This is a genomic window from Mizugakiibacter sp. (assembly GCF_039680435.1).
Classification (GTDB): domain Bacteria; phylum Pseudomonadota; class Gammaproteobacteria; order Xanthomonadales; family Rhodanobacteraceae; genus Mizugakiibacter.
Genome location: NZ_JBDKSX010000023.1, coordinates 1 through 56310, shown reverse-complemented (window position 1 = coordinate 56310; position 56310 = coordinate 1). Strand labels below are relative to the sequence as shown.

Annotated in this window: 53 protein-coding genes and 1 other RNA gene (1 of these 54 only partly in view); 32 read left to right on the top strand and 22 right to left on the bottom strand. The window is 70.3% G+C overall.

The genetic code is table 11. The annotated features are described in order from the left end of the window. The 4 genes from ABFC67_RS02075 to purB form a co-directional block, all read right to left on the bottom strand. Positions 1-291, bottom strand: partial view of a 2-oxoglutarate dehydrogenase E1 component gene (locus ABFC67_RS02075; RefSeq protein WP_346736372.1) — the beginning only. The gene continues 2535 nt to the left of window position 1, outside the view; only the first 291 of its 2826 coding nucleotides appear in the window; its start codon is at positions 289-291; its stop codon lies beyond the left edge, outside the window. A gap of 158 nt (positions 292-449) precedes the next feature. Continuing rightward, positions 450-953, bottom strand: coding sequence for a hypothetical protein (locus ABFC67_RS02070; RefSeq protein ID WP_346736371.1), 504 nt, complete (start codon positions 951-953; stop codon positions 450-452). Continuing rightward, positions 950-2149, bottom strand: a complete 1200-nt coding sequence (locus ABFC67_RS02065) for a cupin domain-containing protein (protein WP_346736370.1) — start codon at positions 2147-2149, stop codon at positions 950-952. Before ABFC67_RS02065 ends, ABFC67_RS02070 begins: the two co-directional genes overlap by 4 nt. Before the next feature lies 1 nt (position 2150). Then, entirely contained in the window at positions 2151-3518 is a 1368-nt protein-coding gene (gene purB, locus ABFC67_RS02060) for an adenylosuccinate lyase (protein WP_346736369.1), read from the bottom strand. Between the two features lie 100 nt (positions 3519-3618). On the opposite strand from purB, the gene ABFC67_RS02055 reads away from it, so the two are divergent. After that, entirely contained in the window at positions 3619-5004 is a 1386-nt protein-coding gene (locus tag ABFC67_RS02055) for a class II fumarate hydratase (protein ID WP_346736368.1), read from the top strand. 122 nt (positions 5005-5126) lie between these two features. Beyond that, complete coding sequence (locus tag ABFC67_RS02050; RefSeq protein ID WP_346736367.1) at positions 5127-6275, top strand: hypothetical protein; 1149 nt, start codon at positions 5127-5129, stop codon at positions 6273-6275. A 198-nt stretch (positions 6276-6473) separates the two neighbouring features. On the opposite strand, the gene ABFC67_RS02045 is transcribed toward ABFC67_RS02050, so the two are convergent. From ABFC67_RS02045 to ABFC67_RS02020, 6 genes are all read right to left on the bottom strand, one after another. Continuing rightward, the gene (locus tag ABFC67_RS02045; protein ID WP_346736366.1) at positions 6474-7013 is read right to left on the bottom strand and encodes a hypothetical protein; all 540 of its coding nucleotides are present in this window, start codon (positions 7011-7013) and stop codon (positions 6474-6476) included. Positions 7014-7054: 41 nt separating this feature from the next. Further along, positions 7055-8005 (bottom strand): hypothetical protein, encoded by a 951-nt coding sequence (locus ABFC67_RS02040; protein WP_346736365.1) that lies wholly within the window; start codon positions 8003-8005, stop codon positions 7055-7057. Next, positions 8002-8859, bottom strand: coding sequence for an ABC transporter ATP-binding protein (locus ABFC67_RS02035; protein WP_346736364.1), 858 nt, complete (start codon positions 8857-8859; stop codon positions 8002-8004). The genes ABFC67_RS02040 and ABFC67_RS02035 overlap by 4 nt, the downstream gene beginning before the upstream one ends. Then, the gene (locus tag ABFC67_RS02030) at positions 8856-9230 is read right to left on the bottom strand and encodes a GntR family transcriptional regulator (RefSeq protein WP_346736363.1); all 375 of its coding nucleotides are present in this window, start codon (positions 9228-9230) and stop codon (positions 8856-8858) included. Before ABFC67_RS02030 ends, ABFC67_RS02035 begins: the two co-directional genes overlap by 4 nt. A gap of 4 nt (positions 9231-9234) precedes the next feature. After that, positions 9235-9567 (bottom strand): hypothetical protein, encoded by a 333-nt coding sequence (locus ABFC67_RS02025; protein WP_346736362.1) that lies wholly within the window; start codon positions 9565-9567, stop codon positions 9235-9237. A gap of 206 nt (positions 9568-9773) precedes the next feature. Beyond that, positions 9774-11654, bottom strand: coding sequence for an ATP-binding cassette domain-containing protein (locus ABFC67_RS02020; RefSeq protein ID WP_346736360.1), 1881 nt, complete (start codon positions 11652-11654; stop codon positions 9774-9776). Between the two features lie 322 nt (positions 11655-11976). Between ABFC67_RS02020 and ABFC67_RS02015 the strand changes: the two genes are divergently transcribed. The 4 genes from ABFC67_RS02015 (at position 11977) to ABFC67_RS02000 (ending at position 15039) form a co-directional block, all read left to right on the top strand. Next, positions 11977-12711: an FKBP-type peptidyl-prolyl cis-trans isomerase gene (locus ABFC67_RS02015; RefSeq protein ID WP_346736359.1), complete on the top strand. Its 735-nt coding sequence runs from the start codon at positions 11977-11979 to the stop codon at positions 12709-12711. A 121-nt stretch (positions 12712-12832) separates the two neighbouring features. Continuing rightward, complete coding sequence (locus tag ABFC67_RS02010) at positions 12833-14179, top strand: UDP-glucose/GDP-mannose dehydrogenase family protein (RefSeq protein WP_346736358.1); 1347 nt, start codon at positions 12833-12835, stop codon at positions 14177-14179. Between the two features lie 9 nt (positions 14180-14188). Continuing rightward, positions 14189-14404 carry a SlyX family protein gene (locus ABFC67_RS02005; protein WP_346736357.1) on the top strand — a complete coding sequence of 72 codons (216 nt, stop codon included), beginning with the start codon at positions 14189-14191 and terminating at the stop codon, positions 14402-14404. Between the two features lie 110 nt (positions 14405-14514). Next, the gene (locus tag ABFC67_RS02000) at positions 14515-15039 is read left to right on the top strand and encodes a DUF2058 family protein (protein WP_346736356.1); all 525 of its coding nucleotides are present in this window, start codon (positions 14515-14517) and stop codon (positions 15037-15039) included. Positions 15040-15046: 7 nt separating this feature from the next. Here ABFC67_RS02000 and ABFC67_RS01995 read toward each other — a convergent pair whose 3' ends face one another. Further along, positions 15047-17101 carry a 3-hydroxyacyl-CoA dehydrogenase NAD-binding domain-containing protein gene (locus ABFC67_RS01995; protein WP_346736355.1) on the bottom strand — a complete coding sequence of 685 codons (2055 nt, stop codon included), beginning with the start codon at positions 17099-17101 and terminating at the stop codon, positions 15047-15049. A gap of 126 nt (positions 17102-17227) precedes the next feature. Here ABFC67_RS01995 and ABFC67_RS01990 point away from each other — a divergent pair, with 126 nt between their 5' ends. The 22 genes from ABFC67_RS01990 to ABFC67_RS01885 all read left to right on the top strand — a co-directional run bounded on the left by ABFC67_RS01990 (position 17228) and on the right by ABFC67_RS01885 (position 39948). Beyond that, the gene (locus tag ABFC67_RS01990) at positions 17228-17695 is read left to right on the top strand and encodes a hypothetical protein (RefSeq protein WP_346736354.1); all 468 of its coding nucleotides are present in this window, start codon (positions 17228-17230) and stop codon (positions 17693-17695) included. 3 nt (positions 17696-17698) lie between these two features. Then, positions 17699-20290: an EAL domain-containing protein gene (locus ABFC67_RS01985; RefSeq protein ID WP_346736353.1), complete on the top strand. Its 2592-nt coding sequence runs from the start codon at positions 17699-17701 to the stop codon at positions 20288-20290. Positions 20291-20386: 96 nt separating this feature from the next. Beyond that, positions 20387-20974 carry an RNA polymerase sigma factor RpoE gene (gene rpoE, locus ABFC67_RS01980; protein ID WP_346736352.1) on the top strand — a complete coding sequence of 196 codons (588 nt, stop codon included), beginning with the start codon at positions 20387-20389 and terminating at the stop codon, positions 20972-20974. A 5-nt stretch (positions 20975-20979) separates the two neighbouring features. After that, complete coding sequence (locus tag ABFC67_RS01975; protein WP_346736351.1) at positions 20980-21618, top strand: sigma-E factor negative regulatory protein; 639 nt, start codon at positions 20980-20982, stop codon at positions 21616-21618. Between the two features lie 272 nt (positions 21619-21890). After that, positions 21891-23288: a DegQ family serine endoprotease gene (locus ABFC67_RS01970; protein ID WP_346736420.1), complete on the top strand. Its 1398-nt coding sequence runs from the start codon at positions 21891-21893 to the stop codon at positions 23286-23288. Positions 23289-23415: 127 nt separating this feature from the next. Beyond that, the gene (lepA, locus tag ABFC67_RS01965) at positions 23416-25224 is read left to right on the top strand and encodes a translation elongation factor 4 (RefSeq protein WP_346736419.1); all 1809 of its coding nucleotides are present in this window, start codon (positions 23416-23418) and stop codon (positions 25222-25224) included. A gap of 37 nt (positions 25225-25261) precedes the next feature. Then, the gene (gene lepB / locus ABFC67_RS01960) at positions 25262-26065 is read left to right on the top strand and encodes a signal peptidase I (protein WP_346736418.1); all 804 of its coding nucleotides are present in this window, start codon (positions 25262-25264) and stop codon (positions 26063-26065) included. A 37-nt stretch (positions 26066-26102) separates the two neighbouring features. After that, on the top strand, positions 26103-26483 hold the full coding sequence (locus ABFC67_RS01955; protein ID WP_346736350.1) for a DUF4845 domain-containing protein: 381 nt from the start codon (positions 26103-26105) through the stop codon (positions 26481-26483). 4 nt (positions 26484-26487) lie between these two features. Continuing rightward, positions 26488-27144, top strand: coding sequence for a ribonuclease III (rnc, locus tag ABFC67_RS01950; RefSeq protein ID WP_346736417.1), 657 nt, complete (start codon positions 26488-26490; stop codon positions 27142-27144). Next, positions 27141-28055 carry a GTPase Era gene (era, locus tag ABFC67_RS01945; protein WP_346736349.1) on the top strand — a complete coding sequence of 305 codons (915 nt, stop codon included), beginning with the start codon at positions 27141-27143 and terminating at the stop codon, positions 28053-28055. The genes rnc and era overlap by 4 nt, the downstream gene beginning before the upstream one ends. Positions 28056-28189: 134 nt before the next feature. After that, the gene (gene recO / locus ABFC67_RS01940; RefSeq protein WP_346736348.1) at positions 28190-28900 is read left to right on the top strand and encodes a DNA repair protein RecO; all 711 of its coding nucleotides are present in this window, start codon (positions 28190-28192) and stop codon (positions 28898-28900) included. 412 nt (positions 28901-29312) lie between these two features. Continuing rightward, complete coding sequence (locus ABFC67_RS01935) at positions 29313-29588, top strand: hypothetical protein (RefSeq protein WP_346736347.1); 276 nt, start codon at positions 29313-29315, stop codon at positions 29586-29588. Continuing rightward, positions 29585-30550 carry a cytochrome c gene (locus ABFC67_RS01930; RefSeq protein WP_346736346.1) on the top strand — a complete coding sequence of 322 codons (966 nt, stop codon included), beginning with the start codon at positions 29585-29587 and terminating at the stop codon, positions 30548-30550. The genes ABFC67_RS01935 and ABFC67_RS01930 overlap by 4 nt, the downstream gene beginning before the upstream one ends. Beyond that, complete coding sequence (locus tag ABFC67_RS01925) at positions 30550-32286, top strand: cbb3-type cytochrome c oxidase subunit I (protein ID WP_346736345.1); 1737 nt, start codon at positions 30550-30552, stop codon at positions 32284-32286. Before ABFC67_RS01930 ends, ABFC67_RS01925 begins: the two co-directional genes overlap by 1 nt. Positions 32287-32510: 224 nt before the next feature. After that, the gene (locus tag ABFC67_RS01920) at positions 32511-34271 is read left to right on the top strand and encodes a cation:proton antiporter (RefSeq protein WP_346736344.1); all 1761 of its coding nucleotides are present in this window, start codon (positions 32511-32513) and stop codon (positions 34269-34271) included. 106 nt (positions 34272-34377) lie between these two features. Further along, positions 34378-34992, top strand: a complete 615-nt coding sequence (locus tag ABFC67_RS01915; RefSeq protein ID WP_346736343.1) for a TetR family transcriptional regulator — start codon at positions 34378-34380, stop codon at positions 34990-34992. Further along, complete coding sequence (locus ABFC67_RS01910; RefSeq protein WP_346736342.1) at positions 34989-36140, top strand: efflux RND transporter periplasmic adaptor subunit; 1152 nt, start codon at positions 34989-34991, stop codon at positions 36138-36140. Before ABFC67_RS01915 ends, ABFC67_RS01910 begins: the two co-directional genes overlap by 4 nt. Beyond that, the gene (locus tag ABFC67_RS01905) at positions 36137-37339 is read left to right on the top strand and encodes an ABC transporter permease (protein WP_346736341.1); all 1203 of its coding nucleotides are present in this window, start codon (positions 36137-36139) and stop codon (positions 37337-37339) included. Before ABFC67_RS01910 ends, ABFC67_RS01905 begins: the two co-directional genes overlap by 4 nt. Before the next feature lies 1 nt (position 37340). Further along, positions 37341-38051 (top strand): ABC transporter ATP-binding protein, encoded by a 711-nt coding sequence (locus ABFC67_RS01900; RefSeq protein ID WP_346736340.1) that lies wholly within the window; start codon positions 37341-37343, stop codon positions 38049-38051. A gap of 70 nt (positions 38052-38121) precedes the next feature. Continuing rightward, positions 38122-38574: an MBL fold metallo-hydrolase RNA specificity domain-containing protein gene (locus ABFC67_RS01895; RefSeq protein WP_346736339.1), complete on the top strand. Its 453-nt coding sequence runs from the start codon at positions 38122-38124 to the stop codon at positions 38572-38574. A 1-nt stretch (position 38575) separates the two neighbouring features. Further along, a complete protein-coding gene (locus ABFC67_RS01890) occupies positions 38576-39430 on the top strand; it encodes a TIGR00730 family Rossman fold protein (protein WP_346736338.1) in 855 nt (284 codons plus the stop codon). Positions 39431-39477: 47 nt separating this feature from the next. Then, entirely contained in the window at positions 39478-39948 is a 471-nt protein-coding gene (locus ABFC67_RS01885) for a cytochrome C (RefSeq protein WP_346736337.1), read from the top strand. Between the two features lie 67 nt (positions 39949-40015). Here ABFC67_RS01885 and ABFC67_RS01880 read toward each other — a convergent pair whose 3' ends face one another. From ABFC67_RS01880 to smpB, 9 genes are all read right to left on the bottom strand, one after another. Beyond that, a complete protein-coding gene (locus ABFC67_RS01880; protein ID WP_346736336.1) occupies positions 40016-41377 on the bottom strand; it encodes a diguanylate cyclase in 1362 nt (453 codons plus the stop codon). A 577-nt stretch (positions 41378-41954) separates the two neighbouring features. Continuing rightward, positions 41955-42308: a transfer-messenger RNA gene (ssrA, locus tag ABFC67_RS01875) on the bottom strand. Between the two features lie 81 nt (positions 42309-42389). Beyond that, entirely contained in the window at positions 42390-43106 is a 717-nt protein-coding gene (locus tag ABFC67_RS01870; protein ID WP_346736335.1) for a peptidylprolyl isomerase, read from the bottom strand. Then, a complete protein-coding gene (narI, locus tag ABFC67_RS01865) occupies positions 43103-43810 on the bottom strand; it encodes a respiratory nitrate reductase subunit gamma (protein WP_346736334.1) in 708 nt (235 codons plus the stop codon). The genes ABFC67_RS01870 and narI overlap by 4 nt, the downstream gene beginning before the upstream one ends. A 43-nt stretch (positions 43811-43853) precedes the next feature. Continuing rightward, positions 43854-44498, bottom strand: coding sequence for a nitrate reductase molybdenum cofactor assembly chaperone (gene narJ, locus ABFC67_RS01860; RefSeq protein ID WP_346736333.1), 645 nt, complete (start codon positions 44496-44498; stop codon positions 43854-43856). A 1-nt stretch (position 44499) separates the two neighbouring features. Then, a complete protein-coding gene (gene narH / locus ABFC67_RS01855) occupies positions 44500-46035 on the bottom strand; it encodes a nitrate reductase subunit beta (protein WP_346736332.1) in 1536 nt (511 codons plus the stop codon). Between the two features lie 13 nt (positions 46036-46048). After that, a complete protein-coding gene (locus ABFC67_RS01850; RefSeq protein WP_346736331.1) occupies positions 46049-49807 on the bottom strand; it encodes a nitrate reductase subunit alpha in 3759 nt (1252 codons plus the stop codon). Positions 49808-49840: 33 nt separating this feature from the next. Continuing rightward, a complete protein-coding gene (locus ABFC67_RS01845; protein WP_346736330.1) occupies positions 49841-51082 on the bottom strand; it encodes an MFS transporter in 1242 nt (413 codons plus the stop codon). Positions 51083-51292: 210 nt separating this feature from the next. Then, positions 51293-51784 (bottom strand): SsrA-binding protein SmpB, encoded by a 492-nt coding sequence (gene smpB, locus ABFC67_RS01840; protein WP_346736329.1) that lies wholly within the window; start codon positions 51782-51784, stop codon positions 51293-51295. A 54-nt stretch (positions 51785-51838) separates the two neighbouring features. Between smpB and ABFC67_RS01835 the strand changes: the two genes are divergently transcribed. Continuing rightward, positions 51839-52270, top strand: a complete 432-nt coding sequence (locus ABFC67_RS01835) for a type II toxin-antitoxin system RatA family toxin (protein ID WP_346736416.1) — start codon at positions 51839-51841, stop codon at positions 52268-52270. After that, entirely contained in the window at positions 52263-52538 is a 276-nt protein-coding gene (locus ABFC67_RS01830; RefSeq protein WP_346736328.1) for an RnfH family protein, read from the top strand. The genes ABFC67_RS01835 and ABFC67_RS01830 overlap by 8 nt, the downstream gene beginning before the upstream one ends. Here the strand turns inward: ABFC67_RS01830 and bamE are convergent. Then, complete coding sequence (bamE, locus tag ABFC67_RS01825; protein ID WP_346736327.1) at positions 52535-52969, bottom strand: outer membrane protein assembly factor BamE; 435 nt, start codon at positions 52967-52969, stop codon at positions 52535-52537. The two genes, ABFC67_RS01830 and bamE, sit on opposite strands and share 4 nt — an antisense overlap. Before the next feature lie 77 nt (positions 52970-53046). On the opposite strand from bamE, the gene fur reads away from it, so the two are divergent. Beyond that, positions 53047-53460, top strand: coding sequence for a ferric iron uptake transcriptional regulator (gene fur / locus ABFC67_RS01820; protein WP_346736326.1), 414 nt, complete (start codon positions 53047-53049; stop codon positions 53458-53460). A gap of 429 nt (positions 53461-53889) precedes the next feature. Here fur and ABFC67_RS01815 read toward each other — a convergent pair whose 3' ends face one another. Then, positions 53890-55497: an MASE1 domain-containing protein gene (locus ABFC67_RS01815; protein WP_346736325.1), complete on the bottom strand. Its 1608-nt coding sequence runs from the start codon at positions 55495-55497 to the stop codon at positions 53890-53892. Between the two features lie 71 nt (positions 55498-55568). Here ABFC67_RS01815 and ABFC67_RS01810 point away from each other — a divergent pair, with 71 nt between their 5' ends. Continuing rightward, positions 55569-56198, top strand: coding sequence for a response regulator transcription factor (locus ABFC67_RS01810; RefSeq protein WP_346736324.1), 630 nt, complete (start codon positions 55569-55571; stop codon positions 56196-56198). Positions 56199-56310: the final 112 nt, after the last annotated feature.

Below are 56310 nucleotides of genomic sequence, written 5' to 3'. Positions count from 1 at the left end.
GCGGAACGCGGTCAGCAGGCGCAGCACGCCGGCCTGCTTTTGCGCGTGCGCGTCGCCGACCGGCAGCGCGACCGCGCGGTGGTTCAGGCGCTGCGCCGCTTCGATGCGCGCGATCGCCTCGGCGTGCGGCACGTCGCCGGCCTGGCGGCCCTTGAACGCGTCGAAGTAGGCACGCCACTCGGCCGGCACCGCCTCCGGGGTGCGCAGCCAGGTTTCGTACAGGGCTTCGATGTAAGCGGCGTTGCCGCCGCCAAGCTGGGAAGACTCGGAGAACTCTCGCAGTAGGTTCACGCTGTCACCGCAGAAGACGAAAGGGCGCGCTGCCTGCGCGCCCGACGAGCCGCCCGCTGCTCCATGTGCGGGTCGAAAGCCCGCGGATTATAACGGTTTGTTGCTGCGCTGCGGCAAGCAAGCGACCAAGGTCGCGCCGGCGTTCATCCGGGGTGCGGTCAGAGTCCCAGCGCGCGCAGCTCGGTGCACGGCGCGGAGCGCTCCCAGACCTGGTCGAAGTAGGCGGCAAACTGCGCGTGGCGCCCCGGCGCCCAGGTCGAGCCTTCGCCCTCCCAGCGGTCCGCCAGCGTGCGGCACAGGTAGCCGCTGGCGTCGTTGAGCAGGAACGCGGAGGCGTAGTCGCGATCGCCCGGCTCCATCGGGCTGCGCAACTGGAACACGCTGGGCAGGCGCTGCGCCAGCGGCAGCAGGCGGTGGCCGTCGCGCTGCGCCGGGCGCGGGTCGTGCACCAGGATGCGGATGTCCGCGCCGCGGCCGGAGATCGCCACCCGGCGCAGCGCCTCCACGCAGGCTTCCGCATCGAGCAGTCCGGGATCGAGTTCGCGCGTGTAGATGCGCAGCCCGTGGCGGGCGGCGGCCAGCAGGTCGAGCACCGCGGCCAGCGCCTGCTCGCGGGTCGCGCATTCGAGCCGGCGCGGCTCGGGACGCGGCGGCTGGTTCATGGCGCGGCCTTCCGGCGCGGGCGCTGCAGGACCAGGTGGCCGGCGTTGACGAGGTCCAGCGCGACCGCGCGCGCGGCGCGGCTGCGCAGCTCGGCGGCATCGCCGGCGAGCGGATCGGGCGCGCACAGGCGCCGCGCCAGCGCCGGCGGACAGGGCAGGGCGCGGCCGGCGACGAACAGGGTCGCGCCGCGGCCGCTGCGCGCCCAGGCGTAGCGCGACCACGGATGGCGCAGCAGCCGCGCGCCGCCGCCGAGCGCGCGCTCGAACTGCGCGGCGCCGACGGCGCGTGCCGGCGCGGCGGCGTACTGCGCGGCGCGATAGCGGGTGATGAAGCGACCGAACCAGTCGGCGAGCGCGGCGCGGTCGAACGCCTGCGCCAGGGGCCCCAGCGCCGCCGCCGCGCGCGCCAGCGCCGCGGCATCGATCTCGCCGGCGGCGCGCGCCGGCGCGAGGCCGGGGTCGGCGTAGCGCAGCGCTTCCGGCATGCGCTCGGCGAGATGCTCGGCGGCGTCCAGCAGCAGCTCGGTGCGCGACGGCGCGCGCATGCCGAGCGAGAGCGTCATGCACGGCCCGATCGCGACGCCGTCGTGCGGCACGCCCGGCGGCAGGTACAGCATGTCGCCCGGCTCGAGCAGCCAGGCGTGGGTCGGCGCGAACGTGCGCAGCTGCTTCAGCTCGACGTCGTCGCGGCAGTCCTGCGGCGCGTGCGGGTCGGTGCTGATCGCCCAGCGGCGCCGGCCCAGGCCCTGCAGCAGGAACACGTCGTACTGGTCGACGTGCGCGCCGACGCCGCCGCCGTCGGCGGCGTAGCTGACCATCACGTCGTCGATGCGCCACGTCGGCAGGAAGCGGAAGCCGTCGCGCAGCGCGGCGACGTCGGCGTCCCACTTGTCCACGTCCTGCACCAGCAGGGTCCAGTCGGATTCCGGCAGCGCGGCGAATGCCGATTCGGCGAACGGGCCGTTGCGCACGCTCCAGCGGTCGCGGCGGCGGTCGCGCAGCACGATGCGCGCCAGCGCCAGCTCCTCGCAGGCGAGGCCGGCCAGGTCTTCCGGGCCGAGTGGCGGCGCGAAGCCGGGGAAGGCGCCGCGGATCAGCAGCGGACGCTTCTGCCAGTAGTCGCGCAGGAAGCGCGCGGGCGGCATGCCGAGCGGCTGCCCGCGCCGCGCGGCGACCTCGATCGGCGCGCCGCGCATGTCAGACGTCGTGCGCGAGCGCGGCGGCGAGGCCGGTGTAGCCGGCCGGCGTCAGCGCCAGCAGGCGGCTCTTCGCGTCCTGCGGCAGCGCGAGCCCATCGACGAAGGCGCGCATCGCCTCGCGGGTGATGCCGTGGCCGCGGGTCAGCGCCTTCAACTGCTCGTAGGGATTCGGCAGGCCGTATCGGCGCATCACCGTCTGCACGGCCTCGGCCAGCACTTCCCAACTGGCGTCGAGGTCGGCGGCGAGGCGCTCCGGGACGACCTGCAGCTTGCCGAGGCCCTTCTGCAGCGACTCCAGCGCGACCAGCGAGTGGCCGAACGCGGTGCCGAGTGCGCGCAGCACGGTCGAGTCGGTGAGGTCGCGCTGCCAGCGGCTGACCGGCAGCTTCTCGGCGAAGTGGCCGAGCAGCGCGTTGGCCAGGCCGAGGTTGCCCTCGGCGTTCTCGAAGTCGATCGGGTTGACCTTGTGCGGCATCGTCGAGGAGCCGACCTCGCCGGCCTTCAGCGCCTGCCGGAAGTAGCCCAGCGAGATGTAGCCCCAGACGTCGCGCGCCAGGTCGACCAGCACGGTGTTGGCGCGGCGCACCGCGTCGCAGAACTCGGCGATGCAGTCGTGCGGTTCGATCTGCGTGGTGTACGGATTCCACGCCAGGCCCAGGCCCTCGACGAAGCCGCGCGACAGCTCGCGCCAGTCGACGTCGGGGTAGGCGATCGCGTGCGCGTTGTAGTTGCCGACCGCGCCGTTGATCTTGCCGAGGATCTCGACCGCGGCGAGCTGGCGGCGCTGGCGCTGCAGGCGCGCGACGACGTTGGCCAGCTCCTTGCCGAGCGTGGTCGGCGAAGCGGTCTGGCCGTGCGTGCGCGACAGCATCGGCAGGTCGGCGTGCGCGTGCGCCAGGTCGCGCAGCCGCGCGACCACCGCGTCGAAGGCAGGCAGCAGCACGCGCTCGCGCGCGTCGTGCAGCATCAGCGCGTAGGCGAGGTTGTTGATGTCCTCGCTGGTGCAGGCGAAGTGCACGAATTCCTTCGCCTTGGCCAGCGCGGGATCGGCGCCGATGCGCTCCTTGATGAAGTACTCGACCGCCTTGACGTCGTGGTTGGTCTCGCGCTCGATCGTCTTGATGCGCGCGGCGTCCTCCTCCGAGAAGCGCGTGGCGATCGCTTCCAGCGCGGCGCGCGCGGGCGCCGCGAAGGCGGGCAGTTCGACGACGGCGGGATGCTCGGCCAGCGCCAGCAGCCACTGGATCTCGACGTGCACGCGCCGGTGCATCAGCCCGTATTCGCTGAAGATCGGCCGCAGCGGTTCGACCTTGGCGGCGTAGCGGCCGTCGAGCGGCGAGAGGGCGGTCAGGGCGGCGTGCGGCATCGGCGGGGCCTTGGACGAAGGGCGAGCGGCGTATTTTACATCGTGCCGCTATAATGTCGGGCTGCATTTTCCCCATTTGCCAACGGACACGGGAGCCGTCATGAGCCAGGACCGCATCGAGCGCGACAGCATGGGCGAACTCAGGGTCCCTGCTGACGCCCTGTACGGCGCGCAGACCCAGCGCGCGGTGGACAACTTTCCCATTTCCGGCCTGCGCATGCCGCGTGCCTTCATCCGCGCGCTCGGCCTGATCAAGGCCGCCGCCGCCGAGGTCAACGTCGGGCTCGGCCACCTGAAGAAGACCCACGCCGCGGCGATCCGCAAGGCGGCCGAGCACGTCGCCGCCGGCGAGTTCGATGCGCAGTTCCCGATCGACGTCTTCCAGACCGGCTCGGGCACCAGCACCAACATGAACGCCAACGAGGTGATCGCCCACCTCGCCGCGCGCGCCGGCACCAAGGTGCACCCGAACGACCACGTCAACATGGGGCAGAGCTCCAACGACGTGATCCCGACCGCGATCCACGTCAGCGCGACGCTCACCGCCAGCGAGCAATTGCTGCCGGCGCTGAAGCACCTGCAGAAGGCCATCGAGAAGCGCGCCCGCGAGCTTGCCCGCGTGCCGAAAACCGGCCGCACCCACCTGATGGACGCGATGCCGGTGACCTTCGGCCAGGAGTTGTCCGGCTGGGCCGCGCAGATCCGCTCCTGCCGCGCGCGCATCGAGGACGCGCTCGAGCGCACGCGCCGGCTGCCGCAGGGCGGCACCGCGGTCGGCACCGGCATCAACGCCGATCCGAAGTTCGGCCCGGCCATGGCGCGAGCGCTGAGCCGTTCGACCGGCGTGCGCTTCGTCTCCGCCGACAACTATTTCGAAGGCATGGCCGCGCAGGACGCCGCGGTGGAACTTTCCGGCCAGTTGAAGACGCTGGCCTGTGCGCTGATGAAGATCGCCAACGACCTGCGCTGGATGAACTCCGGTCCTCTGGCCGGCATCGGCGAGATCGAGCTGCCGGCGCTGCAGCCGGGTTCGTCGATCATGCCGGGCAAGGTCAACCCGGTGATCCCGGAAGCGGTGACGATGGTCTGCGCGCAGGTGATCGGCAACGACGCCACCGTGACCGTCGCCGGGCAGAGCGGCAACTTCCAGTTGAACGTGATGCTGCCGGTGATCGCCTACAACCTGCTGCAGTCGATCGAGATCCTCGCCAACGCCGCGCGCGCGCTGGCCGATCGCGCCATCGACGGCTTCCGCGTCAACCGCGAGCGCGTCGACGCGGCGCTGGCGCTGAACCCGATCCTGGTCACCGCGCTGAATCCGGTGATCGGCTACGAGAAGGGCGCGGCGACCGCCAAGCGCGCCTACAAGGAAAAGCGCCCGATCCTCGACGTCGCGCTGGAAACCACCGGCCTGCCGCGCAGGGAGCTGCAGAAGCTGCTCGACCCGGCCGCCTTGACCAAGGGTGGCATCCACGGCGGCGGCTGATCCCATCCCCTCCGGCGCCTCGCGTCCCGCGAGCCGTGGCGAGCGACACGTATCGCCGCGGCGTACCGGGGCATCATGCGCCTGCTCGCGTTACCTCCCTTCATGATGCTGGAGTCGATGTGATGCTCAAACGTGCACTGTGGGCGGCGCTGCTCGTCGCCGCCGGCGCCTACGCGCAGGAAGTGGCCGTGCAGGGTCCGGACCTGCTGGCCGGCAAGGCGGATGCCAGGTTGGCCGCGCTGGGCCGCGAGGCGGCGGCGTCGGACAAAGTGGTCGTGGTCAACGCGCCGAAGTACTGGCAGAGCCAGGTTGCGGCGAAGATCCGCGCCGGCGGCAAGGCCGAGATCCGATTCAACGACAGCTTCTTCGAGAACGTGCTGGTGCGCGTCGAGGACAAGTCGGCCGCGCGCGAGGAGCCCAAGGCGGCCGCCGAAAGCCGGCCGGAGCCGCGCAGCGAGCCCAGGCCGGCGGCGAAGCCCGCGGCGAGGCCGGCTCCGGTGACCCAGGATCCGGGTCCGATCGCCGCGCCGGCCCCCGCGCCTGCCGTGGCCGAGACGCCTGCGCCGGAGCCGGCGCCGGCCGCGCAGCCCGCCGCCGCCGCGCCGTTGCCGACGCTGCCTCCCGCACCTGCGCCCGCACCCGCTGCCGCACCGAAGTCGGTCGCGCCGGCAGCGCCGGTGGCGGCCGCGCTGCCCGCGCCGGGCGCCGATGTCGCCGCCATCCGCCGCGGCTTCGAGCAGAACCTCAACGAGGGCAAGCCGGCCAAGGGCGAGCTGCAGGAAACCGAGCTGCTGGTTGGCGACACCGTGTTCGTGAACGGCCCGGTGCGCGCGGTGGTGCGGCGCGGCGCGCTGCACAACGACCTGTTCTGGCTCGGCGGATCGGCCGACATGGAACGCGTGCAGTACCGCCCGATCGGCGGCGATCGCTACGAGCTGACCGACCGCATCACCGCGAACACGCCGGTGGAGCACCGCAGCAGCGCCGGCAGCCAGCGCCTCGCGGCGGCGATCCCGGCGGCGAATTCGCCGGTGCGCGCCGAGCTGGAGAAGCGGTACAACGACGGCCGCAGCATCGGCGACAGCGTCGGCAAGGCCGGCCTGCGCAACGGCGACCTGGTCTATACCGGGCAAGGCGCCGCGGTGGTGGTCCGCCGCGACGGCTCGTTGCGCCTGCGCTACTGGCTGGAAGGGCAGATCGACCTGGGCCAGCCCGCGCTGAAGAAGCTCGGCGGCAACGCCTACCAGGTGGTCGGCTCGCGCGTCGAATAGGCGCGACGCATCGGGCAAGCGAAAAGCCGCCGGGGCGATCCGGCGGCTTTTTTTTTCGATTCTTCTCCGAAGCTGGGGAGGCTTCGGCCCCGAATCGCCCGTGCGGCGGAAGGGCTTCAGCCCGCATCGCGCTTTCGAGATCGCGGCCGAAGCCGCTTCCGCCGCGGGGAAGAACCTTCCCTGCGCCGGTCGACCGCATCAGCGGTCGCAGCGCTCCGCGTCGCCGGCGTCGATGCGCGCGTAGGGGCGGAATGCCGGCAATTGCGTCGCGATGGCGTCCTGGGTCGCGCGCAGTTGCTTCAGGTCGGCGCAGAGCTTGCGCGCCTGGACCTCGACCACCTGTGCGCGTGTGTCCACTTCCTTGTGGATGCGGTCCGGGTTGCCGCTGGCCAGACCGGAGATCACGCTGCCGATGGCGTGGCCGGCGACGGCCAGGCCCGCCTTGCCGGTGGCGATGCCGTCGTCGCGCAGCGCCCCTGCCTCGGCGCGGTAGCGCGCCAACTGTTCGCGCTGCGCCGGTGTGGTCGCGACCTCGCGATCGCCGATGCGCAGGTCGCCGGCCGGGCCGATGCTCGCGTCCGGCGCGCCCGGCGCGCGCACCACGGCGCGGTCGCCGCGCACCGCGATGTACGCGTCGTCCGTCGTCACGGCGTCGTCCGGATTGGCGTGGCCGCAGCCGGCGAGCGCCGCGGCCAGTGCGCCGGCGAGCATAAGCAGGGAAATCCTGGATGTCGTCATGGGGTTGAACCTCGGTCGGGGCTGCGCGTCCGCGTGGGCGCTCAGCTGTCGTCGCGCCAGCGGCGGAACCAGATCGCCGCGCCGATCAGTGCCGCACCCACCGCGACGCCGATCCACATTTCCGGCGTGGCCAGCGTGCCGAGCACGTTGGACGGGGCCAGTTGCTCCATGATGTCGCCGTCGTGGAAGCCGTGATGGCCGAAGCCCTGTGCCTGCCAGGCCGCGCCGGGTGCGATGCCGAGCAGCAGCCGGCCGACGTTGCTCGTCATCGTCGAGCTGTCGATGTGCGGCAGGCCCATGGCGCCGAACCAGGCGTTGAGCGTGATCGCGACCACCGGCACCAGCACCGCCCATAGGAACGGCTTGCTGCGCACGCTGGACGACCAGAACAGCAGCCAGCCGATGCAGGGCAGCGCCCACAGCGCGTCCACCGGCACGGTCAGCAGCAGGCGCCAGGCCATGCCGAGCGGATGCGCAGCGGCGATCACCGGCAGGGCGTTGACGCCGTGCAGCGCGCTCCACAGCGTGACCAGCGTCAGCAGGGCTAGGTAGCCCACGGTAGCCACCGCCAGCGCGATCAGCGGCGCCATCAGCATGGCCGTAACCGTCTTCGACAGCACCGTGGCGGTATCGGAGATCGGCAGCGATTTCCAGAACAGCACGCTGCGGTCGCGGCGGTCGTCGTACAGCGCGCCGAGCAGATAGAAGAACAGCACGAAGAACAGCACCACGGCGAGAACGGAGGTCAGCACTAGCTGGCCGTAGTCCAGCGTGAGTCCGGCTCTGGCGATGTCGCCGGCGTCCATCTCGCTGTGCAGGCGGCCGAGGTTGAAGAACATCTGCACGTTGCCGCGGATGCGGAACACTTCCGTGGTGACGATGCCCATCACCGTGAGGATCAGGATCGCGCACGTGGTCCACACCGGCGCCCACAGGAAGCCGCCGCGGTGTTCCCAGTACTCGCGCTTGAGCAGCCAGGTGAAGGTCTTCATGCGTAGGTGCCTTTCATGGTGGCGACGAACAGGTCGGCGACCGACGGGCGCCGCACTTCGCCGAGCGTCTCCAGTCGCGCGCGCTCGACGCCGTCGAACAGGAAGATGTTCTTGCCGAAGATCTGGCGCTCGTCGAGCGGATTCAGCGCGCGCGCGCTGTCGGCGTGTTCGGCGTTGACCATCACCTCGACGAAGCGCTCGCCGACCGCATCCATGTCGGCATCCAGCACGATCTTGCCGTCGCGGATGAACATCAGGTCGGTGAGGATGTGCTCGATCTCCTCGACCTGGTGGGTGGTGACCAGGATGGTCTTCTGTTCGTCGAAATAGTCTTCCAGCAGGCTCTGGTAGAAGCTCTTGCGATACAGGATGTCGAGGCCGAGGGTCGGCTCGTCCAGCACCAGCAGGCGCGCGTCGATCGCCATCACCAGGGCCAGGTGCAGTTGCACGATCATGCCCTTGGAGAGTTCCTTCACGCGCTGGCGCATCTGCACCTTGGTGCGCGCCAGGAAGCGCTCGCACTTGGCGCGGTCGAAGCGCGGGTGCACGGCGCCGACGAAGTCGATCACCTGGGCGACGCGCATCCAGCGCGGCAGCACCGCCACGTCGGCGATGAAGCACACCTGCTGCATCAGCTCGTGGCGCTGCCTGCGCGGATCGAGGCCGAGCACGGAAAGCTCGCCCTGGAAATCGGTGAGGCCGAGGATCGCCTTCAGCGCGGTGGTCTTGCCGGCGCCGTTGGGGCCGATCAGGCCGACGATGCGGCCGCCCTCGATCTCGAAGTCCACGCCGTCCAGCGCCACGGTCTTGCCGTAGCGTTTGCTCAGGCCGCTGGCCTTGATCACGGCGCTCATGACCCGCTCCTTTCGTGTTTGCGCGCCGCCTCGATCAGGGCGTCGATGTCCAGGCCCATGCGCTTGAGGCGGGCGTAGATCGCCGGCCATTCCTCGCGCAGGAACCGCTCGCGTTCGGATTTCAGCAGCGCCTCGCGCGTACCTTCCATCACGTACATGCCCAAGCCCCTCCGTTTTTCGACCAGATGCTCGTCGACCAGCTCCTGATACGCCTTCGAGACCGTCAGCGGATTGATCTGGAAATCCGCGGCGACCTGGCGCACCGAGGGCAGGGCGTCGCCCTCGTTCAGGGCACCGTCCAGGATCATCGCCACCACGCGGTCGCGCAGTTGGCGATAGATCGGGACGTTGTCGTTCCACGTCGTGGTCATGTGTTCAATCCTTGCTTGCGCGCGCGAGCCTGCCGCCAAACGAATAGTAGGGCATGCTCAGGCTCGGGCTGGCCGCGCCGCCGCTGGCGGCCAGGCCACCCGGCGTCGGGGCCGCGATGCCCGCCGCCTCCCAGTCCGCGCGCGAAGGACGCACGGTGACGGTGGGAAGCGTGACCGCCGGCAGCGGCGCCGGGGACGCCGCGGGGGCGGTGAGGGCGGCCGGGACGGCGGGCGCCGCGGAGGGGGCGGGCAGGCGGGCCATGTGCAGCGCCGCGAACGTCGCCGCGGCCAGCACCAGGATGGATGCCGTCAGGGAAGTCAGCGCAGCGGTCTTCATGGGAGGCCTCCAGGGGTGGCCGTGTTGAGTAGTGTTGTAGTTAAGTATAACACCATAACGACACCTGTCAACCTCCGTCGGCGCGCCCCTGCCTTCAGTCACACCCGTCCGCGTCAACGACAGCCGCAAGCGCGGAAAAGCCCGGAAGAAGGTGCCGCAAATGGTTGAATGGATGGAGGGCCGCCGTGATGGCGGCCTGCGCCGCGTCAGCCGGCGGCTTCGAGCGCGCCCTGCGCGTCCAGCCAGGCGTCCTCGGCCGCCGCGATCGCCGCGGCGAGTTCGCGCTGGCGCCGGCCCAGCGCGGCGATACGGCTGGCGCCGTCGCCGGCGGCGTACAGCGCCGGATCCGCCAGCGCGGCATCGACCGTGCGCTTTTCGGCGGCGAGGCTTTCGATTTCGCGCTCCAGCTTCTGCGCGGCGTTGCGCAGTGGCGCGAGGCGGGCGCGCTGCTCGGCGCGGTCGCGACGCTCGTCGCGCCGGCTGGCGGCCTCGGCGGCGGGCGGCTGCGCGTCCTCGCGCGCTTCGCGGGCGAGCAGGCGGGCGTAGTCGTCGAGGTCGCCGTCATAAGGTACGGCCCGGCCGCGCGCGACGTGCAGCAGGGTGTCGCAGGTGGCGCGGATCAGCGCGCGGTCGTGCGCGACCAGTACCAGCGCGCCGTCGTAGGTGTTCAGTGCGTCGGCCAGCGCCTCGCGCATTTCGAGATCGAGATGGTTGGTCGGCTCGTCGAGCAGCAGCAGATTGGGTTTCGTATAGGCGATCAGGGCGAGGCACAGTCGCGCCTTCTCGCCGCCGGACAGCGGTGCGACCGGCTCCAGCGCGCGCTCGCCGGAGAAGCCGAAACTGCCGAGGAAGTCGCGGCCGGCCTGCTCGCCAAGTTTCGGATCCAGCCGGCGCAGGTGCGCGAGCGGCGTCGCCGCGGGATCGAGCTGCTCCAACTGGTGCTGCGCGAAGTAGCCGACCACCAAGCCCTTGCCTTCGGTGCGCGCGCCCGCCTGCGGCGCCAGCGCGCCCGCAAGCAGCTTCACCAGCGTCGACTTGCCGTTGCCGTTGGCGCCGAGCAGCGCGATGCGCTCGCCGGGCGCGACGTTCAGCGATACGCCGTCGAGCACGCGCCGCGCGCCGTAGCCGGCGGCGGCGTCCTCCAGCCGCAGCAGCGGATTCGGCAGCGCGGCCGGTTCGGCGAACGCGATCGACAGCGTCGCCTCGTCGCGCGGCGCGGCGATCTCCGCCATGCGCTCCAGCGCCTTCAGGCGGCTCTGCGCCTGGCGCGCCTTGCTGGCCTTGGCGCGGAAGCGTTCGACGAAGACCTGCATGCGCGCGCGCTGCTCGGCCTGGCGCGCGGCCAGCACCTGCTGCTGCGCCAGCCGCTCGGCGCGCACGCGGCGGAACGCGCTGAAGCCGCCGGCGAACAGCTCCAGCCTTTCGTCGGCGATGTGCAGGGTGTGGGTGGTGACGCTGTCGAGGAATTCGCGGTCGTGCGAGATCAGCAGCAGGGTGCCCGGGTAGCGCCGCAGCCACTGCTCCAGCCAGACCACCGCGTCGATGTCGAGATGGTTGGTCGGCTCGTCAAGCAGCAGCAGGTCGGAACGCGTCATCAGCGCCTGGGCGAGGTTGAGGCGCATGCGCCAGCCGCCGGAGAACTCCGCCACCGGGCGGCCCAGGTCGTCGGACGCGAAGCCGAGGCCGGCCAGCAACCGGGCGGCGCGCGCGCGCGCGGCATAACCGCCGATCGCGTGCAGGCGTTCGTGCAGCGCGGCCTGGCGCGCGGCGTCGTGCGCGGCTTCGGCGTCGGCCAGCTCGCGTTCCAGCGCGCGCAGCTCGGTGTCGCCGTCGAGCACGTGTCCCAGCGCGGCGCAGGGCAGTGCGGGCGTTTCCTGGTGCACCCAGGCCAGCGTCCAGTCGCGCGGGCGGCGGAATTCGCCGAGATCGGGCGCGAGCTCGCCGGCGACGAGGCCGAACAGGCTGGTCTTGCCGCTGCCGTTGCGGCCAGTCACGCCGACGCGCCAGCCGGCATGGACGGCAAGGCTGGCGTCGCGGAACAGCACGCGCGGACCGCGGCGCAGGGCGAGGGCATCGAAGGCAAGCATCCGCATAGTTTAGCGGTGCGCCCGTGCCGAACGCCTGCGGAGACGGCTCCGGGTGGGCCGACGACAGGCAGGGCGCCGCGTCCCGCCGCCACGTGTGAAGGGAGGCAACTTCCTCGCGCGGGCAGGGGCGGGCATGCGGGGCGGCGCCTTCGAGTGTGCCTGCGACGCGGATTCCGGCGTTCCCCCGGGAACCTCGGGACATGAATGGCGTCCAACGCTCACGTTGCGAATGCGCGGGGGGCGCCGCACAATGCTGCGCCCGCCGTTCCACCGTGGCGGCCTGCCGGCTGCGCCGGAATTCCCATTACAGAGGTACACACTGATGAAGCACGTTCTGCGTCCCACGCTGTCCGCGGTGGCTATGCTCGCGGCGCTGGGCATCGTCGGCACCGCACTGGCGGCCGCGCCGACCACCGAAAAGGACAAGGCCAGCTACGTGGTCGGTATGGATATGGCCAACAACATTCCGCCGATCGTGCGCGAAGAGTTGAACCCGGCCGTGGTGGCAGATGCGCTGCGCACGGTGCTGTCCGGGCAGAAGGCCGCGCTCAGCGAGCAGGATGCCCAAGCCATCCGCCAGGCCTTCGTGGCCAAGCTGAAGACCAAGGCCGAGGCCCAGGAGAAGGCCGAGGCGACCAAGAACAAGGCCGAAGGCGACGCTTTCCTGGCGAAGAACAAGGCGCGCGCCGGCGTGAAGGTCACGCCGTCCGGCCTGCAGTACGAAGTGGTTGCGATGGGCACCGGCCCCAAGCCCGGCCCGAACGATACCGTGCAGATCAACTACACCGGCACGCTGATCAACGGCACCAAGTTCGACGCGTCCGCCGACCACGGCGGCCCGGCGGCGCTGCCGCTGGCCAGCGTGTTCCCGGGCTTCAAGGAAGCGATGCAGCTGATGCCGGAAGGCAGCCACTTCAAGTTCGTGATCCCGTCCAACCTCGCTTACGGCGACAAGGCCGCGAGCCCGGTGATCGGCCCGAACTCGACGCTGCTGTTCGACGTCACCCTGCTCAAGGCCAACGTGCCGGCGCCGCAGCCGCAGCCGCAGGGCAAGTAATTCCCACGCGGGTACGCGACGGGGCGCGGGCAATCCGCGCCCCGTTTCGTTTTCCGTCGCGGTGGCCGCGCGCCGCCTTCGCTTCTACAATGCGCGGTCCGCCAGCGCAGGGAACATACGCATGAAGGTCACGATCTTCGGCACCGGCTACGTGGGGCTGGTCACCGGCGCCTGTCTCGCCGAGATGGGCAACCACGTGCTGTGCGTGGACGTGGACGCGGACAAGGTCGCGCGTCTGGATCGCGGCGAGATCCCGATCTACGAGCCCGGCCTGGAGCCGATGGTCAGGCGCAACCACGCGGCCGGGCGGCTGATGTTCGGCACCGACGCGGCGGCCGGCGTGGCGCACGGCCAGGCCGTCTTCATCGCGGTCGGCACGCCGCCGGACGAGGACGGCAGCGCCGACCTGCGCTACGTGCTGGCGGTGGCGAAGACGATCGGCCGGCACCTGTCCGGCTACACCGTGGTGGTGAACAAGTCGACCGTGCCGGTCGGCACCGCCGACCGCGTGCGCGCGGCGATCGCCGACGAACTTGCCACGCGCGGCGTCGACGCGGCTTTCGACGTCGTCTCCAACCCGGAATTCCTCAAGGAGGGCGATGCGGTCGACGACTGCATGCGCCCCGACCGCATCGTCATCGGATCCTCCAGCGAACGCGCGGTGCATCTGCTGAAGACGCTGTACGCGCCGTTCAACCGCAACCACGAGCGCATCGTGCTGATGGACGAGCGTTCGGCCGAGCTGACCAAGTACGCTGCCAACGCGATGCTGGCGACCAAGATCAGCTTCATGAACGAGGTCGCCAACATCGCCGAGCGCGTCGGCGCCGACGTCGAGCTGGTGCGCCAGGGCATCGGCGCGGATCCGCGCATCGGCTACCACTTCATCTATCCGGGCGCCGGCTACGGCGGTTCCTGCTTCCCCAAGGACGTGCAGGCGCTGGAACGCACTGCGCGCGCGCACGGCTACGAGGCGCGGCTGCTCGGCGCGGTGGAAGCGGTCAACGCCGACCAGAAGCGCAAGCTGTTCGAGCTGATCGCGCGGCACTTCGGCGGCGCGGTTGAGGGCAAGACCGTCGCCCTGTGGGGGCTGGCGTTCAAGCCCAACACCGACGACATGCGCGAGGCATCCAGCCGCCGACTGATGGAAACGCTGTGGGAAGCGGGCGCCAGCGTGCATGCCTTCGATCCGGAAGCGCGCGCCGAAACCCGCCGCCTGTACGGCGAGCGCGCTGGCCTGGTGCTTTGCGACGATCCCTACGCGGCGCTCGAAGGCGCCGACGTGCTGGCGGTCGTCACCGAGTGGAAGATCTTCCGCAGCCCCGACTTCGCGCGCATCCGCGAGCTGCTGCGCACGCCGGCGCTGTTCGACGGCCGCAACCTGTACGACCCGGAAGCGGTGGAGCAGGCCGGCATCGCCTACTACGGCATCGGCCGCGGCCGCAGCATCGCTGCGCGCGCCGACTGAGGGCGTGCCATGACGGCGACGCTGGAATCCCGCCTGACCGAACTCGAGGTGCGCTTTGCCTTCCTCGACGATGCGGTGGCCGCGCTTTCCGCCGCCGACACCGAGCGCACCCAGCGCCTGCTGGCGCTGGAGCGCACGTTTCGCGAGATCCGCGAGGAACTTGCCGCGATGCGCGTCGCGCTCGGCCACGACATGCGCGACGAGCCGCCGCCGCCGCATTATTGAGGAGGGCCGGCGCCCTCCCGGGCGCCGTGCCTGCGCGAGCGGGCATCCATTGCAACCGCACGTGGGTGGGAATGACGACTGACCGGACGTTCTCCGAGGGAGCCGCCCCGATGGCCGAATCACTGCGCGACCAGCTGCTCAAGAGCGGCCTCGTCAAGCAACTGCGCGAGGAAAAGCAGGCACGCCGCGAGCCGCGCGAATCGCGCGAACCGCGAAAGCCCGCGCGCGCCCAGGACATGGATCTGGGCAAGGCCTACGCGCTGCGCGCGCAGGCCGAAAAGCAGGAGCAGGCGCGACTCGAGCGCGAAGCCGCCGAACGCGCGCGTGAGCGCAAGGAGCGCAAGCGCAAACTGCAGGCGCTGCTGGACGGCAAGGCGCTCAACCGCAGCGACGCCGAACTGCTGCGCCACTTCAGCTACGGCGACAAGATCCGCCGCGTGCACGTCGACGCCGAGCAGATGCGCGCGCTCAACGCCGGCGAGCTGGGCGTGGTACAGCAGAACGGCCGCTACCTGATCGTGGCGCGCGAGCTGGCGCTGCAGGCGCAGGCGATCGCGCCGGAAGCGCTGGCGTTGCTGGCCGAGCCCGGCGCGGGCGGCGCCGACGACGGCGTGCCCGACGACCTGGTCTGGTAGGCGCGGCTCAGGCCTGCGCGCGCAGCGCCTCGCCGTCCCAGCCGGCCTTCGGCGCGAAGCGCGCGCCGTAGCGTTGCGCCAGCGCTTCCAGTTGCGCCTTGACCGCCGGCGCGCCGACGCTGCGGATGTGCTGGATCGGGCCGCCGCGGAACGGCGCGAAGCCGGTGCCGAAGATCACGCCGGCGTCGAGCAGGTCGGCGTCGTCGACCACGCCTTCGGCGAGGCAGGCCACCGCCTCGTTGAGCATCGGCAGGATCAGGCGCTGCTCGAGGTCGGCCGGGGCCTCGTACTTGGGATCGAGCTCCGGCTTCCTCGGCTTGCCGTTCTCCCACACGTAGAAGCCTTGCCCGTCCTTCTTGCCGCGCTTGCCGGCAGCGAGCAGGGCGCCGATGCCCTTGGGCAGCTCGACGCCGAGGAACGGGCCGAGCTCCTTGCCGACCGAGGCGCACACGTCGAGGCCGACGGTGTCGGCCAGCTCGATCGGGCCCATCGGCATGCCGAACTTCTTCGCCACCTTGTCCAGCGCGGGGCCGGGCACGCCTTCGTTGTAGCAGTGCATGGCCTCGAGGAGATACGGCATCAGGATGCGGTTGACCAGGAAGCCCGGCGTGCCCTTGACCGGCACCGGCAGCTTGTCGATCGCCTTGATGAAGGCCAGCGCGCGCTTTTCCGCGTCGGCGCCGAGGCGGTCGTGGCGGACCAGCTCGACCAGCGGCATCTGCGCCACCGGGTTGAAGAAGTGCAGGCCGAGGAAGCGCTCGGGTTGCTTCAGCACGCCGCGCAGCTCGTCCAGCGGGATGCTGGAGGTGTTGGTCGCCAGCAGCTCGTTCGCGCGGAACTGCGGCTCGACCGTCTGGTAGAGCCGGCGCTTGGCCTCGGCGTTCTCGAAGATCGCCTCGATCACCAGGTCGGCCTGCACCACGCCGGTGCCTTCGACGTCGGCGTTCAGCCGCGCCAGCGCGGCGCCGATCCGCTCCGGCGTCTTCAGGCGCTTCTCGAACAGGCCGCGCGCGCGGTCCAGCGCCGGCTGGATGTACTTCAGCTCGCGGTCCTGCAAGGTGACCTGGAAGCCGCGGTAGGCGCACCACGCGGCGATGTCGCCGCCCATCACGCCGGCGCCGACCACGTGCACGTGCCCGATGCCGTGCTCGACGCCGCCGCCGAGCCCCTTCAGGCGTTCCTGCAGGAAGAACACGCGGATCAGGTTGCGCGCGGTCGATGTCTGCGCCAGTTTGGCGACCGAGCGTGCCTCGAGCTTGAGGCGCTGGCCGATGTCGCCGCCGCCGCGGCGCCAGACCTCGATCAGCGCGAACGGCGCCGGGTACTGGTCCGGGCGCGCCTTCGCCGCCGCCTGCTTGCGCATCAACGGCGCGAGGATCTGCCGCGCCGGCCAGGCGTTGGTCGCCCAGGCCAGCGCGCGCTGCGCGAACGGGCGTGGGCGCGGATGGCGGATCAGTTCCCTGGCCGCTTCGACCAGCAGCTCGGGCGAGGTTACCTGGTCGACCAGGCCGAGCGCGCGTGCGGCTTCCGCGGCGACGGTCCTGCCGGTCAGCATCAGCTCCAGCGCCTTGGGTGCGCCGATCAGCCGCGGCAGGCGCGCGCTGCCGCCCCAGCCGGGGTGGATGCCGAGCATCACCTCGGGCAGGCCGATGCGCGTCTTCGGATCGCGGCTGGCGACGCGCTGGCGGCAGGCCAGCGCCAGCTCGGTGCCGCCGCCCATGCAGTGGCCGTGGATCGCGGCGACGGTGGTGCAGGGCAGGCGGGCGAGGCGCTCGAACACGCGCTGGCCGTTCTCGATGGCGTCCAGCACCGTGCCGGCCCGCTCGTACTGCTCGAACTCGCGGATGTCGGCGCCGGCGATGAAGCCGGCGTCCTTGGCCGAGCGGATCACCACGCCGCGCGGGCGCTCGATGCCGAGCCGTTCGACGATCTCGGCCAGCTCGTCCAGCACGGCGCGCGACAGCGCGTTCACGCCTGCGCCGGCGCGGTCCAGGCTCAGCACCACGATGCCGTCGGCGTCGCACTCGGTCTTCCAGTGGTTGAAGCGCAGACCTTCGAACATGAGCGCAGTCCCGCAGCCGACGTCCGGCTATGATCCCGACATCGTGCGGCTCTGGTCAATGCAGCGGCCGCAAGCTAAGGTGCGGGCGCATCCTGGGGAAGGTGGACCACCGTGGAACGAGGCGGCATGCAGGGGAGCGCCGGCCTGTTCGAGCGCATCCTCGGCGCGGAGCACAACCTGGTGTTGCTGGAGACGTCCGACCAGGACGCGCTGGTCGCCCAGTTGCGCCTGCTGGCGCGGCGCACCGGGCAATCGGTGTACGCCTGGCGCGACGAGGCCGGACTGCGCAGCCTGCGCGACGGCGACGTGCTGGTGCCCGGCTCCAAACGCATGGCCGACGCCTTGCGCTACGTGCTGCAGAGCCTTCATTTCGGCATCTACCTGTTCGTCGACGCCGCGCCGCACCTGCGCGCGCCGAACACGGTGCTGCTGCGCCAGATCGCGCGCACGCGCACGACCTACGACCGCCGGGTCGTGCTGATGGGCGCCGAGGTCGCGTTGCCGGACGGTTTCAGCGAGGAGGCCGCGCGGCTGCGCCACGACGCGGCCGCCGCGATGCGCCTGCGCCTGCGCGACGGGCGCTGGGTGGTGTAGCGCATGGCCGATGACGCCAAGACCGGCTCGCTGCTGATCGTCGCCACCCAGCGCGACGACCGCCGCGCGCTGTTCGACGCGCTGGACGGCCACGAGTTCGAGGCGATCTATACCGCCAAGGACGTCGACCAGGCGCGCGCGCTGCTGGCGCAGGACCCGGCGGTCGACCTGGTCCTGCTCGACTTCGTCGGCGAGGCACGCGAGGCGGTCGCGTTCTGCACCCAGTTGCATGGCGATCCGCGCCACGCGGCGATGCCGGTGCTGGGCATCCTCGCCGCCGACGCGGAGCGGCGCGTCTGGGGTTTCCAGCGCCAGCCGCCCGGGGTGGTCGACTGGCTGCGCAGCCCGGTGGATGCCGCCGAGGCGCTGGCGCGGGTGCGCGCCGCGCTGCGGCAGCGCGGCATCGCGCCGCCTCCGGCCGCCGCGACCGGCGACGGCTACCGCTACGTCTTCGACGGCAGCCGCGACGAGCTGATCGTGTCCGACCCGAAGAGCGGCGCCATCATCGAGGTCAATGCCGCCTTCGAACGGCGTTCGGGCTTCAGCGCGGCGCGGGCGGTCGGGCGGCCGCTGGACTGGATCGACGCCAGCCACGGCCGCGAGCAGCGCGTCGAGTTCGCGCGCCGTGTCGAGCAGGAGGGACGCGTCCGCTACCGCTGCGACAAGCCGCGCGCCGACGGCTCGAACTACCCGGTCGAGGTGACCACCCAGTTGGCGGTGCGCGACGGCGAGCTGGTGCATTTCAGCGTGGTGCGCGCGCTCGGTGAGCTGCACCGCATGCAGGCCGCGATGATGCTGCTGGCGCGCATGCTCGCCACCGGTAGCGGCGACGAGGGCGTGCAGCGCGCCGCGCAGCTTCTGGCCGAGTCGTTGGAGCTGGATTTCGTGGTCGTGCTTTCGGCGCGGCCCGAGGAAGCCGGCGCGCTGCTGCCGCTGGCGCTGGTGCAGCGCATGGCCACGCCGGCGGACGCACCGGATCTGCTGCGCCAGCCCACCCTGAAGCTGGTGCTGGACGGCGAAACGGTCGCCCATCCGGAGGACGCGCAGCGCCTGGCGGAAGCCGATGCGTTCGTGCGCGCGCTCGGGCTGAACGGCCTGATCGGCCTGCCGTTGGCCGACGAGCGCAGCAACGTGCTCGGTGCGCTGCTGGTCGGCGCGCGCGCGCCGATCACCGGCGGCGAGGGCGTGCTGCAGACCCTGCGCGTCGCCGCGGCGCGTTTCGCCTTCGAACTGGAGCTGCGCCGTGCGCGCGAACAGGGCCGCGCCAAGGGCCTGCAGGACGCGCTGACCGGGCTGCCCAACCGCCTGCTGTTCAACGACCGCCTCGAGACCACCATCCGCGAGGCGCACCGCACCGGCGAGATGTTCGCGGTGCTGTTCGTCGACCTCGACCGCTTCAAGAACATCAACGACTCGCTCGGCCACTCGGTCGGCGACGAGGTGCTGGTGGCGGTGTCCAAGCGGCTGCGTGCCAGCGTGCGCGCCTCCGACACGGTGGCCCGCTACGCCGGCGACGAGTTCACCCTGATCCTGCGCCACATCACCCAGCGCGAGGACGTGCTGCGCATCGCCGAGAAGATCGTGCGCGTGATGGAGGCGCCGCTGACCCTGGCCGACGGCGCCGAGCTGCACATCACCGCCTCGATCGGCGTCAGCTTCCATCCGGACGACGGCAACACCGCCGAGCGCCTGCTCAAGCACGCCGACGTCGCGATGTACAGCGCCAAGGGCATGGGCCGCAACAACTTCCAGGCCTACGTCGCGGTGCCGGAGGAGTCGCACCAGCAGCGCATCGCGCTGGAGGCGAAGCTGCGCCAGGCGGAGAAGAACGGCGAGCTGCGCGTGTACTACCAGCCGCAGGTGGACGCGCAGAGCGAGGACATCGTCGGCATGGAGGCGCTGATCCGCTGGGAGCACCCCGAGCTCGGCATGATCAGCCCCGGCTTCTTCATCCCGCTGGCCGAGGAAACCGGCCTGATCGTGTCGATGGGCGAGTGGGTGCTGCGCACCGCCTGCCGCGACGCGCGGCGCTGGCAGCAGCGCTTCGGCTTGCCGCTGCGCATCGGCGTCAACCTGTCGCCGCTGCAGTTGATGCAGCCGAACCTGGCCGAGCTGGTGCGCACGGTGCTGGAGGAAACCGGGCTGGAGCCGGGCACGCTGGACCTGGAAGTGACCGAGAGCATCAGCGTCAAGGGCATCCCCAACCTGCTGGAGACGCTGCAGGCGCTGCACGATCACGGCTGCCACATCTCGATCGACGACTTCGGCACCGGCCAATCCTCGCTGGACTACATCAAGCGTTTCCCCGCCGACCGCATCAAGATCGACCAGACCTTCGTGCGCAACATCGGCGTCGACCCGGACGACGAGGCGATCGTCAAGGCGACGCTGTCGATGGCGCACAACCTCAGCCGCGCGGTGATCGCCGAGGGGGTGGAGATCGAGCAGCACATGGAATTCCTGCGCGCGCACGGCTGCGAGGAGCTGCAGGGCTACCTGTTCAGCCGGCCGCTGGCGCCGGCGGCCTTCGAGAACATGCTGGCCGAGCGCGAGCGCCTGCTGGCGTCGTCGTCGGGCGCGGCGCAGACGCCTTGAGGCCGCCGCGCGCGGCCCCATGTCGAGAACTTCCGACCTGGATCGCGGTCTCACCGGGACGCTTGGCCAGGTCGGCGCCGAGGGAGAGCGGCCCGGATGGGCGAGCACGAAGTGGACCGCGCGCTGGTCGAGCGCGTGCAGCATGGAGACACCAGGGCCTTCGATCTGCTGGTGCGCAAGTACCAGCACAAGATCGTGGGCGTGATCTCGCGCTACGTCTCCGACTGGAGCGAGTGCGAGGACGTGGCCCAGGAAGCCTTCATCCGCGCCTACCGGGCGATCGGATCCTTCCGCGGCGACAGCGCGTTCTACACCTGGATGTACAAGATCGCGATCAACACCGCCAAGAACCATCTGGTCGCGCTGGGGCGCCGCCCGCCGACCGGCGATCTCGCCATCGAGGACGCCGAGCACGCCGACGGCGGCTCGCGCCTGCGCGACCGCGCCACCCCCGAGCACGAGCTGCTGCGCCAGGAAATTGAACAAACCGTGTTCGCCACGGTCCAACAGCTGCCCGAGGAACTGCGCACCGCCATCACCCTGCGCGAAGTGGACGGGCTCAGCTACGAGGAGATCGCGGAAGCGATGAACTGCCCGATCGGCACCGTGCGTTCGCGCATCTTCCGCGCGCGCGAGGCGATCGACCAGAAGCTGCGCCCGCTGCTGTCGGATCGAGAGGACTGAACGCCATGAGCGACGACGTCAAACTGCAGCTGTCCGCGTGGATGGACGGCGAGCTGGATGCCCAGGAGGTGCGCTTCCTGTTGCGCCGGCTCGGGCACGACGACGCGCTGGCCGCCGCGTGGGGCCGCTATCACCTCGCGCGCGACGGCCTGCGCCGGCAGTCGCAGCGCATCGCCGGCCCCGATTTCGCCGCGCGCGTGATGCGCACGGTGCAAACGCTGCCGGCGCCGTCGCGCGCCAGCGGCAGGCGCTGGCTGCGCTGGACCGCCGGCGGCGCGATCGCCGCCGGCGTCGCCGTCGCCGCGCTGGTGCTGGTGCAGCCGGATGGCCCCGGCGTCGCCGGACCGGGCATCGTCGCGGCGCCGAGCCGTCCGGCGCCCGCGCAGGCCGCGGACACTTCCCTGCAGGCATCGCTGCCGGGGCCGGTCGCCGCGCCGATGCTGGCGCAGCCGGCCGGTGCCGTCGCCGACAACCCGCTGGACTTCGTGCGGCCGGTCGCCTACTCGCGCGAGCTCGAGCCGTACCTGGCCCGGCATGCGCGCGCCGCCGGCACGGCAAACGGGGGCGGCGCCGTGCCCTACCTGCTGCTGCTCGCGCCGCCGCCCGCGCCCTCGGCCGAAACGGGCGCGCGGGACGGTCGATGATTCCGTGCGCGGGCGCCCGCCGCGCTCCGATGGCCGCGGAGGTGCGGATCGCGGGCAGGTGACGCGGCCGCTTCGCGCCGCCGGTACGCGCGGGGGCGCGCGCTGAATCCGCAGCGGCGCGCCGTGCGGGAACCCGCGGCCGGGCGCCGCAGTCTGTGCTGCGGGCCCGGGCGGAATCCAGCCACAATCCACTTTCCCTGCCGCGCGAGGGCTCGCGCCCCGATGCGCGGGCGGATGGCACCCAGGAGGTCGATGCGATGAAAAGGTTCACGATGCGGTTCGCGGCGCTGGGCGCGCTGCTGCTGGTCGCCGGCAGCGCACTTGCCGCCGGCCTGCCGGACTTCACCGGCATCGTCGAGAAGAACGGCCGGGCCGTGGTCAACGTGCAGGCCACCTACGATGGCCAGACGCGCGCAAGCGCCGACGCGGACGCCGGCCCCGACCAGCAGATGCCGGAAATCTTCCGCCGCTTCTTCGGCATCCCGCTGCCGCCGCAGCGCGACGACGAGCGTTTCTCGCTGGGCTCCGGCTTCATCATCTCCAGCGACGGCTACATCCTGACCAACAACCACGTCGTCGACGGCGCCGACCAGGTCAAGGTCAAGCTGTCCGACCGCCGCGAGTTCACCGCCAAGGTGGTCGGCACCGACGCCCAGTACGACATCGCGCTGCTCAAGGTCAGCGCCAGCGGCCTGCCGACCGTGACCATCGGCGACTCGCACCAGCTCAAGGCGGGGCAGTGGGTGGTGGCGATCGGCTCGCCGTTCGGCTTCGACCATTCGGTCACGGCGGGCATCGTCAGCGCGGTCGGCCGCAACTTCGGCGCCAGCGACCAGCAGTACGTGCCGTTCATCCAGACCGACGTGCCGATCAACCGCGGCAATTCGGGCGGCCCGCTGTTCAATCTCGACGGCCAGGTGGTCGGCATCAACTCGCAGATCTTCTCCAACACCGGCGGCTACATGGGCGTGTCGTTCTCGATCCCGATCGACATCGCGATGAGCGCGGTGCAGCAGATCAAGGACAAGGGCTTCGTCACCCGCGGCATGATCGGCGTGCAGATCCAGGCGGTGACCGACGCATTGGCGAAGAGCGTCGGCCTGCCCAATACCGGCGGCGCGATGGTCAGCGTGATCAACGCGGGCAGCCCGGCGGAGAAGGCCGGCATCAAGCCCGGCGACGTGATCCTCGCGTTCAACGGCCAGCCGATCGACGGCCCGGCCGACCTGCCGCCGCTGGTCGGCGCCAGCCGTCCGGGCAGCAAGGCCACGCTGGAAATCTTCCGCGACGGCAAGCAGCGCAACGTCGGGGTGACGGTGGGCGAGCTGCCGCGCGACGCCAGGACGCTGGCCGCCGCCGAGGCCGGCGCGGTCAGCGGCAACCCGCTCGGCCTGGTGGTGCAGGACCTCACCGCCGCCGACCGCCAGCGCCTCGGCCTGAAGGCCGGCGAGGGCGTCGGCGTGGCGCGCGTGATCGGCGTCGCCGCCCGTCGCGCCGGCTTGCAGCCGGGCGACGTGATCCTGATGGTCGGCCGCGCGCGCGTCGCCTCGGCGGCGGCGTTCAACCAGGCGGTCAAGGGCGCCAAGCCGGGCGAGCCGGTGATGCTGCTGGTGCGCCGCGACGACGCGACCAGCTTCATCGCCATCACCGTACCCAAGGACGGCGGCTGAGCCCCGCCCGCGCCGGCGCGCCCGCCGCGGGGACGGCCGGCCCGTGCGGCGTCCGGCTCATGCGATAATCCCGGCTTCGGGCCGCCTGCGGGCGGCCCGAAGCGCACCACGCTGCGCCCGCCATCCCCTGCCGCGCCGTTCCATGGACCACATCCGCAACTTCTCCATCATCGCCCACGTCGACCACGGCAAGTCCACGCTCGCCGACCGCATCATCCAGATCTGCGGCGGGCTGGAGGCGCGCGAGATGGAGGCCCAGGTGCTCGACTCGAACCCGATCGAGCGCGAGCGCGGCATCACCATCAAGGCGCAGTCGGTGTCGCTGCCGTACAAGGCGCGCGACGGCAAGGTCTACCAGCTCAACTTCATCGACACGCCGGGCCACGTCGACTTCAGCTACGAGGTCAGCCGTTCGCTGGCCGCCTGCGAGGGCGCGCTGCTGGTGGTCGACGCCGCGCAGGGCGTCGAGGCGCAGTCGGTGGCCAACTGCTACACCGCGGTGGAGCAGGGCCTGGAAGTGGTGCCGGTGCTGAACAAGATCGACCTGCCGACCGCCGATCCCGAGCGCGTCAAGCAGGAGATCGAGGCGGTGATCGGCATCGACGCCACCGACGCGATCGCGATCAGCGCGAAGACCGGGCAGAACGTGGAGGCGGTGCTGGAGGCGATCGTCGCGCGCATTCCGCCGCCGAAGCCGCGCGACACCGACCGCCTGCAGGCGCTGATCATCGACTCCTGGTTCGACAACTACCTCGGCGTGGTCTCGCTGGTGCGCGTGATGCAGGGCGAGATCAAGCCGCACGACAAGCTGCTGGTGATGTCCACCGGCCGCGCGCACGAGGTCGACCAGGTCGGCGTGTTCACGCCCAAGCGCAAGGTCAAGGACAAGCTCGGCGCGGGCGAGGTGGGCTGGGTCACGGCCTCGATCAAGGACGTGCACGGCGCGCCGGTGGGCGACACCCTGACCCTGGCCGGCGCGCCCGCGCCGCATCCGTTGCCTGGTTTCCAGAAGATGCAGCCGCGCGTGTTCGCCGGCCTGTTCCCGGTGGCCGCCGACGACTACCCGGCGCTGCGCGAGGCGCTGGACAAGCTCAAGCTCAACGACGCCGCGCTGCACTTCGAGCCGGAGTCGTCCGAGGCGATGGGCTTCGGCTTCCGCTGCGGCTTCCTCGGCCTGCTGCACATGGACATCGTGCAGGAGCGCCTCGAGCGCGAGTACGACCTCGACCTGGTCACCACCGCGCCGACCGTGGTCTACGAGGTGCTGCAGACCGACGGTACGGTGCTGCAACTGGACAATCCGGCCAAGCTGCCGCCGATGCAGAACGTCGCCGAGGTGCGCGAACCGATCATCGTCGCCAGCATCCTCACGCCGCCGGACTACATCGGCAACGTGATCACGCTGTGCGAGGAGAAGCGCGGCGTGCAGCGCTCGATCCAGTACCTGGCGACACAGGTGCAGATCAGCTACGAGCTGCCGCTGGCCGAGGTTGTGCTGGACTTCTTCGACAAGCTGAAGTCGGTATCGCGCGGCTACGCCTCGATGGACTACCACTTCCTGCACTTCCAGGCCGGCCCGTTCGTGCGCGTGGACGTGCTGATCAACGGCGAGCGCGTGGACGCGCTCAGTCTGATCGTGCATCGTTCGCTGGCCGACCGGCGCGGCCGCGAGCTGGTCGAGCGCATGAAGGACCTGATCCCGCGGCAGATGTTCGACGTCGCCATCCAGGCCGCGATCGGCTCGCAGGTCATCGCGCGCTCGACGGTGAAAGCATTGCGAAAGAACGTGCTGGCGAAGTGCTACGGCGGCGACGTGACGCGCAAGCGCAAGCTGCTGGAGAAGCAGAAGGAAGGCAAGAAGCGCATGAAGCAGGTCGGCCGGGTGGAGATCCCGCAGGAGGCCTTCCTCGCCGTGCTCAAGGTGGATTCCAAGTGATGCCCGGACCGGAGCGGACCGCATGAAGCTGTTTGGAATGGATTTCGACTTCGCCGCATTGCTGCTGGCGTTGACCGCGCTGACCGGCGTGGTCTGGGCGATCGACCGGATGCTGTTCTACCGCCGTCGCCTCGAGCGCGCCGTGGCGCGCGGCGAGACGCCGCACGAGCCGGTGCTGGTCGACTACGCGCGCTCGTTCTTCCCGGTGATCCTGGCGGTGCTGGTGTTCCGCTCGTTCATCGCCGAGCCGTTCCGCATCCCGTCCGGATCGATGATGCCGACCCTGCTGGTAGGCGACTTCATCCTGGTCAACAAGTTCGCCTACGGCCTGCGCCTGCCGGCATTCAACACCAAGGTGATCGCCACCGGCGAGCCGCACCGCGGCGACGTGATCGTGTTCCGCTATCCGCCGGATCCGGTCCAGGACTACATCAAGCGCGTGGTCGGCCTGCCCGGCGACGAGGTCACCGTCAGCGCGGACAAGGTGTTCATCAACGGCAAGCCGATCATCCAGGACCCGGTCGGGCCGTACGCCGGCGAGGACGCCGAAGGCCAGATGCTGGAGCGGGTCGGCGCGGTGGTGCGCGTCGAACACCTCGACGGCGTCGACCATCGCATCATCGCGATTCCGGGCCTGGGCGAGAGCCGGGACGGAACGTGGCGAGTGCCGCAAAACTGCTATTTCGCCATGGGCGATAATCGCGATAATAGTGCCGACAGCCGCTTCTGGGGCTGCGTGCCGGAACAGAACCTGGTCGGCAAGGCGTTTCTGATCTGGTTCAGCTGGAAGGGGATGAACCACGGCGTGGACTTCGGCCGCATCGGCACCGTGGTCAAGTGACGCATCGAAGCGCCGCGCACGCGGCAGGGGGAGGCGCATGAAAAGCAGGCAGACCGGCATCACGCTGATCGGTTTTCTGGTGGTCCTGGCCGTGGCGGGCGTGTTCGCCTACACCGCGATGAAGCTGGTGCCCGCCTACGTCGAGTTCTTCGGCGTGGTCAAGTCGATGAACCAGGTGGCAAGCGAGGCCGGCGCGACCAGCAAGTCGCAGGACGAGCTGCGCCGCGACCTGCTGTACAAGTTCAGCTTCCAGTATGTCGACACCGACACGGTCAAGCCGCAGGACATCAAGCTGGACCAGCAGGGCAACGGCGGCACGCTGACCGTCACCTACGACAAGCAGATCCCGTTCGCCTACAACGTCGATTTCCTGGTGCATTTCACCAAGAGCGTCGCGCTCCAGGGCGGCGGCGATTGATGTGCTGAAGCTGGGCTACCGTTTTCGCGATGCCGCGCTGGCGGCGCTGGCGCTGACCCACCGCAGCGCCGGCCGGCCCAACAACGAACGCCTGGAGTTCCTTGGCGACGCCATGCTGAACCTGTGCGTCGCCGAGCTGCTGTTCGAGGCGCGCCCGGAAGCCAGCGAGGGCGAGCTGTCGCGCCTGCGCGCGCAGCTGGTCAACGGCCAGAGCCTGGCCGAGGTGGCGCGCGAGCTGGAGCTGGGCGACGCGCTGCGGATGGGGCCGGGCGAGCTGAAGAGCGGCGGCTTCCGCCGCGATTCGATCCTGGCCGACGCCTTCGAGGCGCTGCTGGCGGCGGTTTATCTGGACGGCGGCTACGCCGCCTGCCGCGAGGTGATCCGCGGCCTGTTCGTGCCGCGCGTCGCCGCGCTGGGCAAGTCCGAGAAGGATCCGAAGACGCGCCTGCAGGAGCTGCTGCAGGCGCACGGCTGCGCGCTGCCGCAGTACGAGCTGCTGGCCAGCCACGGCGAGGACCACGCCAAGACCTTCGACGTGGCCTGCCTGCTGGCAGAACCCGAGACGTTGCGTTTCGAGGGCCACGGCGGCAGCCGGCGCGCCGCCGAGCAGGCCGCGGCCGAACGCGCGCTGGCCGCATTGCCGCAGCGGCTGCAGCGATGAGCGATACGGCATCCGCCGGCGTTCCGCCGCGCTGCGGCATGGTCGCGCTGCTCGGCCGGCCCAACGTCGGCAAGTCGACCCTGCTGAACGCGCTGATCGGCTATCGGCTGAGCATCGTCACGCCGCGGCCGCACACCACGCGCCACCGCATCCTCGGCATCGCCACGCGGCCCGATGGCCAGATCCTGTACGTCGATACGCCCGGCCTGCATCGCGGCGTCAAGCGTGCGATGAACCGCAGCCTCAACCGCGCCGCGCACCAGGCGATCGCCGAGGTCGACGTCGCCGTGCAGGTGGTCGAGGCCGGGCGCTGGGGCGACGAGGACACGGCGGTGTACGCCGCGCTCGGCGAGCGCACGGTGCCGCGCCTGCTCGCGGTCAACAAGGTCGACAGCGCGCGCGACAAGTCGAAGCTGCTGCCGTTCGTCGCCGGGGTCGTCGCCCGGCATCCGTTCGACGAGGTCTACTACGTCTCCGCGTTGAAGCGCGAGGGCCTGGCCGAGCTGGAGCAGGGCATCCTCGCGCGCCTGCCGCAGCGTGCGCCGCTGTACGGCGACGACGAGATCACCGATCGCAGCGAGCGTTTCCTCGCCGCCGAGCTGGTGCGCGAGCAACTGATGCTGCGCCTCGAGGCCGAGTTGCCGTATGCAACCACCGTCGAGATCGAGCAGTTCCAGGAACGCGCCGACGGCATCGCCGAGATTCATGCGGTGATCTGGGTCGAGCGCGAAGGCCAGAAGGCCATCGTGATCGGCGCCGGCGGCGAGCGCCTGAAGGCGATCGGCAGCGGCGCGCGCAAGGCGATGGAGCGCCTGTTCGAGCGCCGGGTGTTCCTGCGCCTGTGGGTCAAGGTGCGCGAGTCGTGGTCGGACGACGAGGCGGCGCTGAAGCAGTTCGGATATACGGATTGAGGGCGGGGGGGCGCGGGACGGGAGAACGCTGAGCCGCGATGCGCAGCCCTCCGATTTCGTCATTGCGGCTTGCGCCGCAATGACGGAACCGCGAATCTCATCCAGTCTCCCGTCTCGCGTCTCCCGTCTCTTCGATGCGCATCGACCAGCAGCCCGCCTACGTCCTGCACGCGCGCGCGTATCGCGAGACCAGCCTGTTGCTCGAATGCCTGACGCGCGATCACGGCCGCGTCGGCCTGGTGGCGCGCGGCGTACGCCGCGAACGCGCGCGGCTGGCGCGTGCCGAGCTGGAACCGTTCCTGCCGCTGGCGCTCTCCTGGAGCGCGCGCGGCGAACTCGGTACGCTGGTCGGCGCCGAAGCCGCCGGCGCGCCGCAGCGTCTCGTCGGCGACGCGCTGCTGGCCGGCCTCTATCTCAACGAGCTGGTGGTGCGCCTCGTTGCGCGCCAGGATGCACATCCGGAGCTGTTCGGTGCGTACGCGCTGGCGCTCGGTCGCCTCGCCGGCGGCGAACCGCTGGCCTGGACGCTGCGCCGCTTCGAGCGCGACCTGCTCGACGCGCTCGGCTACGGTTTGCAGCTCGCGTGCGAGGCCGAGAGCGACGCGCCGCTGCGGCCGGATGCGGACTATGTCTACCTGCCCGAGTACGGTCCGCTGCCGTGGCGCGGCCAGCCCGGCCCGCGCGTGCGCGGCGCCGATCTGCTGGCGCTGGACGCGGACGTCGCGCCGGATGCCGAGGGCCTGGCCGCGCTGCGGCGGCTGATGCGCGCGGTGATCGCCGCCCACCTCGGCGGCGGCGAGCTGCGTGCGTGGCGCGTGCTGGGCGAAGCGCTGCGGCGACGCTAGGGAACGCCCGGGCACGCCGTCGTCCCCGCGAAAGCGGGAAATCGTCCTGCCGTTTCCGGCGCATGCCCGTTTCCGCGGGCACGGCGTCCATCGCGCGGTCCGGGTCTTCTATCGCGGGCATGGGAACGCGATTCCTTCGCGATCACGCTCGCGGCGTTGCCGGGTCCTGCTCGCGTGCAAGGGCAGCGCGGCGTCCGCCCCCGTCCATGCGTGCGCGCGCACGCCGTTTTCGGCAGCGCGATGGTGTCCATGCGACAAAAAGTCTTGTCGCTTGACTTGGGTCAGTCGCACCCGCGCGCGCCGTTCCTATATTCGTCACGCCTTTCACGTGCATCCTCCAGCGGGAGGGGATGCGGCGGTTTGCGGCGTTGCCCGACCGTACTTCAATCGTCCGTTGGGGGTGGCTCACGTGGTGCAGCGAATCATTGATCTGACGCTTTCGGTGCTGGCCAGCGCGGCCGGCTTCCTGCTGTCATGGCCGTTCTGGCGCAATTTCGAGTATTGGCCGGAATCGCACCTGGCCTGGCAGTTCTATTTCTCCGTCGGCTTCGTGCTGGCGGTGTACGTCTTCTACATCTTCATCGGCAGCCTGCGCACGCTGTTCCAGCATGACGCGCTGGAACACGCGGCATCCGCCGGCGCGGGCAGCGCGGGCCGTCCCGGAACCGACGAGGCCAACGCACCATGAGCTGCGCAAACGGCAAGAACTGCGACGAGACCCGCAAGCGCCGCCGAGCGCTTGTCGCCCTCGGCATCATGATGCTGATCTTCATCATGCTGTCCGGATTCTCGTTCCTGAAATCGCGTAACCAGATCACGCCGGACAGCGTTTCCTTCGGCCCCTACAAGGCGGCCGACGGCAAGCGCGTGTTCCAGTCCTACAACTGCATGGGTTGCCACACCATGGTGGGCAACGGCGCCTATCTCGGCCCGGATCTCACCAAGGAGTACGAGCGCGCGGGTCCCGCGTGGCTTGCGGCTTTCCTGCCGTCGGCGGGCGGCTGGCCCACGGAGGCGGCGGTGCGCACGCAGCTGATGAACCAGGACCAGATCGCCGATACCGGCGTCGATTCGATCGAGGCCTACTTCAAGAAGTACTCCGGCGCCCAGCAACGCGTCGAGCGTCGCGGCGGCGGCACCAGCCTGATGCCCAACCTGCCGCTCAGCAGCGAAGAGGTGGGGCAACTGATCGCGTATCTGAAATACACGTCGGCACTGAACACCGAAGGCTGGCCGCCCAAGGTGAAGATCGAGGGGCTCGACAGGCGCCTGCAGTTGGCCCACGGCACGCATGCCGTCGCTGCAGCCGCGCCTGCGGCAGCCGCGCCTGCGGCTGGCACGGTCGCGCCCGATCCGGCCGCGCGCGGCGAGCAGCTCGTGAAGGAATACGCCTGCGGCTCGTGTCATGCGCTCGACGACACGCGCCTGGTGGGACCCGGCTGGGGCGGACTGTCCGGCTCGCAGGTAAGTCTCGCGGACGGCAGCACGGTGAAGGCGGATGACGCCTACCTCGCCGAGTCGATCCGCCAGCCGAACGCGAAGGTCGTGGCGGGCTATCCGGCCGGCGTCATGCCCGCGTACGACAAGCTGCTCAAAGATGAAGACGTCAACGCCATCGTGGCCTACATCCACTCCCTGGAGAAGCAGTGATGCAGATCCAGTACCAGACTCAACGCCTCAGCATGCGCTTCTTCATGCTCATGCTGGTGCTGTTCGCCGCCCAGGTCGGTTTCGGCCTGATCCTCGCCATGCAGCAGACCGATCCGACCCTGCTTGCCGGCGTACTGAACTTCAACGTCGTTCGCGCCGAGCACCTCAACCTCGGCCTGCTCTGGATCCTCGCCGGTTTCATCGGGGCGATCCTGTTCGTCGGCCCGCTGCTGTCGAAGCGTGAACTGGCCGCACCGTGGCTGATCAAGGTGCTGTTCTACGCGTTCGTGGCCACGGTGATCTGGAACGTCGCCACGCAGGCGCTGGCCATGCGCGGCATCGCCGGCTGGTGGGAAGGGCAGCCCTGGCTGCAGGAAGGCCTCGAATACCTCGAGGCCGGCCGTGCCGCCGACCTGGTCATCCTGGTGGGCTTCAGCATCCTCGCCTACGTGGTGCTGCGGACGTTCCCGCCGGTGCGCGAGTGGAACGAGATCCACTGGGGCCTCGGCATCGGCGTGGTGGCGCTGATGGCGGTGTGGGTGTTCGGCCTGTTCTACGTACCGCGCCTCGACATGCAGGAGTACTTCCGCTGGTTCGTCGTCCACTACTGGGTGGAGGGCGTGTGGGAGGTGATCCACATCAGCCTGGTCGGCTTCCTGCTGGTGCTGCTGTTCAAGGTCGACGTGAAGTCGGTCGGCTACGCCGTGTTCTGGGGCGTGGTGCTGGTGTGGCTGTCGGGCCTGCTCGGCAACGCGCACCACTACTTCTGGATCGGCACGCCGGAGTTCTGGCAGTTCTGGGGCTCGCTGTTCAGCGCGCTCGAGCCGCTGCCGCTGGTGTTCTGCTTCTGGCACATCTATCTCGACGCGCACCAGAACCGTCGGCCACTGGAGAACGCGCCCGCGTTCTACTTCATCCTCGGCTCGGTGGTACTGGAGCAGGTGGGCGCCGGCATCCTCGGCTTCAGCATGACCTTCGCGCTGACCAACGTCTGGTCGCACGGCACGTGGGTGACGCCGGGCCACGCGCACCTAGCGCTGTTCGGCACCTTCGGCATGCTGGGCATCGCCGCGGCGTACTACGCGGTTCCGATCATGCGCAAGGCGACCAACTTCGACCAGCGCCTCGGCAAGCTCGCCTTCTGGCTGGTGTTCACCGGCATCCTGGGCGTGGCGCTGGCCTTCGCGCTGGGCGGCACGGTGCAGATCTTCGTCTACCGTACGCTCGGCCTCGAGTGGTTCGGCGGCGACGTCTTCCCGGCGATGGGCGTGTTCAAGCTGCTGGTGCCCACGTTCGGTTTCGTGTTCGCGGTGGGCGCCGGGGTGCTGATCTTCGATCTGCTGACCCTGGGACGCCGGGCGCGCGCGCCTGTCGCGCCCGATGCGCGGCACGGCGTGGCGCATGCCGGCGAAATGGCCGTGCATGCGGGCGGCGTGGGCGGGTGGAGCCGGTACCTCACCGGTTTCGAGGCCGGCATCTGGCTGATGGCGATGTGGATCTTCGGCGCCGTCATCACGCTCGGCCTGCTCAGCTTCAACCTGCCGCGCGTGCGCGAGATGGGCGATCCGACGCTGCCCTATCTGCTGGCGTGGATCGGCTATCCGGGGCTGCTGCTGGTGACGCTGCTGTTCGTGTGGCGCTTCCTGGCATCGATGGAGGCGCGCGTGGCGGCGCCCGCGGCGGCGTCCGCCGCAGCGGCGATTCCCGCCGGCGCGGCGGTTGCCGCCGAGGTCTGAGCGGCATCGGCAGCAGGCCGCCCCGCGCTGCTAGGCGGGTCGGCCGATGAGGTGAGGAGCCGCCGGGGCGACCCGGCGGCTCTGTCGTATCCGGAATCGGCCGGCGCGTGCGGCCGTGGCCAGAACCGGATGCGTCGGCGGCCGGTGCGCGCATCGCGGTCGCGCAAGCTGCTGCCGCGCGGTCGCATGGGTTAGGCTTCCTTGCGTCACCCTCGGGAGGCCCGATGCGCGAACTGCAATTCATCCAGGACCTCGCCGTCGTCCTGCTGGTCGCCGGCTGCACCACGGTGCTGTTCCAGCGCCTGCGCCAGCCGGTCGTGCTCGGCTACATCATCGCCGGCGTGCTGATCGGCCCGCACACGCCGCCGTTCAAGCTGATCCAGGACGAGCAGACGATCCGCACGCTGTCGGAACTCGGCGTGATCCTGCTGCTGTTCTCGCTGGGTCTCGAGTTCAGCCTGAAGAAACTGCGCCAGGTCGGCGGCAAGGCGCTGGCGATCGCCGGCGTCGAGGTGCTGCTGCTGCCGTGGCTGGGCTACGAGATCGGACGCCTGTTCGGTTGGCGCTTCATGGATGCGGTGTTCCTCGGCGCGATGATCACCGTCTCGTCCACCACCATCATCATGAAGGCGCTGGATGAGCTGGGACTGAAGCAGGAGCGTTTTGCCCAGCAGATCTTCGGCCTGCTGATCATCGAGGACGTCGTTGCCGTGGTGATGATGGCGCTGCTGACCGGCATCGCCAGCACCGGCGGCGTCGAGGCCGGCGACGCGGCGGCGATCGTCGGGCGGCTGGGGCTGTTCATGGCGGTGGCGCTGGTCGCGGGCCTGCTGCTGGTGCCGCGCCTGATCGACTACGTCGCGCATTTCGGCCGCCACGACGTGCTGCTGGTGACCGTGCTCGGCGTGTGCTTCGGCTTCTGCCTGCTGGTCGCGCAGATGGGCTACAGCGTCGCGCTCGGCGCGTTCATGATCGGCGCGATCGTCGCCGAGGCGCGCAGCGCCGGCCGCGTCGAGCAGATCGTCGAGCCGGTGCGCGACATGTTCAGCGCGATCTTCTTCGTCGCCATCGGCCTGATGATCGATCCGCACGTGCTGGTGCAGTACGCCGTGCCGATCCTGGCGGTGACGCTGGCGGTACTGCTCGGCAAGGTGGTCGCCTGCGGTTTCGGCGCGTTCGTCGCCGGCAACGACGGGCGTACCGCGCTGCGCATCGGCATGAGCATGGCGCAGATCGGCGAGTTCTCGTTCGTGATCGCCACGCTGGGGCTCAGCCTCGGCGTGATCAGCCGGTTCCTGTATCCGGTGGCGGTCGCGGTATCGGTGCTGACCACGTTCCTGACGCCGTACCTGATCCGCGCTTCCGCGCCGGCTGCCGACGCGCTGGCGCGCGCGATGCCGGCGGGTGCACGCGGCATGTTCGCCGCCTACACGGCCTGGTTCGGCGGCCTGCGCCTGAATGAGGAAGGCGCGGTGGTGGCGAAGATGATCCGGCGGCTGCTGTGGCACGTGGCGATCAACGCGATGCTGGTGATCGCGGTGTTCATCGGCGTCGCATTCCTCTACCGCCACGGTTACCTGCGCTTCGAGGCGCTGCAGCCGCATCCGGTGCTGCAGCGGACCCTGGCCTGGTCGCTGGCCGCGCTGATGGCGCTGCCGATGATCGTCGCCGCCTACCGCAAGGCCGACGCGCTCGGCCTGCTGCTCGCCGAGCTCGGCATCCGCGAAAGCTTCGCCGGGGCGCGCACCTACCCGCTGCGGCGCGCGCTGGCCAAGCTGATCCCGCTGCTGGCACTGCTCGGCCTGGCCTTGCTGGTCGGCGTGCTCGGCTCGGCGATCCTGCCGCCACGCCAGGTGCTGCTGGCGCTGCTGCTGGTGTTTGCCGTCGCCACTTGGTTCCTGTGGCGCGGGCTGGTCAAGGTGCATGCGCGCCTGCAGGCGGCGATCAAGGAAACGCTCGACACGCCGCGCAGCGAGGACTTCTGAGGGTGTGAGGCGGCGCCCGATGGCGGCGCCGCCCGCTTCGGCCCCTTGACGGCGGGCCGCGTCGCGATAAGATAGTAATTAGTTACTATCTTTTATGGCGACGGCAATGGACGCACCACGCAAGCATCTGCCCGCGGACGAGCGCCGCGCGGTCACCGTCGAGGCGGTGATCGGGCTGGCCGCCGAACAGAACCCCAGCGAGATCACCACGGCGGCGATCGCCGGGCGCATGAGACTGACCCAGGGCGCGCTGTTCCGGCATTTTCCAAACAAGGACGCGATCTGGCAGGCGGTGATGGAGTGGGTGGCCGACCGGCTGCTGGCGCGCATCGAGCACGCCGCGCGCGGCGCGGCGACGCCGCTGGCGGCGCTCGAGGCCATGTACATGGCGCATATCGACTTCGTCAGCGAGCACCCTGGCGTGCCGCGTATGCTGTTCGGCGAGCTGCAGCGCGCCGAGGACACCGCGGCCAAGCGCATGGTGCAAACCATGATCCGCCGCTATGCCGAGCGGCTGGGCGCGCTGGTCGAGGACGGCAAGGCGCGCGGCGAGCTGGACCCGCAGCTCGATGCGGCCGCCGCGGCGACGCTGTTCATCGGCAGCATCCAGGGCCTGGTGATGCAGGCGCTGCTGGCCGGCGACGCGGCCCGCATGCGCACCGACGCGCCGGGCGCGTTCGCGATCTTTCGCCGCGGCATCGCGGCGGGGGCGCGCCGATGAAACGCCTGCCCCTGCAGGGCCGCACGCTCGCGCTGCTGGCGGTGCTGGTTCCGATGCTCCTGCTGTTCGTCTACGTGGCCCTGCGCTCGGGACCGCTGGCGCCGGTGCGGGTGACGGTCGCCACCGTGGCGGAGCGCCCGGTCACACCGGCGCTGTACGGCATCGGCACCGTCGAGGCGCGTTACACCTATCGGATCGGCCCGACCTTCGCCGGACGGGTCAGCCGCGTCGACGTGCAGGTGGGTGACCGGGTCGCGGCCGGCCAGGTGCTGGGCGAGATGGATCCGGTCGATCTCGACGAGCGCATCCGCGCCCAGGACGCCGCACTCAGGCGCGCCGATGCGCAGCAGCGCGAGGCTGCGGCGCGCCAGCGCTACGCGCAGTCGCAGATGCGCCGTTACGAGCAGTTGCTGGCGTCGCATGTGGTCAGCGAGGAAACGGTCGCGAGCAAGCGCCAGGAACAGCAGGTCGCCGACGCCGCGCTGGCCGCCGCGGGCGAGGAATTGGTCCGCATCCGCGCTGACCGCGAAGCGCTGGCCGCGCAGCGCGGCAACCTGCGCCTGGTCGCGCCGGTCGCCGGTCTGGTGGCGGCGCGCGATGCCGATCCCGGCACGACGGTCGTCGCCGGGCAGGCGGTGCTGGAAGTGATCGATCCGGGCAGCGTGTGGATCAACGTGCGCTTCGACCAGATCAGCGCGCAAGGTCTTGCGGCGGGCCTGCCGGCGCGCGTGGTGCTGCGCTCGCGCGCGGGGCAGGCACTGGCCGGGCGCGTGCTGCGCGTGGAGCCGATGGCCGACGCGGTGACCGAGGAGACGCTCGCCAAGGTGGTGTTCGACGCGCTGCCCGAGCCGCTGCCGCCGCTGGGCGAACTGGCCGAGGTGACCGTGGCGATGCCCACGCTCGCCGCGGCGCCGGTCGTGCCCAACTCCGTCATCCGGCACGTCGACGGCAGGCTTGGCGTGTGGCGGGTCGAGGACGGCGACCCACAGTTCGCCGCGGTCGAGCTGGGCGCCGCCGATCTCGACGGCAACGTGCAGGTGCGCCGCGGCCTCGAGGTCGGCGATCGCGTCGTCGCATACAGCGAGAAGGCGGTGACCGCGCGCACCCGCATCCACGTGGTCGACCGCATTCCCGGTGCGGCGCGATGATCAGCCTGGCCGGACGCGACATCCTGCACGCCTGGGGCAAGTTCGTCTTCACCGGCATCGGACTCGGGCTGCTGATCGGCGTCACCCTGACCATGGCCGGCGTCTATCGCGGCATGGTCGACGACGGCAAGGCGCTGCTCGACAACAGCGGCGCCGACCTGTGGGTGGTGCAGAAGGACACGCTGGGCCCGTACGCCGAATCCTCCAGCCTGCACGACGACGGCTGGCGCGCGATCCGCGCCATGCCCGGCGTGGCGGACGCGGCCAACGTGACCTATCTCACCATGCAGGTGCGCCGCGGCGACGGCGACGTGCGCGCCATGGTGGTCGGCGTGGCCGCGGGCGAGCCCGGCACGCCCGGCTGGCCGCCGTATCTCGTCGCCGGGCGGCAGATCACGCGCAGCCACTACGAGGCCGTGGCCGACATCGCCACCGGCTTCAGGCTTGGCGACCGCATCCGCATCCGCCGCAACCACTACACCGTGGTCGGCCTGACCCGGCGCATGGTGTCCTCCAACGGCGACCCGATGGTGTTCATCCCGCTGAAGGACGCGCAGGAAGCGCAGTTCCTCAAGGACAACGACGCCATCCTGCAGAGCCGTCGCCGCACCGCGCAGAACCCGGCGTTCGACCGCCCCGGCGTGCCCGGCCTGCTCGACGCCGCGATCGCCGCGCAGGAAGGCAACCCGTTCGTCAACGCGGTGCTGGTGCGCGTGGCGCCTGGCTACACGCCCGAGCAGGTGGCCGAACCGATCCGTCGCTGGAAGCGGCTGACCGTCTACACCCGCGCGCAGATGGAAGGCATCCTGGTCGGCAAGCTGATCGCCACCTCGGCGAAGCAGATCGGCATGTTCCTGGTCATCCTCGCCGCGGTCAGCGCCGCCATCGTCGCCTTCATCATCTACACGCTGACCATGGACAAGATCCGCGAGATCGCCGTGCTCAAGCTGATCGGCACGCGCAACCGCACCATCGCCGCGATGATCCTGCAGCAGGCGCTTGCGCTCGGCGCGATCGGCTTCGTGGTCGGCAAGATCACCGCCACCTTCGCCGCGCCGCTGTTCCCGAAGTACGTGCTGCTGATGCCGGCCGATTCCGTCGCCGGCTTCCTCGCCCTGCTCGCGATCTGCGCGCTGGCCAGCGTCATCGCCATCCGCATGGCGCTCAAGGTCGATCCGGCCGAAGCGATCGGGGGCTGACGTGGGCGGCAAGGGCATTCGCATCGAGGGCCTGAGAAAACGCTATGGCCAGGGCGACACCGCGGTCGACGCCCTGAAAGGCGTGGACATGCACGTGGCGCCGGGGGAAGTGGTGGGCCTGATCGGCCCCTCCGGCTCCGGCAAGAGCACCCTGCTCAAATGCCTGGGCGCGGTGATCGACCCGACCGCCGGGCGCATGGTGCTGGGCGAGGAAACCATCTACGACGATGGCTGGCAGGTCCGCGACCTGCGCGCGCTGCGCCGCGACAAGATCGGCTTCGTGTTCCAGGCGCCGTACCTGATCCCGTTCCTCGACGTCACCGACAACGTCGCGCTGCTGCCGATGCTGGCCGGCGTGGCGAACGCCGAGGCGCGCGCGCGGGCGCTGGAGCTGCTTACGGCGCTGGACGTGCAGCATCGCGCGCGCGCGATGCCCTCGCAGCTTTCCGGCGGCGAGCAGCAGCGCGTCGCCATCGCGCGCGGCCTGGTCAACCGGCCTCCGGTGATCCTGGCCGACGAGCCCACCGCGCCGCTGGACAGCCAGCGTGCGCTCGCGGTGGTCCGCATCCTCAACCAGATGGCGCGCCAGTACGAGACGGCCATCATCGTCGTCACCCACGACGAGAAGATCATCCCGACGTTCAAGCGCATCTACCACATCCGCGACGGCGCGACCCACGAGGAAGCCGGCGAGGGGAGGGGATTCGATTGAACCGTTCGCTGCGCACGCGCAACTCGACAGGCGCGCGGCATCCGCGCGGCGTCCGCGGCGGGGAAGGCTGATGGACATCACTTTCCTCGGCGCCGCCCGCGAGGTCACCGGCTCGTGCTTTCTGGTCGAGGCCCCCGGCGTCCGTTTCCTGGTGGACTGCGGCATGGTGCAGGGCGGACGCGAAGCGCCGCGGTGCAATCGCCAGCCGTTCGCCTTCGATGCGCGCGCGATCGACTTCGTGCTGATGACGCACGCGCACATCGACCACAGCGGCCTGCTGCCGAAGCCGACGCGCGCCGGCCATACCGTCGGCGGGCTCTCGGCGCATGCCGACCAGCGCGCGCTGCTGGCGTGGACCGCCGGCTTCCGGCGCCCGCCGCGACGGACCTTCGTGGTGCACGGCGAGGCCGCGACGGCGAATACCTTCGCCGCGCGCCTGTTCGCCGAGCGCGGCTGGGCGGCGACGGTGCCGCAGCCCGGCCAGCGCGTGTCGTGGGACGACGCGTCCCGCGGAGAAGGCTGACATGACCGACCGCAGCCAGCACGAAGCCCTGCGCCGGAACATCATGCAGGGATCGGCCTATCGCCTGGCGCAGGAGGACGCGGAATTCCTCGCCGACGACGACCTGCGCGCGGTGCGCCTGCAGCTCGAGCTGCTCAAGCCCGAACATGCCCTGCGCCAGCACAACATCCGCTCCACCGTCGTGGTGTTCGGCAGCGCGCGGCTGGCTCCGCCAGAGCACGCGCGCGCGCGGCTGGCCGCGGTCGAGGCGCGGGCGCGAATGCAGCCGGACGATCCGGAGCTGGCGCACGAACTCGACGTCGCCAGGCGGCGCCTGGCGCAGTCGCGCTACTACGACGAGGCGCAGCTCTTCGCGCGCATCGTCTCGCGGCGTTTCCAGAGCGAGGGCCGGCGCGATTTCGTGGTCGTCACCGGCGGCGGGCCGGGCATCATGGAGGCGGCCAACCGCGGTGCGTACGAGATGGGCGCGCGCTCGATCGGCTTCAACATCACCTTGCCGCGCGAGCAACAGCCCAAACCCTTCATCACGCCCGAGCTGGCGTTCCGCTTCCACTACTTCGCGTTGCGCAAGATGCATTTCCTGCAGCGCGCGAAGGCGTTGGTCGCTTTCCCGGGCGGCTACGGCGCGCTCGACGAACTGTTCGAGGCGCTGACGCTGGTGCAGACCCGCAAGATGGCGCGCATCCCGATCGTGCTGGTGGGCGGCGCATTCTGGCGTCGTGCGGTGGATTTCGATTTTCTCGTCGACGAAGGCGTGATCGGCGCGGCCGACGCCAAGCTGTTCGCGATCGTCGAAAGCGCGGGCGAGGCGGTCACCGCGCTGCAGGATTTCTACGCGGGCGCGCCGCCGCCGTGAAAGGCGAGAACCGCGCGGGGCGACGCGTCGCCGCAGAACGGCATTCCGTGGCGGGAATTCCCGCGCCGGGCCGATACTGGACCGGTGCCGCCGCCGCCCTTGCCGCATGCCTGGCGCTTGCCAACCTGCCGGCCGTGGCCGACGGCGCCGATGCGCGCGAACCGCCGGCGCTGCGCGGGATCATGCTGGACCTCGACGGCGCCAGGCAGGCCATCGCCGACGGCATCGCGCGCGAAGACTGGCGGGCCGTCGCCGAAGCCGCGCGGCGCATCGCCGAACACCCGCAGCCGCCACTGGCCGAGAAGATGCGCATCCTCGCGTTCGTCGGCAGCGACGCTGGCCGGTTCAGGGGCTACGACAGACAGGCGCGCGAGGCGGCGCGCGCGATCGGGAAAGCCGCTCGGCGGCAGGACCGCCCGGCCGCGGCCGCGGCATTCGCCGCGATGCAGGATGCCTGCATCGCCTGCCACGCGACCTTCCGCAAGCCGTTCCAGGAACGCTTCCCGGCGCGGCGCTGAGCGAAATGCACGGCGCCGAAGCCTGCGGCGCGACGAAGCCGCCGCAGGCCGACGGCGGCAGATCGATTCAGTCCGCCAGCAGCAGGCGATCGCCGCCGCCCTTCTTCGCGGCGTACATCGCCTCGTCGGCATGCCGGATCAGTTGCCTGTTGTCGTCGCCGTGCTGCGGATGGATGGCGATGCCGATGCTGCAGGAGATCTGCAGGCGATGGCCGGCGAGGTCGAATGCCTGGCCCAGGCTGCTGCGGATGGCTTCGGCGACGTCGGCGGCGTCGTCCGGACGAGCGATGCCGTGCAGCAGCACGACGAATTCGTCGCCGCCGATGCGGCCGACGGTGTCGGATTCGCGCACGCAATGCCGAATGCGCTGCGACACGGCCTGCAGCAGCAGGTCGCCGACCGGATGGCCGTAGCCGTCGTTGACCCGCTTGAAGCCGTCGAGATCGACGTAGAGCAGGGCCAACTGCTGGTCGTCGCGGCGGGTCGCGGCCAGCGCGGCCTTCATGCGCTCGTGGAACAGTTCGCGGTTGGGCAGGCCGGTGAGCGGATCGTGCAGCGCGATGTATTGCAGCCAGGTATCCGTCTGCTTGCGGACGATGGCCGATGCGATCTGCGTGGAGACGAACTGCAGCAGCGCCTTGTCTTTTTCGCTATAGCGCACGTCGCCGGCGTAAGCCTGCACGACCAGAGCGCCGATGACGCCCCTGGAAGAGCGCAGCGGAACGCCGAGCCAGTCCAGCGACGCCTTGCCGATCGATTGGTGCGAACGCGCGGCGGCGACCGGCGGCAGCTCGTGGTCCGGCGTCAGCAGCAGCGCCTGGCCGCTGCGGATCACCTCGGCGCTGAGCGTGCCGGAGTCGAGCCGGCATGGCGCCGGCGCGGTATCGTGCTCGTCGACGTAGTAGGGGAAGCTCAGCTCGTCCTTGTCCTCGTCGTAGAGCGCGACGAACAGGTTCCTGGCGGGCAGCAGCCCGTCGACGATGTCGTGGATGCGGCGGAACAGCGCCTGCAGGTCGCCGTCGGCGTTCGCGGCCTCGGAGATGGCGAACAGCGCGGCCTGCATCGACTGCGCGCGCTTGATCTCGGTGATGTCGTGCGCCACGGCGATCCTGACCTGGTCGGCTTCCGACCAGCGCGCCGACCACATGACATGGACGATCTTGCCGTCCTTGCGCACGTAGCGGTTCTCGAAATGCGGCTTGGGCTGCCCGGCCATGATCTCGGCGGCCGTCTGCAGGGTGCGCTCGCGATCCTCCGGATGCACCAGTTCGATCATGGGTCGCCCGATCACCTCCGCGGGCGCATAACCGAAGATGCGCTCGAAGGCCGCGCTGACGAACCGGTAGCGCCCTTCGACGTCGACCACGCAGATCGCGTCCAGCAGCAGGTCCATGACGTTGGTCAGAGGGACGTACGGCTTCGGCTCCATGACCGCACTATGCCAAAAACGGGGCGAGGCGTCGCAGGCGGGTGGCGCGGCGTCCTGCATTGCCCGTATCGGGGTGGCGCGGCGCGCGGCCCTGATCTCGCCACGCGGTCCCCTCCATCCTCTCGAGGGAAGGCGCCTTCGGCATGACATGGCGGTTCAACGCATTGATATGTATGGATAAACATCGCGACTTTTGCGGGCTTCGGGCCTGTTGGCACACGGGAACCGGCGCGATCGGGCAAGGAAAAACCCCAACAAGGAGCGGTTGTCCGTGCCGATCCAGACCAGGCGCCGCTGTAATGACCCATGCTGTCTGCGCTCAGCGTCCCGAGCCTCTTGCTCAGTCGCCCCTGCCCGAGCCGCCTACGACCTGCCGCCTCTAAACCCGCGTCAGTAAAGGACGGGGCCTGAAGAACGCTCGCGAGACGACCGGAGAAAACGAAGAACAGAGAGGCCCCGGGTGGGGTGGAAGCGGCGGATCGGAGGGGGCGCTCGCGAGGCCGGGGCCGGAAATCGCGCCAACACTGGGGAACGGACAGAAAAAAGCCCAACCGGAAAAGGTTGGGCTTTGGGTAAATGGTGGAGGTGGCGGGAGTTGAACCCGCGTCCGAAGGCGTTTGACGCCCGGTACTACATGCTTAGCTCACCGTTGAGTCTCGTCCGTCGGCAGCACGGTGGGCGAAGCGCGCCGATGGACCAGCCCGTCAGTTTTAGCCGAAGGCCGACGAGCGGCGGTCTTCTGGCGATCCCGTGATGATGACCCTACATCCACGAGCACGAGCACAAGTGGGTTCGGGGCTAGGCCTTAAGCGGCCAGAGCGTAGACGTCGTCGTTGGCGTCTGAAGTTTTGCCGCTGGATTAACGAGGAAAGCTGCCCCCTCGGCATGCACCAAGCCATCGCACTACCCCCGTCGAAGCCGTGACACCCCCGGGGAAAGCTGGATCGGCAGGACAGTATATGGGGCCGCCGCGCGCGGCATCAAGGCGCGCGAATGCGTGGTCACGCGCGGTTCACTGCACCAGCGGCGAGGCGGCGGCGTCGAGCTCCACGCCCTCCACCTCGGCCTGGCCGGCCAGCACGCGCACGTACTGGCCGAGCGCGCGCGCTTCGCTGCGCTGGCGCAGTTCGGCGGCGACGCGCTCGCGCACGGCCTCGAACGGCAACTGCTCGCCGGGGATGCGCCGGTCCACGGCGACGATGTGGAAGCCGTGGCGCGTGTTGACCAGCTTCGGCAGCACGCCGACCGTTTCGTCCTCGAACAGCGCGCGCTCGAATTCGGGCACGGTCTCGCCGCGCTGCAACTGGCCGAGCACGCCGCCCTGCGCGCCGGACGGGCAGTTGGACTTGGCGCGCGCACGTTCCGCGAACAGATCCGGCTTCATGCGCAGCTCGGCCAGCATCGCCTCGGCCAGCGCGCGCACCGCGGCCACCGGCGAGCCCGGCGTGATCTGGAACAGGATGTGCCGGGCGTGCACCAGGTCGCCGCTGCGGTAGCGCTGCGCGTTCTGCTCGTAGTAGCGCCGGCACTCGGCTTCCTCCGGTTCCGGCACGCGGACCTCTTCGGCGAGGGTGCGCTCGATGGCGCGCTCGACCGCCTCGGTCGGCGCGCCCTCTTCGAGCAGGCCGAGCGCGACCGCACGCTGGCGCAGCAATTCGTGGACCGCGGCCAGTTGCGGGGTCGGCCAGTCCTCGCCGGCGACGGCGACGCCGTTGACGCGCACGCTCATGCGCGCACCGCGCGCTTGCGCGTGCGGACCAGTTGGTATGGACGGAACAGATAGGCCAGCACGCCGGCGCCGCTCCAGATGTGCACCATGCGCGTGAACGGCGACACCAGGAAGATGGTGAAGCCGAGCAGGATGTGCAGGCGGTACACCCACGGCACGTTGACCAGCAGCGCGGCGACGCCGCTCTTGAAGGTGACGATGCCCTTCACGTAGTCGGTGAGCAGCTCGAACATCGCGCCGTCCATGTGCTGCGCCGAAAGCGGCACGGTGACCAGGCCGAGCAGCAGTTGCAGCCACAACATCAGCACGATCGAGATATCCCACTTGCGGCTGTTGCGGCGGATGCGCGGATCGCCGAGCCGGCGATAGATGAGGATGCTGAGGCCGATGATCGCGACCAGCCCGGCGATGCCGCCGCCGACCATCGCCAGCAACTGGTGCTGGGCCGGGTCCAGCGCCCAGTCCACCGCCCAGTGCGGCGCGAGGAAGCCGAGGAAATGGCCGATCACCACCACCAGGATGCCGTAGTGGAACAGGTTCGAGCCGATCCGCAGCTGGCCGGCGCGCAGCATCTGCGAGGAATCGCTCTTCCAGGTGTACGGTTCGCGGTCGAAGCGCACCAGGCTGCCGAGCAGCAGCACCGCCAGGCACAGGTACGGATAGATGCCGAACAGGAACAGGTGCAGGTCGTAGGATGCGTTCATGCCAGGGTCTCCTGCGCGGACGCGGCGGGATTAGGTGGGGTCGTCATGACGAGCGCCGCTCTGGCTGCGCGATCGCGGCCTGCGGTTCGGGCGCCGCGAACGCGGGGCGTTCCTCCCAACTGCGGTCGAGATCCTCGGGCGGCGGGGTGGGCGCGTGCGGATCGAGGCCCGCCGCGTCGGCCAGCGCCAGTAGCGCCGCCGGCACGGCGGCGTAGCGGCTGTCGCGGCGCAGCAGCGTGTTGCCGAGCGCGCGCAGGATGTGCGCGCAGTCGGCCAGCGTCTCGCGGGTTTCGGCGGGTTCGCGGCAGCTCAGGTATTCGAGCAGCACCGGCAGGTGGTCGGGCAGTTCGCCGCCGCGCGGCTCCAGGCCGGCGTCGAGGTAGCGCTGGCGCAGGTCCAGCATCGCCGGTCCGCGCTCGCGGCCGTCGCCGTGCACGTGCTCGAACAGGTTCAGCGAGGTGGTGCGGCCGCGGTCGAACAGGTCGACGTAACGCGCCTCGGCCTCCAGCGCGTCGGCGCCGGCGATGTCGTCGGCGAGCGCGAGCAGGTCGTCGCGCAGGCCGGCGTCCAGCGCGCGCGCGGCGCGCACGGCGTCGGCGATCTCGGGCAGCGCGGCGCGCAGTTCGGCGTCGGGATAGGCGAGCAGGGCGGACAGCGCGCGCAGCAGGGTGGCGTGGTCGGTGCGCACGTCAGTCCTCGTCCAGCATGCGGATCGGGATGACCTTGCGCCGGCCCATGCGCCCGCCGAACAGGCTGGACCTGGCCTCGACGCCGTCGCAGCCGTTGCCGAAGGAGAAGCCGCAGCCGCCGCGCAGGGCGTAGGCGTTCTCGGCTTCCTCGCGGTGCGCGGTGGGGATGACGAAGCGGTCCTCGTAGTTGGCGATGGCGAGGTAGCGGTGCATGTCCTCGGCGGTGGCGGCGTCGAGCCCGACCTGTTCCAGCAGCGCCGCGTCCTGCGTCTCGCCGAGCTGGCGCGCGCGGAACCAGGCGCGCATCGCCAGCATGCGCTTAAGCGCGCTGACTACCGGCGCCTCGTTGCCGGCGGTGAGCAGGTTGGCGAGGTAGCGCACCGGGATGCGCAGCGAGTCGACATCGGGCAGGCCGCCGCTGCTTTCGATCGCGCCGGCGTTGGCGTGCGCCTGGATCGGCGACAGCGGCGGCACGTACCACACCATCGGCAGCGTGCGGTACTCGGGATGCAGCGGGAAGGCGATCTTCCACTCCACCGCCATCTTGTAGGTGGGCGAGCGGCGCGCCGCCTCCAGCCACGCTTCCGGCACGCCGTCGGCGCGCGCCTGGCGCTGCACCTCGGGATCGTTCGGGTCGAGGAACACGTCGAGCTGGGCCTGGTAGAGGTCCTGCGGGTTTTCCGCCGACGCCGCCTCGGCAATGCGGTCGGCGTCGTACAGCAGCACGCCGAGGTAGCGGATGCGGCCGACGCAGGTCTCCGAGCACACGGTCGGCATGCCCGCCTCGATGCGCGGATAGCAGAACGTGCACTTCTCGGCCTTGCCGGTGGTCCAGTTGTAGTAGATCTTCTTGTACGGGCAGCCCGAGACGCACATGCGCCAGCCGCGGCACTTGTCCTGGTCGATCAGGACGATGCCGTCCTCCTCGCGCTTGTAGATCGAGCCGGACGGGCAGGACGCCACGCAGGTCGGGTTGAGGCAGTGCTCGCACAGCCTCGGCAGGTACATCATGAAGGTGTTTTCGAACTGCCCGTAGATGTCCTTCTGCACCGCCTCGAAGTTGTAGTCGGCGCTGCGCTTGTCGAATTCGCCGCCGAGGATTTCCTCCCAGTTCGGGCCCCATTCGACCTTGTCCATGGTGCGCCCGCTGATCAGCGAGATCGGCCGCGCCACCGGCGCGGTGGGCAGCTCGGGCGCGGTCTGCAGGTTCTCGTAGTCGAACGTGAACGGCTCGTAGTAGTCGTCGATCTCGGGCAGGTGCGGGTTGGCGAAGATCTTCGCCAGCACCGCGAAGCGGCCGCCCTGTTTCGGCACCAGCCGGCCGTCGGGCTTGCGCTCCCAGCCGCCGCGCCAGCGCTCCTGGTTCTCCCAGTCCTTCGGATAGCCGATGCCGGGCTTGGTCTCGACGTTGTTGAACCAGGCGTACTCCATGCCCTTGCGCGAGGTCCACACGTTCTTGCAGGTGACCGAGCAGGTGTGGCAGCCGATGCACTTGTCCAGGTTCAGCACCATCGCGATCTGTGCGCGGATCTTCATGTCGCGTCCTCCCTCACGCCCGGTGGGCGTGCAGCTGCGCTTCGCGGGCCGCACGCTGCGCGCGGTCCATCCAGTCCACCTTCTCCATCTTGCGCACGATCACGAATTCGTCGCGGTTGGATCCGACGGTGCCGTAGTAGTTGAATCCGTAGGACAACTGCGCGTAGCCGCCGATCATGTGGGTCGGCTTCAGTACCGTGCGCGTGACCGAGTTGTGGATGCCGCCGCGCATGCCGGTGATCTCCGAGCCCGGCACGTTCACGATCTTCTCCTGCGCGTGGTACATCATGCACATGCCCTCGTGCACGCGCTGGCTGACCACCGCGCGCGCGGTCAGCGCGCCGTTGACGTTGAACAGCTCGATCCAGTCGTTGTCGACGATGCCGGCGCGCCGGGCGTCGGTTTCGGACAGCCACACGATAGGGCCGCCGCGCGACAGCGTCAGCATGATCAGGTTGTCGGTGTAGGTGGAGTGGATGCCCCACTTCTGGTGCGGGGTGATGAAGTTCAGCACGATCTCGGGATGGCCGTTGCCGCGCTTGCCGGACAGCGGCGCGATCGTGCGCGTGTCGATCGGCGGGCGGTACAGCGCGAAGCCCTCGCCGAAATCGCGCATCCAGGCGTGGTCCTGGTAGAACTGCTGGCGGCCGCTCAGCGTGCGCCACGGGATCAGCTCGTGCACGTTGGTGTAGCCGGCGTTGTAGCTGACGTGCTCGCTCTCGATGCCCGACCAGGTCGGCGAGCTGATGATCTTGCGCGGCTGCGCCTGGATGTCGCGGAAGCGGATCTTCTCGTCCTCGCGCGCCTCGGCGAGGTGGGTGTGGTCGCGGCCGGTGATCTTCGACAGCGCCGCCCACGCCTTCACCGCCACCTGGCCGTTGGTTTCCGGCGCGAGGTGCAGGATCACCTCGGCGGCGTCGATGTCGCTGTCGATGCGCGGACGGCCCTTGGCCGGGCCGTCGGCCACGGTGTAGTTCAGCTCGGCCAGCCCGCGCACTTCCTCCTCGGTGTTCCAGCCGATGCCCTTGCCGCCGTTGCCGAGCTTGTCCATCAGCGGCCCCAGCGCGGTGAAGCGCGCGTAGGTGGCTGGATAGTCGCGCTCGACCAGCGCGATGTTAGGCGCGGTCACGCCGGGCACCAGGTCGCATTCGCCCTTCTTCCAGTCGCGCACCTCGAACGGCTGCGCGATCTCGCCGGCGGTGTCGTGCATGATCGGCGTCAGCACCACGTCGCGCTCGACGCCGAGGTGGCCCGGCGCGTATTCGGAGAAGCGCTTCGCGATCGCCTTGAAGATCTCCCAGTCGCTGCGCGATTCGTACACCGGATCGACCGCCGCCGACAGCGGATGGATGAACGGGTGCATGTCGGAGGTGTTGAGGTCGTTCTTCTCGTACCAGGACGCGGTCGGCAGCACCACGTCGGAGTACAGGCACGAGGTGGACATGCGGAAGTCGAGGGTGACGACCAGGTCGAGCTTGCCCTCCGGCGCCTGCGCGTGCCAGGCGACTTCCTCCGGCTTGTGCCCGCCGTCCTCGCCGAGGTCCTTGCCCTGCAGGCCGTGGCGGGTGCCGAGGAAGTGGCGCAGGAAATACTCGTGGCCCTTGCCGGAGGAGCCGAACAGGTTGGAGCGCCAGATGAACAGGTTGCGCGGGAAGTTGGCGGGATTGTCGGGATCCTCGCAGGCCATGTGCAGGTCGCCGGACTTCAGCGCCTTGGCCACGTAGTCCTTCGGGTTCATGCCGGAACGCTCGGCCGCGCGCGCGACTTCCAGCGGGTTGCGGTCGAGCTGCGGCGCCGACGGCAGCCAGCCCATGCGCTCGGCGCGCACGTTGCAGTCGATCAGGCTGCGCCCGTACTTGCCGCGCTCGGCCAGCGGCGACAGCAGCTCGTCGACGTCGAGCTTTTCGTAGCGCCACTGGTCGGAGTGCGCGTAGAAGAACGAGGTGCCGTTCATCTGCCGCGGCGGGCGCACCCAGTCCAGCGCGAACGCCAGCGCGGTCCAGCCGGTCTGCGGGCGCAGCTTCTCCTGACCGACGTAGTGCGCCCAGCCGCCGCCGGAGATGCCGATGGTGCCGCACAGCATCAGGAAATTGATGATGCTGCGGTAGTTCATGTCCTGGTGGAACCAGTGGTTCATGCCCGCGCCGATGATCACCATCGAGCGGCCGCGGGTCTTCTCGGCGTTGGCGGCGAACGCGCGCGCGACCGCGACCGCCTGCTCGGCGGGCACGCCGGTGATCGCCTGCTGCCACGCCGGCGTGTACGGCACGTCGTCGGCGTAGCTGGCGGCGCAGGCGCCGCCGAGGCCGCGGTCGAGGCCGTAGTGCGCGCACAGCAGGTCGAACGCGGTGGCGACCATCACCTCGCCGCCGCGCGTCGCCACGCGCCGCGCTGGCACGCGGCGCAGCAACACGTCGCCGTCCTGGTCGTTGTGCGGGAAGTGCGCGTGCGGGGTGCCGCCGAAGTAGGGGAAGGCGACGTCCAGCACGTCGTCGCGGCGGTCGATCTGGCTCAGCGCCAGCGTGACCTCGCGGCCGTCGGCGGCCTTCTGCTCGAGGTTCCACTTGCCGTGGTCGGGGCTGTCCTTGCCGGGCCAGCGGAAGCCGATCGCGCCCTGCGGCACCACCGGCTTGCCATCGGCGTCGAAGCCGACGGTCTTCCAGTCGGCGTGCTCGGCGCTGCCCAGCGCGTCGGCGAAATCGCTGGCGCGCAGGTAGCGGTCGGGCACCCAGCGCGCGCCGTCGCGGCGCAGCGTGACCAGCAGCGGCAGGTCGGTGTAGCGGCGGCAGTAGTCCTGGAAGTATTCGGCCTGGCGGTCGAGGAAGAACTCGCGCAGGATCACGTGGCCCATCGCCATCGCCAGCGCGGCGTCGGTGCCTTGCTTGGGGTGCAGCCACAGGTCCGAGAGCTTGGAGACTTCCGCGTAGTCGGGCGTGATCGCGACGACCTGCGTGCCGTTGTAGCGCGCCTCGACGAAGAAGTGCGCGTCCGGCGTGCGCGTCTGCGGCACGTTCGAGCCCCAGGCGATGATGTAGCCGGAGTTGTACCAGTCGGCCGATTCCGGCACGTCGGTCTGCTCGCCCCAGGTCTGCGGGCTGGACGGCGGCAGGTCGCAGTACCAGTCGTAGAACGACAGCAGGCTGCCGCCGATCAGGCTGAGATAACGCGCGCCCGAAGCGTACGACACCATCGACATCGCCGGGATCGGCGAGAAGCCGACCACGCGGTCGGGGCCGTGCGTCTTGATCGTGTGCACGTTGGCGGCGGCGATGATCTCCAGCGCCTCGTCCCAGCGCGCGCGCACGAAGCCGCCGAGTCCGCGCGCCGCCTTGTAGTCGGCCGCGGCCGGATCGGCCATCAGCGCCGTCCACGCCTCGACCGGCTGCATCGTCTTGCGCGCCTCGCGCCAGCGCCGCAGCAGGCGGCCGCGCACCATCGGGTATTTCAGGCGGTTGGCGCTGTACAGGTACCACGAGTACGACGCGCCGCGCGAACAGCCGCGTGGCTCGTGGTTGGGCATGCCGGCGCGGGTGCGCGGGTAGTCGGTCTGCTGGGTTTCCCAGGTGACCACGCCGCTCTTGACGTAGATCTTCCAGCTGCACGAGCCGGTGCAGTTCACGCCGTGGGTGGAGCGCACGATCTTGTCGTGCTGCCAGCGGTTGCGGTAGCCGTCCTCCCACTGGCGGTTCTCCGCACGCACTTCGCCGTGGCCGTCCGCAAACGCCTCGCGTGGACGGGAGAAATAGCGCAGCCGGTCGAGGAAATGGCTCATGGCGTGCCTCCTTGTCAGTGCGGCACGAGCCGCTCAGGGCCCGGTCGAGGGTTCACGACCGTGGAAATCCACGCGCCGCACCTCGGTGAAGTAGATCAGGATCAGCGATACCCAAACGATGCCGTACATCAACATGAAGGCGCTGGAACGGATGCCGAGCAGATCGAGCAGGGCGCCCCACAGGATCGGCAGCAGGAAGCCGCCCAGGCCGCCGGCCAGACCGACGATGCCGGTGACCACGCCCAGCGCGTCGGGGAAGTCGTCGCCGAGATACTTGAAGGTGGAGGCCATGCCGAATGCCATCGCGACGCCCAGCGTGAACAGCAGTGGCGCGAACATCCATACGTTCAGGCCGATATGGAAGGACACCGGGCCGCGGATCGTCTGCACCACCAGTTGGGTCTGCGGGTAGGACAGCAGGAACAGCAGGATCCACGCCACCCACAGCACCCACCAGGTCAGGGGGTGCGCGCCGAAGCGGTCGGACAGGGCGCCGCCGACCGCGCGCAGCGCGCCCGCCGGCAGCGAGAAGCTGGCCGCCAGCGCGGAGGCGGCGGCGATGCCGAGGCCGTATTCGCCGATGAAGTATTGCGGCATCCACAGCGACAGCGCGGTGAAACCGCCGAAGGCCAGCGAGTAGTACTGGCAGTATTTCCACACGCGCGGGTCGCGTAGCACGCGCAACTGTTCGGCGAGGGTGGGCGCGCGCCTGGCGCCGCCGACGCCCGGATCCGGCGCCGACAGCAGCCAGAAGATCGCGGCGGTGGCGAGCAGCGCCACTGCATAGACGTGCGGCACGGCGCGCCAGCCCCAGGTATCGACGATCGCCGGCGCGACGAACATGTTCAGCGCGGCGCCGCTGGTGCCGGCGCCGAAGAAGCCCATCGCGAAGCCGCGGCGGCTGGCCGGGAAGAAGCGCGCCACGTAGGGCGTGCCTACCGCGAAGGAGGCGCCGACCGCGCCGAGGCACAGGCCGATGGCGAGGAACTGCCACAGTCGGCTGGCATAGGACACCAGCCAGACCGGCGCCGCGCTGGCCAGCAGCAGGGCCGTCATCACGATGCGGCCGCCGTAGCGGTCGGTCCAGATGCCCAGCGGCAGGCGCAGCACCGCGCCGCTGAGGATCGGCGTGGCGGTGAGCAGGCCGAATTCGGTGGCGTTGAGGCCGAGCTCGCGGCGGATCGGAATGCCGATCACGCCGAATGCCAGCCACACGGCGAAGCACACGATGAACGCGAACGTGCTCACGAACAGCACGCGGTAGGCCTTGCCCATGACCGCTTCCCCCCTCTGACAGGGTTCGTCGCAATGGAGCGCCGCACGGCCGGCTGGCGTGCGTACGCGCTTCGTTTCGTCAGCGCGGGCAGAATAACCAAGCCGCGTGGGGCTGGCTATGGCCGCGCCGCGGACGTAGTGTCGCAGGGGCGGGCGTGGTGGCCGTCGCGCGGTATCCGGCGCGGACCCTCGGGCGCGTCCGGATGTTGCCTACGCTTCGCGGTTGTGCGCACGCATGGTGCGCTGCTTCTCGCGGTTCCAGTCGCGTTCCTTCTCGGCGTCGCGCTTGTCGTGCGCCTGCTTGCCGCGCGCGAGGCCGAGTTCCACCTTGACCCGGTTGCCCTTCCAGTACAACGCCAGCGGGATCAGCGTGTAGCCCTTGCGCTCGATCGCGCCGACCAGCTTGTCGATCTCGGCACGATGCAGCAGCAGCTTGCGCGTGCGGCGGTCCTCGGCGACCACGTGGGTGGAGGCCGTGATCAGCGGCGGGATCGAGGCGCCGAACAGATGGATTTCGCCGCCCTTGACCAGCGCGTAGGCGTCGCCGAGGTTGATGCGCCCCTGGCGCAGGCTCTTCACTTCCCAGCCCTGCAGCGCGATGCCGGCCTCGAAGCGCTCGTCGATGTGGTACTCGTGGCGCGCGCGCTTGTTCAGCGCGATCGTGCCCGAGCCGGCCTTGTCGGCATCTTTCTTCTTGGTCATGTCCGTTAGAATCGCGCATCCGGCCCGGGGGCCATGCACGACAAACCTCGCAGAGTGATCCAGATCCGCCGCAGCGCCCTGGTGCGCCACACCCCGGCGCAGATGTTCGAACTGGTCAACGACGTGGAAGCATATCCGAAGCGCTTCCCGTGGTGCGCCGCCGCGCAGGTGCTGGCGCGCGGCGAGGGCGAGCTGACCGCGCGCCTCGACTTGCGCTTCGCCGGCATGGTGCAGGGCTTCACCACGCGCAATGCCCTGATGCCGCACGAGCGCATCGAGATGCGTTTCGTCGAGGGGCCGTTCCGCACGCTGGAAGGCGTGTGGACGTTCCTTGCGCTCGGCGACGCCGGCTGCAAGATCGCGCTGGCGCTCGACTTCGATTACGCGGGCAAGCTGGCGGCGCCCGCGTTGCGGCTCGGCTTCCAGGGACTGGCCGACCGCATGGTCGACGATTTCTGCCGCGTGGCCGCGCGTGCGTATGCCTGAGACGATCGCCGTCGAAGTGGTCTACGCCGAGCCCGGCCGCGCGTTCCGGCGTCGCCTGCGGCTGCCGGCCGGCACCACGGCGGCGCAGGCGATCGAGGCTTCCGGCCTGCGCGCGGCATTCCCCGCGCTGGCGATCGACCCCGATCGGCTGGGCGTGTTCGCGCGTCGCGTCGCGCCCGACACGCCGCTGCGCGAGGGCGATCGCGTCGAGGTCTACCGCCCGCTGCGGGTGGACCCGAAGGAAGCGCGCCGGCGCCGCGCCGGCTAGCCCTGGCCCGGCGGGTTGGTGCTGCCGCCTGCGCCGGGCTTCTGCTCCTTGCGCTTCTCGTCCGGGTACTCGTCCTTGTACTTCTTGCTCTCCTGCAGGAGCTCCTTGGAGTCCTCGGGGAAGAAGTCGCCCTCGGTGCGCACCAGTGCGTCGTTCTCGAAGTACAGGGTCAGCGCACGCGCCTGCAAGGTACGGCCGCGCTTCTGCAGGGTGGAGACATAGTCCCAGCGGTTCTGCGCGAACGGGCTGCTCACCGACGGCGAGCCGAGCAGCACCAGCACCTGGCGCTTGGTCATGCCCGGCTTGAGTTCGGCGACGTTCTTCTTGTCCAGCAGGTTGCCTTGCTGCACGTCCGGCTTGTAGACCAGGCCGCAGCCGACGAGGGCGGTGGCCAGCAGGGCTGAACCCAGCGCGCGGAGAAGCGTTTGCATGCCGTTCGTAGTCCGGTCCGGAAAGCGTCGGATGATACACTATGGTGCCCCGCTGGCACTGCGCTAGGAGGTGCTGCATGGAATCCCAGGAACTGCGCAAGGCCGGACTCAAGGTCACGCATCCACGTATGCGGATCCTGGAAATCCTCGAGGCGACGCATGCCCGGCACATGACCGCCGAGGATATCTACAAGCAACTGCTGACCAGCGACGAGGACATCGGCCTGGCCACCGTGTACCGCGTGCTGACCCATTTCGAGGCGGCCGGACTGGTCACCAAGCACAATTTCGAGGGCGGCCAGGCCGTCTTCGAGCTGGACCGCGGCAAGCACCACGACCACATGATCGACCTCGAGTCGGGCCGGGTGATCGAATTCGTGAACGAGGAAATCGAGCGGCTGCAGCACGAGATTGCCGACAAACACGGCTTCGTGCTGGAAGCGCACAGCCTGGTGCTGTACGTGCGGCCCAAGAAGAAAGCGGCGAAGTAGCCGCGGAGGGAGCCGCGAAGGCACGTCCTTGTGCCCTCGAGGCGCCGGATCCTGCGATCCGGCACGCGCACCGGCGCTTCCTGCGGCGGACGCGGTTTCGGCGGGATCCTCTGCCGACAGCTGGCCGCGGTCCTGCGACCCAACGGCTTAGGGCGTACAAGGCCGCACCCGCCGAAAGTGCGACGCCCCCTTCTCCCCGCCGCCAAGATTAGAAGCCGCGTCGGGGACGGCGCTATAGGAATTTTTCCTAGGAAACATAGGGGGGGGCGGCATCCGCGTCGCGGGGCGGGTCAGGCGCGCTCACGCGCTTCCCCCTTCCGGTGGTGCAGGAGGCGCTTCCCCCTCCGGGGCAAATGCCGCCGGGCACCCGCGCCGCGCCTTCGGCGAAGGCACAAGGCAGGCCCGCGGGCGCGGGCCGTGGCGAGCGGATCAGGCCGCCTTGGCGTTCAGCGTGGCGACCGCGGTCGGCTCGCGGGTGGGCAGGCGCAGCAATACGCGCAGGCGCGTTCCGGCCGGTCCGGTGCGGATGCGCATTGCCCCGTCCAGCGCCAGCACGCGGTCGCGCATGCCCTGCAGGCCGTAGCGGCCGGTCACGGGTGGCGTGTCGGGCAGACCCACGCCGTCGTCGCTGAGGTCCAGCAGCACCACCGTGCGTCCGGCGTGCGGACTGACCCGTACGCGCAGATGGAAGTTGCGCGCGCGGGCGTGCCGTACGGTGTTGGTCGCGGCTTCCTGCGCGATGCGGTAGATCGCGGTGCGGGTGTCGTCGTCGATCAGCGTCGGATCGCCGTGCAGGTGCGCCGTGTAGCCGACCCCGGCCGCGCCGAGCATGTCGCGCACCGGCCCTTCGGCGAGCGCGCGATACAGGCCGAATTCGTCCAGCACCGACGGGCGCAGCGTGTTCAGCAGGCTGCGCACGGTGCGGCGCATGGTGGCGAGGATGTCGTTGATCGAGGTCGCCACATCGCTGAGGCCGGCGGCGTGCAGGCGCTCGTGGGCGAGCTTCACGCGGGTCTGGATCGCGGTCAGGTTCTGGCCCAGCTCGTCGTGCAGCTCGGCGGCCAGGCTGCGGCGTTCCTCTTCCTCGAGCCGCAGGTTGCGGCGGGCGACCTCGCGCAGGCTCTGCGCGAGCTGGTCCAGCCGCACGTTGGTGCCTTCCAGGCGCGCGTTCTGCAGGGCCAGGCGCTCGCCGCTGGCGCGCAGCGCCTCGATCGCGCTGCCCAGCAGCAGCGATGCGGTGCCGGCGACGGCGAGGAACATCTGCGCCTCGGCCGGCGCGTCCGCGCGGTGCGCCATGCCGGCGCCGGCGGCGACCGCGATGCTGGCCGCGAGCATCGCCAGCGCCGCGCCGCGCACGCCGTGGCGGAAGGCGAAATAGACCACCGGCACCAGCATCAGCGTGCGCGCGTACTGCGCCAGCGACGGCTCGGTGTCGGCCAGCGCGTACAGCAGCCCGATCGCCGGCAGCAGCAGGAGCAGCACGTGCCGCAGCAGTGCGCGCAACCGGGCCGCGTCCGGGCGCGCGTGCAGCAGCAGGATCATCAGCGGCAGCAGCAGCATGATCCCTAGATAATCGCCCAGCGAGTAGGTCAGCAGGGTGTAGCTGAGGGACGCCTCTTCCTGGATATCCACCACCTGCAGCACCAACGCGTTGGCTGCGGTGACCGCGACCGCGGCCAGCAGCGCGCCGACCAGCAGGTGCACGACGTCCTCGGGCGCCTCCAGCCGCACGTGCGGCCAGGCGCCGCGCAGCGCCCTGACCACCGCCGCGCAGACCAGCACGTGCGGGAAGGTGTCCAGCGCGAAGCCGAGCGGTCCCAGCCACGTCAGCGGCGCGTTCATCAGGCCGAAGGTGGTCCATTCGCCGAGGAACACGAACGGCCAGTAGCGGTAAGGGGCCAGCAGCAGCACGCCGAAGCGCAGCCCTGCCGGCAGGAACCAGTACAGCTCCGACATCCGCCACAGCAGCCACCAGCCGAGCCCGTAAGCGGCGGCCAGCGCCAGTCCGCGCAGGACGAACAGCAATCGCGAAGACATCCCCGATCCCCCACTCTGCCGCGCCGGCCGCCGCGGCTGCAGGAGGCGCCGCGGCGCGCTAAAGTGCGCGCATGTACCGCATCGTACTGGTTGACGATCATGCCATCGTCCGGGAAGGCTTCAAGCACCTGATCGAGCGCGAGCCCGATCTGGACGTCGTCGCCGAGTGCCGTTCCGCCGAGGAAGCACTGGAAACGGTGATCGCCGCAGCCCCCGACCTGGTGGCCCTGGACCTGTCGCTGCCCGACGGCGGCGGCCTGCCGCTGATCGAGCACCTGCGCAGCGCCGTGCCGACGACGCGGGTGGTGGTGCTGAGCATGCACGACAGCGAGCCGTACGTGTCCGAGGCGCTGCGCCGCGGTGCGCACGGCTACGTCACCAAGGGCGCCGCGCCCGAGGAACTGGTCGCCGGCCTGCGCGCGGTGCTGCAGGGCGAGCGCTTCCTCAGCTCCGATCTGGCGCAGCCGCGCGCGCAGGCCGGGCAGGGCGATCCCGCGCCGCTGCGCCGGCTGACCCTGCGCGAGCGCGACGTGTTCCTGCTGCTGGCGCGCGGATTGACGGCAAAGCAGGCGGCGGCCGAGCTGGGCATCGGCCAGAAGACCGTCTACATCCACCGCGCCAGCCTGATGGCCAAGCTGGAGACCGCTTCCGAGCTGGAGCTGTTCCGCCTGGCCGTGACCCACGGCCTGATCGAGGGCTGAGCCCGGCTCAGCCGGCCTGGGCGCGGTCCAGCATCTGCTTCGCGTGGGCGCGCGTTTCGCGGGTGATCTCGACGCCGCCGAGCATGCGCGCCAGCTCGTCGCGGCGGCCGCC

Excerpts from the sequence above, each read along its gene's own strand:
- ABFC67_RS01955 (WP_346736350.1), top strand. The coding sequence starts at position 26,103 with ATGAAAAGCAGGCAGACCGGCATCACGCTGATCGGTTTTCTGGTGGTC.
- smpB (WP_346736329.1), bottom strand. The coding sequence starts at position 51,784 with ATGACCAAGAAGAAAGATGCCGACAAGGCCGGCTCGGGCACGATCGCG.
- ABFC67_RS02035 (WP_346736364.1), bottom strand. The coding sequence starts at position 8,859 with ATGAGCGCCGTGATCAAGGCCAGCGGCCTGAGCAAACGCTACGGCAAG.
- ABFC67_RS01850 (WP_346736331.1), bottom strand. The coding sequence starts at position 49,807 with ATGAGCCATTTCCTCGACCGGCTGCGCTATTTCTCCCGTCCACGCGAG.
- ABFC67_RS01995 (WP_346736355.1), bottom strand. The coding sequence starts at position 17,101 with ATGTTCGAAGGTCTGCGCTTCAACCACTGGAAGACCGAGTGCGACGCC.
- ABFC67_RS02065 (WP_346736370.1), bottom strand. The coding sequence starts at position 2,149 with ATGCGCGGCGCGCCGATCGAGGTCGCCGCGCGGCGCGGGCAGCCGCTC.
- rpoE (WP_346736352.1), top strand. The coding sequence starts at position 20,387 with ATGGGCGAGCACGAAGTGGACCGCGCGCTGGTCGAGCGCGTGCAGCAT.
- ABFC67_RS01830 (WP_346736328.1), top strand. The coding sequence starts at position 52,263 with ATGCCTGAGACGATCGCCGTCGAAGTGGTCTACGCCGAGCCCGGCCGC.
- ABFC67_RS01915 (WP_346736343.1), top strand. The coding sequence starts at position 34,378 with ATGGACGCACCACGCAAGCATCTGCCCGCGGACGAGCGCCGCGCGGTC.
- ABFC67_RS02070 (WP_346736371.1), bottom strand. The coding sequence starts at position 953 with ATGAACCAGCCGCCGCGTCCCGAGCCGCGCCGGCTCGAATGCGCGACC.
- ABFC67_RS01990 (WP_346736354.1), top strand. The coding sequence starts at position 17,228 with ATGCAGGGGAGCGCCGGCCTGTTCGAGCGCATCCTCGGCGCGGAGCAC.
- ABFC67_RS02025 (WP_346736362.1), bottom strand. The coding sequence starts at position 9,567 with ATGAAGACCGCTGCGCTGACTTCCCTGACGGCATCCATCCTGGTGCTG.
- ABFC67_RS01815 (WP_346736325.1), bottom strand. The coding sequence starts at position 55,497 with ATGTCTTCGCGATTGCTGTTCGTCCTGCGCGGACTGGCGCTGGCCGCC.
- ABFC67_RS01930 (WP_346736346.1), top strand. The coding sequence starts at position 29,585 with ATGAGCTGCGCAAACGGCAAGAACTGCGACGAGACCCGCAAGCGCCGC.
- ABFC67_RS01895 (WP_346736339.1), top strand. The coding sequence starts at position 38,122 with ATGGACATCACTTTCCTCGGCGCCGCCCGCGAGGTCACCGGCTCGTGC.
- ABFC67_RS01880 (WP_346736336.1), bottom strand. The coding sequence starts at position 41,377 with ATGGAGCCGAAGCCGTACGTCCCTCTGACCAACGTCATGGACCTGCTG.
- ABFC67_RS01985 (WP_346736353.1), top strand. The coding sequence starts at position 17,699 with ATGGCCGATGACGCCAAGACCGGCTCGCTGCTGATCGTCGCCACCCAG.
- ABFC67_RS01890 (WP_346736338.1), top strand. The coding sequence starts at position 38,576 with ATGACCGACCGCAGCCAGCACGAAGCCCTGCGCCGGAACATCATGCAG.
- ABFC67_RS01845 (WP_346736330.1), bottom strand. The coding sequence starts at position 51,082 with ATGGGCAAGGCCTACCGCGTGCTGTTCGTGAGCACGTTCGCGTTCATC.
- purB (WP_346736369.1), bottom strand. The coding sequence starts at position 3,518 with ATGCCGCACGCCGCCCTGACCGCCCTCTCGCCGCTCGACGGCCGCTAC.
- lepB (WP_346736418.1), top strand. The coding sequence starts at position 25,262 with ATGGATTTCGACTTCGCCGCATTGCTGCTGGCGTTGACCGCGCTGACC.
- fur (WP_346736326.1), top strand. The coding sequence starts at position 53,047 with ATGGAATCCCAGGAACTGCGCAAGGCCGGACTCAAGGTCACGCATCCA.
- narH (WP_346736332.1), bottom strand. The coding sequence starts at position 46,035 with ATGAAGATCCGCGCACAGATCGCGATGGTGCTGAACCTGGACAAGTGC.
- ABFC67_RS02000 (WP_346736356.1), top strand. The coding sequence starts at position 14,515 with ATGGCCGAATCACTGCGCGACCAGCTGCTCAAGAGCGGCCTCGTCAAG.
- ABFC67_RS01925 (WP_346736345.1), top strand. The coding sequence starts at position 30,550 with ATGCAGATCCAGTACCAGACTCAACGCCTCAGCATGCGCTTCTTCATG.
- ABFC67_RS02015 (WP_346736359.1), top strand. The coding sequence starts at position 11,977 with ATGAAGCACGTTCTGCGTCCCACGCTGTCCGCGGTGGCTATGCTCGCG.
- ABFC67_RS02030 (WP_346736363.1), bottom strand. The coding sequence starts at position 9,230 with ATGACCACGACGTGGAACGACAACGTCCCGATCTATCGCCAACTGCGC.
- ABFC67_RS01970 (WP_346736420.1), top strand. The coding sequence starts at position 21,891 with ATGCGGTTCGCGGCGCTGGGCGCGCTGCTGCTGGTCGCCGGCAGCGCA.
- ABFC67_RS02045 (WP_346736366.1), bottom strand. The coding sequence starts at position 7,013 with ATGACGACATCCAGGATTTCCCTGCTTATGCTCGCCGGCGCACTGGCC.
- ABFC67_RS01870 (WP_346736335.1), bottom strand. The coding sequence starts at position 43,106 with ATGAGCGTGCGCGTCAACGGCGTCGCCGTCGCCGGCGAGGACTGGCCG.
- ABFC67_RS02020 (WP_346736360.1), bottom strand. The coding sequence starts at position 11,654 with ATGCTTGCCTTCGATGCCCTCGCCCTGCGCCGCGGTCCGCGCGTGCTG.
- era (WP_346736349.1), top strand. The coding sequence starts at position 27,141 with ATGAGCGATACGGCATCCGCCGGCGTTCCGCCGCGCTGCGGCATGGTC.
- recO (WP_346736348.1), top strand. The coding sequence starts at position 28,190 with ATGCGCATCGACCAGCAGCCCGCCTACGTCCTGCACGCGCGCGCGTAT.
- ABFC67_RS01810 (WP_346736324.1), top strand. The coding sequence starts at position 55,569 with ATGTACCGCATCGTACTGGTTGACGATCATGCCATCGTCCGGGAAGGC.
- ABFC67_RS02040 (WP_346736365.1), bottom strand. The coding sequence starts at position 8,005 with ATGAAGACCTTCACCTGGCTGCTCAAGCGCGAGTACTGGGAACACCGC.
- ABFC67_RS01975 (WP_346736351.1), top strand. The coding sequence starts at position 20,980 with ATGAGCGACGACGTCAAACTGCAGCTGTCCGCGTGGATGGACGGCGAG.
- ABFC67_RS01905 (WP_346736341.1), top strand. The coding sequence starts at position 36,137 with ATGATCAGCCTGGCCGGACGCGACATCCTGCACGCCTGGGGCAAGTTC.
- ABFC67_RS02005 (WP_346736357.1), top strand. The coding sequence starts at position 14,189 with ATGACGGCGACGCTGGAATCCCGCCTGACCGAACTCGAGGTGCGCTTT.
- narI (WP_346736334.1), bottom strand. The coding sequence starts at position 43,810 with ATGAACGCATCCTACGACCTGCACCTGTTCCTGTTCGGCATCTATCCG.
- ABFC67_RS02050 (WP_346736367.1), top strand. The coding sequence starts at position 5,127 with ATGCTCAAACGTGCACTGTGGGCGGCGCTGCTCGTCGCCGCCGGCGCC.
- ABFC67_RS01920 (WP_346736344.1), top strand. The coding sequence starts at position 32,511 with ATGCGCGAACTGCAATTCATCCAGGACCTCGCCGTCGTCCTGCTGGTC.
- ABFC67_RS01910 (WP_346736342.1), top strand. The coding sequence starts at position 34,989 with ATGAAACGCCTGCCCCTGCAGGGCCGCACGCTCGCGCTGCTGGCGGTG.
- bamE (WP_346736327.1), bottom strand. The coding sequence starts at position 52,969 with ATGCAAACGCTTCTCCGCGCGCTGGGTTCAGCCCTGCTGGCCACCGCC.
- ABFC67_RS02055 (WP_346736368.1), top strand. The coding sequence starts at position 3,619 with ATGAGCCAGGACCGCATCGAGCGCGACAGCATGGGCGAACTCAGGGTC.
- ABFC67_RS02010 (WP_346736358.1), top strand. The coding sequence starts at position 12,833 with ATGAAGGTCACGATCTTCGGCACCGGCTACGTGGGGCTGGTCACCGGC.